The sequence below is a fragment of the Streptomyces sp. NPDC006711 genome (genome assembly GCF_042869775.1).
GTDB lineage: Bacteria > Actinomycetota > Actinomycetes > Streptomycetales > Streptomycetaceae > Streptomyces.
This window is the reverse complement of the sequence record NZ_JBIAGO010000008.1, coordinates 127,838-184,900: the sequence shown is the minus strand read 5'-3', so window position 1 is coordinate 184,900 and position 57,063 is coordinate 127,838. Positions and strand designations below refer to the sequence as shown.

At 70.8% G+C, this 57,063-nt stretch carries 54 protein-coding genes and 1 pseudogene (1 of these 55 running past the window's edge); 41 read left to right on the top strand and 14 right to left on the bottom strand.

Translation table 11 applies throughout. The features are described from left to right. Positions 1-114 carry the 5' end (the start) of a hypothetical protein gene (locus ACFYM2_RS18790; RefSeq protein WP_388837341.1) on the bottom strand. It extends 2,055 nt beyond the left edge of the window, so the window shows 114 of its 2,169 coding nt (coding positions 1-114); its start codon is at positions 112-114; its stop codon lies beyond the left edge, outside the window. A 743-nt stretch (positions 115-857) separates the two neighbouring features. On the opposite strand from ACFYM2_RS18790, the gene ACFYM2_RS18785 reads away from it, so the two are divergent. From ACFYM2_RS18785 to ACFYM2_RS18695, 19 genes are all read left to right on the top strand, one after another. Further along, complete coding sequence (locus ACFYM2_RS18785) at positions 858-1,625, top strand: hypothetical protein (RefSeq protein ID WP_388837338.1); 768 nt, start codon at positions 858-860, stop codon at positions 1,623-1,625. A gap of 48 nt (positions 1,626-1,673) precedes the next feature. Then, entirely contained in the window at positions 1,674-2,486 is an 813-nt protein-coding gene (locus tag ACFYM2_RS18780) for a hypothetical protein (RefSeq protein ID WP_388458603.1), read from the top strand. Then, positions 2,483-3,790, top strand: a complete 1,308-nt coding sequence (locus ACFYM2_RS18775) for an ATPase, T2SS/T4P/T4SS family (protein ID WP_358998399.1) — start codon at positions 2,483-2,485, stop codon at positions 3,788-3,790. The genes ACFYM2_RS18780 and ACFYM2_RS18775 overlap by 4 nt, the downstream gene beginning before the upstream one ends. 10 nt (positions 3,791-3,800) lie before the next feature. Continuing rightward, positions 3,801-4,784: a type II secretion system F family protein gene (locus tag ACFYM2_RS18770; RefSeq protein ID WP_358998402.1), complete on the top strand. Its 984-nt coding sequence runs from the start codon at positions 3,801-3,803 to the stop codon at positions 4,782-4,784. Beyond that, positions 4,781-5,707, top strand: coding sequence for a type II secretion system F family protein (locus tag ACFYM2_RS18765; RefSeq protein WP_350232047.1), 927 nt, complete (start codon positions 4,781-4,783; stop codon positions 5,705-5,707). The genes ACFYM2_RS18770 and ACFYM2_RS18765 overlap by 4 nt, the downstream gene beginning before the upstream one ends. A 40-nt stretch (positions 5,708-5,747) precedes the next feature. After that, positions 5,748-6,002, top strand: coding sequence for a hypothetical protein (locus ACFYM2_RS18760; protein ID WP_350232048.1), 255 nt, complete (start codon positions 5,748-5,750; stop codon positions 6,000-6,002). Between the two features lie 81 nt (positions 6,003-6,083). Then, on the top strand, positions 6,084-6,464 hold the full coding sequence (locus ACFYM2_RS18755) for a TadE family protein (RefSeq protein ID WP_388458606.1): 381 nt from the start codon (positions 6,084-6,086) through the stop codon (positions 6,462-6,464). After that, entirely contained in the window at positions 6,461-6,973 is a 513-nt protein-coding gene (locus ACFYM2_RS18750; RefSeq protein WP_388837472.1) for a TadE/TadG family type IV pilus assembly protein, read from the top strand. The genes ACFYM2_RS18755 and ACFYM2_RS18750 overlap by 4 nt, the downstream gene beginning before the upstream one ends. Continuing rightward, positions 6,970-7,485 (top strand): pilus assembly protein TadG-related protein, encoded by a 516-nt coding sequence (locus tag ACFYM2_RS18745; protein WP_388837335.1) that lies wholly within the window; start codon positions 6,970-6,972, stop codon positions 7,483-7,485. The genes ACFYM2_RS18750 and ACFYM2_RS18745 overlap by 4 nt, the downstream gene beginning before the upstream one ends. 61 nt (positions 7,486-7,546) lie before the next feature. Next, positions 7,547-8,200 carry a hypothetical protein gene (locus ACFYM2_RS18740; protein ID WP_388837332.1) on the top strand — a complete coding sequence of 218 codons (654 nt, stop codon included), beginning with the start codon at positions 7,547-7,549 and terminating at the stop codon, positions 8,198-8,200. 11 nt (positions 8,201-8,211) lie between these two features. Further along, positions 8,212-8,847: a hypothetical protein gene (locus ACFYM2_RS18735; protein ID WP_358998415.1), complete on the top strand. Its 636-nt coding sequence runs from the start codon at positions 8,212-8,214 to the stop codon at positions 8,845-8,847. A 53-nt stretch (positions 8,848-8,900) separates the two neighbouring features. Next, complete coding sequence (locus tag ACFYM2_RS18730) at positions 8,901-9,563, top strand: hypothetical protein (RefSeq protein ID WP_358998417.1); 663 nt, start codon at positions 8,901-8,903, stop codon at positions 9,561-9,563. Then, positions 9,551-10,609, top strand: a complete 1,059-nt coding sequence (locus tag ACFYM2_RS18725; protein ID WP_388837329.1) for a hypothetical protein — start codon at positions 9,551-9,553, stop codon at positions 10,607-10,609. The genes ACFYM2_RS18730 and ACFYM2_RS18725 overlap by 13 nt, the downstream gene beginning before the upstream one ends. Before the next feature lie 95 nt (positions 10,610-10,704). Next, entirely contained in the window at positions 10,705-11,484 is a 780-nt protein-coding gene (locus ACFYM2_RS18720) for a hypothetical protein (RefSeq protein WP_388837326.1), read from the top strand. 53 nt (positions 11,485-11,537) lie between these two features. After that, entirely contained in the window at positions 11,538-12,212 is a 675-nt protein-coding gene (locus tag ACFYM2_RS18715) for a hypothetical protein (RefSeq protein WP_388837323.1), read from the top strand. Positions 12,213-12,469: 257 nt separating this feature from the next. Continuing rightward, a complete protein-coding gene (locus ACFYM2_RS18710) occupies positions 12,470-15,442 on the top strand; it encodes a BTAD domain-containing putative transcriptional regulator (protein WP_388837320.1) in 2,973 nt (990 codons plus the stop codon). A gap of 37 nt (positions 15,443-15,479) precedes the next feature. Continuing rightward, entirely contained in the window at positions 15,480-16,184 is a 705-nt protein-coding gene (locus tag ACFYM2_RS18705) for a prepilin peptidase (protein WP_388837469.1), read from the top strand. A 93-nt stretch (positions 16,185-16,277) separates the two neighbouring features. Beyond that, the gene (mqnC, locus tag ACFYM2_RS18700) at positions 16,278-17,477 is read left to right on the top strand and encodes a cyclic dehypoxanthinyl futalosine synthase (RefSeq protein ID WP_388837317.1); all 1,200 of its coding nucleotides are present in this window, start codon (positions 16,278-16,280) and stop codon (positions 17,475-17,477) included. Between the two features lie 15 nt (positions 17,478-17,492). Continuing rightward, entirely contained in the window at positions 17,493-18,131 is a 639-nt protein-coding gene (locus tag ACFYM2_RS18695; protein WP_388837314.1) for a hypothetical protein, read from the top strand. 90 nt (positions 18,132-18,221) lie between these two features. Here ACFYM2_RS18695 and ACFYM2_RS18690 read toward each other — a convergent pair whose 3' ends face one another. From ACFYM2_RS18690 to ACFYM2_RS18680, 3 genes are all read right to left on the bottom strand, one after another. Further along, a complete protein-coding gene (locus ACFYM2_RS18690; protein ID WP_388837311.1) occupies positions 18,222-19,112 on the bottom strand; it encodes an NmrA/HSCARG family protein in 891 nt (296 codons plus the stop codon). Between the two features lie 86 nt (positions 19,113-19,198). Then, positions 19,199-19,639 (bottom strand): MarR family winged helix-turn-helix transcriptional regulator, encoded by a 441-nt coding sequence (locus ACFYM2_RS18685; RefSeq protein ID WP_388458625.1) that lies wholly within the window; start codon positions 19,637-19,639, stop codon positions 19,199-19,201. Positions 19,640-19,712: 73 nt separating this feature from the next. Continuing rightward, positions 19,713-20,726 carry a chitinase gene (locus tag ACFYM2_RS18680; protein WP_388837308.1) on the bottom strand — a complete coding sequence of 338 codons (1,014 nt, stop codon included), beginning with the start codon at positions 20,724-20,726 and terminating at the stop codon, positions 19,713-19,715. A gap of 140 nt (positions 20,727-20,866) precedes the next feature. Between ACFYM2_RS18680 and ACFYM2_RS18675 the strand changes: the two genes are divergently transcribed. Next, on the top strand, positions 20,867-21,559 hold the full coding sequence (locus ACFYM2_RS18675; protein WP_388837305.1) for a demethylmenaquinone methyltransferase: 693 nt from the start codon (positions 20,867-20,869) through the stop codon (positions 21,557-21,559). 69 nt (positions 21,560-21,628) lie between these two features. Here ACFYM2_RS18675 and ACFYM2_RS18670 read toward each other — a convergent pair whose 3' ends face one another. Beyond that, the gene (locus tag ACFYM2_RS18670; RefSeq protein WP_388837302.1) at positions 21,629-22,201 is read right to left on the bottom strand and encodes a GNAT family N-acetyltransferase; all 573 of its coding nucleotides are present in this window, start codon (positions 22,199-22,201) and stop codon (positions 21,629-21,631) included. A gap of 101 nt (positions 22,202-22,302) precedes the next feature. Between ACFYM2_RS18670 and ACFYM2_RS18665 the strand changes: the two genes are divergently transcribed. Beyond that, entirely contained in the window at positions 22,303-23,586 is a 1,284-nt protein-coding gene (locus ACFYM2_RS18665; RefSeq protein ID WP_358998456.1) for a geranylgeranyl reductase family protein, read from the top strand. Between the two features lie 235 nt (positions 23,587-23,821). On the opposite strand, the gene ACFYM2_RS18660 is transcribed toward ACFYM2_RS18665, so the two are convergent. The 4 genes from ACFYM2_RS18660 to ACFYM2_RS18645 form a co-directional block, all read right to left on the bottom strand. After that, a complete protein-coding gene (locus ACFYM2_RS18660; protein ID WP_388837299.1) occupies positions 23,822-24,208 on the bottom strand; it encodes a hypothetical protein in 387 nt (128 codons plus the stop codon). 18 nt (positions 24,209-24,226) lie between these two features. Beyond that, a complete protein-coding gene (locus ACFYM2_RS18655; RefSeq protein WP_388837296.1) occupies positions 24,227-24,502 on the bottom strand; it encodes a hypothetical protein in 276 nt (91 codons plus the stop codon). Positions 24,503-24,963: 461 nt separating this feature from the next. Continuing rightward, positions 24,964-25,164: a DUF397 domain-containing protein gene (locus ACFYM2_RS18650; RefSeq protein ID WP_358998462.1), complete on the bottom strand. Its 201-nt coding sequence runs from the start codon at positions 25,162-25,164 to the stop codon at positions 24,964-24,966. 10 nt (positions 25,165-25,174) lie between these two features. Further along, positions 25,175-26,023 carry a helix-turn-helix transcriptional regulator gene (locus tag ACFYM2_RS18645; protein WP_358998465.1) on the bottom strand — a complete coding sequence of 283 codons (849 nt, stop codon included), beginning with the start codon at positions 26,021-26,023 and terminating at the stop codon, positions 25,175-25,177. 240 nt (positions 26,024-26,263) lie between these two features. Here ACFYM2_RS18645 and ACFYM2_RS18640 point away from each other — a divergent pair. After that, positions 26,264-26,620: pseudogene (locus tag ACFYM2_RS18640) on the top strand (ATP-binding protein); the annotation flags it as partial. Positions 26,621-26,788: 168 nt separating this feature from the next. Here the strand turns inward: ACFYM2_RS18640 and ACFYM2_RS18635 are convergent. The 3 genes from ACFYM2_RS18635 to ACFYM2_RS18625 all read right to left on the bottom strand — a co-directional run bounded on the left by ACFYM2_RS18635 (position 26,789) and on the right by ACFYM2_RS18625 (position 29,006). Next, positions 26,789-27,361, bottom strand: coding sequence for a dihydrofolate reductase family protein (locus tag ACFYM2_RS18635; protein WP_388837291.1), 573 nt, complete (start codon positions 27,359-27,361; stop codon positions 26,789-26,791). 134 nt (positions 27,362-27,495) lie between these two features. Next, complete coding sequence (locus ACFYM2_RS18630) at positions 27,496-28,038, bottom strand: hypothetical protein (protein ID WP_358998474.1); 543 nt, start codon at positions 28,036-28,038, stop codon at positions 27,496-27,498. Between the two features lie 143 nt (positions 28,039-28,181). Then, entirely contained in the window at positions 28,182-29,006 is an 825-nt protein-coding gene (locus ACFYM2_RS18625; RefSeq protein ID WP_388458637.1) for a C40 family peptidase, read from the bottom strand. Positions 29,007-29,730: 724 nt separating this feature from the next. Between ACFYM2_RS18625 and ACFYM2_RS18620 the strand changes: the two genes are divergently transcribed. The 15 genes from ACFYM2_RS18620 (at position 29,731) to recQ (ending at position 47,929) form a co-directional block, all read left to right on the top strand. Further along, entirely contained in the window at positions 29,731-30,090 is a 360-nt protein-coding gene (locus ACFYM2_RS18620; RefSeq protein ID WP_030494815.1) for an NADH-quinone oxidoreductase subunit A, read from the top strand. 17 nt (positions 30,091-30,107) lie between these two features. After that, complete coding sequence (locus ACFYM2_RS18615; protein WP_358998480.1) at positions 30,108-30,662, top strand: NADH-quinone oxidoreductase subunit B family protein; 555 nt, start codon at positions 30,108-30,110, stop codon at positions 30,660-30,662. Further along, positions 30,659-31,384, top strand: a complete 726-nt coding sequence (locus ACFYM2_RS18610; RefSeq protein WP_358998483.1) for an NADH-quinone oxidoreductase subunit C — start codon at positions 30,659-30,661, stop codon at positions 31,382-31,384. The genes ACFYM2_RS18615 and ACFYM2_RS18610 overlap by 4 nt, the downstream gene beginning before the upstream one ends. Beyond that, positions 31,384-32,706, top strand: a complete 1,323-nt coding sequence (locus ACFYM2_RS18605) for an NADH-quinone oxidoreductase subunit D (RefSeq protein WP_358998485.1) — start codon at positions 31,384-31,386, stop codon at positions 32,704-32,706. Before ACFYM2_RS18610 ends, ACFYM2_RS18605 begins: the two co-directional genes overlap by 1 nt. A 17-nt stretch (positions 32,707-32,723) precedes the next feature. Further along, positions 32,724-33,539 (top strand): NADH-quinone oxidoreductase subunit NuoE, encoded by an 816-nt coding sequence (nuoE, locus tag ACFYM2_RS18600; protein WP_388837466.1) that lies wholly within the window; start codon positions 32,724-32,726, stop codon positions 33,537-33,539. Beyond that, positions 33,539-34,900, top strand: coding sequence for an NADH-quinone oxidoreductase subunit NuoF (gene nuoF / locus ACFYM2_RS18595; protein WP_388458639.1), 1,362 nt, complete (start codon positions 33,539-33,541; stop codon positions 34,898-34,900). Before nuoE ends, nuoF begins: the two co-directional genes overlap by 1 nt. Continuing rightward, a complete protein-coding gene (locus tag ACFYM2_RS18590) occupies positions 34,897-37,419 on the top strand; it encodes an NADH-quinone oxidoreductase subunit G (RefSeq protein ID WP_388458641.1) in 2,523 nt (840 codons plus the stop codon). The genes nuoF and ACFYM2_RS18590 overlap by 4 nt, the downstream gene beginning before the upstream one ends. A 26-nt stretch (positions 37,420-37,445) precedes the next feature. Next, positions 37,446-38,789 carry an NADH-quinone oxidoreductase subunit NuoH gene (gene nuoH, locus ACFYM2_RS18585; protein WP_388837463.1) on the top strand — a complete coding sequence of 448 codons (1,344 nt, stop codon included), beginning with the start codon at positions 37,446-37,448 and terminating at the stop codon, positions 38,787-38,789. A 19-nt stretch (positions 38,790-38,808) separates the two neighbouring features. Then, on the top strand, positions 38,809-39,495 hold the full coding sequence (nuoI, locus tag ACFYM2_RS18580) for an NADH-quinone oxidoreductase subunit NuoI (RefSeq protein WP_388837460.1): 687 nt from the start codon (positions 38,809-38,811) through the stop codon (positions 39,493-39,495). Then, positions 39,492-40,373, top strand: a complete 882-nt coding sequence (locus ACFYM2_RS18575; protein WP_388837287.1) for an NADH-quinone oxidoreductase subunit J — start codon at positions 39,492-39,494, stop codon at positions 40,371-40,373. Before nuoI ends, ACFYM2_RS18575 begins: the two co-directional genes overlap by 4 nt. Then, entirely contained in the window at positions 40,370-40,669 is a 300-nt protein-coding gene (gene nuoK / locus ACFYM2_RS18570) for an NADH-quinone oxidoreductase subunit NuoK (RefSeq protein ID WP_100578793.1), read from the top strand. The genes ACFYM2_RS18575 and nuoK overlap by 4 nt, the downstream gene beginning before the upstream one ends. Positions 40,670-40,696: 27 nt before the next feature. Beyond that, the gene (nuoL, locus tag ACFYM2_RS18565; RefSeq protein ID WP_388837284.1) at positions 40,697-42,652 is read left to right on the top strand and encodes an NADH-quinone oxidoreductase subunit L; all 1,956 of its coding nucleotides are present in this window, start codon (positions 40,697-40,699) and stop codon (positions 42,650-42,652) included. A 4-nt stretch (positions 42,653-42,656) separates the two neighbouring features. After that, positions 42,657-44,228, top strand: coding sequence for an NADH-quinone oxidoreductase subunit M (locus ACFYM2_RS18560; RefSeq protein WP_358998503.1), 1,572 nt, complete (start codon positions 42,657-42,659; stop codon positions 44,226-44,228). Further along, positions 44,225-45,877 carry an NADH-quinone oxidoreductase subunit NuoN gene (nuoN, locus tag ACFYM2_RS18555; RefSeq protein WP_358998506.1) on the top strand — a complete coding sequence of 551 codons (1,653 nt, stop codon included), beginning with the start codon at positions 44,225-44,227 and terminating at the stop codon, positions 45,875-45,877. The genes ACFYM2_RS18560 and nuoN overlap by 4 nt, the downstream gene beginning before the upstream one ends. Positions 45,878-46,045: 168 nt before the next feature. Further along, positions 46,046-47,929, top strand: a complete 1,884-nt coding sequence (gene recQ, locus ACFYM2_RS18550) for a DNA helicase RecQ (protein ID WP_388837279.1) — start codon at positions 46,046-46,048, stop codon at positions 47,927-47,929. 230 nt (positions 47,930-48,159) lie between these two features. Here the strand turns inward: recQ and fahA are convergent, their stop codons facing one another. After that, on the bottom strand, positions 48,160-49,386 hold the full coding sequence (gene fahA / locus ACFYM2_RS18545) for a fumarylacetoacetase (RefSeq protein WP_359000999.1): 1,227 nt from the start codon (positions 49,384-49,386) through the stop codon (positions 48,160-48,162). A 220-nt stretch (positions 49,387-49,606) separates the two neighbouring features. Here fahA and ACFYM2_RS18540 point away from each other — a divergent pair, with 220 nt between their 5' ends. Together ACFYM2_RS18540 and ACFYM2_RS18535 are read left to right on the top strand one after the other, a co-directional pair. Next, positions 49,607-50,950 (top strand): ATP-grasp domain-containing protein, encoded by a 1,344-nt coding sequence (locus ACFYM2_RS18540; protein ID WP_388837457.1) that lies wholly within the window; start codon positions 49,607-49,609, stop codon positions 50,948-50,950. Beyond that, positions 50,947-52,152: an FAD-dependent oxidoreductase gene (locus tag ACFYM2_RS18535; protein ID WP_388837275.1), complete on the top strand. Its 1,206-nt coding sequence runs from the start codon at positions 50,947-50,949 to the stop codon at positions 52,150-52,152. The genes ACFYM2_RS18540 and ACFYM2_RS18535 overlap by 4 nt, the downstream gene beginning before the upstream one ends. A 54-nt stretch (positions 52,153-52,206) precedes the next feature. On the opposite strand, the gene ACFYM2_RS18530 is transcribed toward ACFYM2_RS18535, so the two are convergent. Further along, a complete protein-coding gene (locus tag ACFYM2_RS18530; RefSeq protein ID WP_388837272.1) occupies positions 52,207-54,207 on the bottom strand; it encodes a CocE/NonD family hydrolase in 2,001 nt (666 codons plus the stop codon). Between the two features lie 245 nt (positions 54,208-54,452). Between ACFYM2_RS18530 and ACFYM2_RS18525 the strand changes: the two genes are divergently transcribed. Together ACFYM2_RS18525 and ACFYM2_RS18520 are read left to right on the top strand one after the other, a co-directional pair. Next, the gene (locus ACFYM2_RS18525; protein WP_359000990.1) at positions 54,453-55,463 is read left to right on the top strand and encodes a polyprenyl synthetase family protein; all 1,011 of its coding nucleotides are present in this window, start codon (positions 54,453-54,455) and stop codon (positions 55,461-55,463) included. 211 nt (positions 55,464-55,674) lie between these two features. Beyond that, positions 55,675-56,928, top strand: a complete 1,254-nt coding sequence (locus tag ACFYM2_RS18520) for an outer membrane lipoprotein carrier protein LolA (RefSeq protein WP_388837269.1) — start codon at positions 55,675-55,677, stop codon at positions 56,926-56,928. Positions 56,929-57,063: the final 135 nt, after the last annotated feature.

The window sequence follows — 57,063 nt, the reverse complement described above, 5'->3', positions numbered from 1 at the left end:
GTAATCCCCCATGAAGACAAGGCCTTTCACTTCGCTGCTGTTACGGCGGCACGACGTCCCGGGACGCGGCTCTGGCGGGCGAGCCGGCCGTGTCGGGATGCCGGGGATCGCCATGCGCCATGCCCCCTGACGCCCCGTGGACCTTCGGCCTGTTCCACGATATGCGCTGCGGCCCGGCGTCCGCCCGGCGGGCAACGGCCCGCGATCGTACGGTGTGAGGGGATTTACTCCGCTTCCTTTGGCAAACGAACGTTGATCCTTGACCTTGTTGTGGCCGAGGCGTCCGCGAGGCCGATGAATGAGTACGGGTACTCAGGACAGAAGGGCGGTCGGCGCCGAGGGTGGTGGCATCGGGTCGCCGCGTTCGCGTTGGCCGGATATGCCCGGTTGGGTGGGGTGCGTGGGGTGCTGGGCCGCTGAGCAGGGCCGTGTTCTGCGGGCCTGAACCCCACGCACCCCGCGGTCGGCGGCGGACGGGCGCGGCGGCACGCGCAGGCGGCGCGGGCGCTGGTCACGGGGCCGAACGTCGCGCCCGGTCTCGTAGGTTGCATAGTGATAACAGGTCAAGGCGGCGCGGTCACGGGAGGGCCTTTCCGTCCGGGTTGTGGCGGTGTTGATGGGGCGCGCGATGTTCGCGATCTTTAACTCGCCTTGAGGTGACTATGGGCTGCTGCTACGGTGCGATCATGTGATCTGACAGTGTGGTCACGGCTCCGCGAACGGCTCGAAGGGCCGGGGCAGCCGGACCGGTTCAAGTCGTCATGGCCTGAAGTGGCTCGTATCGGCCCCCTGCGGGGTATGGCCGATTTTGTTCAACTCGACGCTGTCGCAAAAGAATGACCACGGGGAGAAGCGACGTGAAGGTCCAGGAGCGCGGCGGGGCGGGGACGCACCGGGGGGCGGCGCCCGGCCAGGGGGTCGGTGAGCGGCTTCCGGCGCCGCCGCGCGAACGCAAGCCCGCCCTCGCGGCGCTCGCCGTTCTGCTCATCCTGATCGGCGCCCTCGGAGCGACCGTCCTGGTGCTGCGGGCCGGCGACCGGGTCGAGGTCTACAAGCTCAAGGGCGACGTCGCCGCCGGGCACTCCGTGTCCAAGGACCAGCTCACCACCGTGATGGTGGCCGCCGACAACGGCGTCGACTACATCTCCCCCAACCAGTACAACGCCCTGACCAAGCTCCGGGCCAAGTCCAACCTCTACGCGGGCTCCGTCCTCGTGGGCCAGATGTTCGCGCCGGACGGCGGCCTCCAGGCCGGTCAGGCCGCAGTCGGTGTCTCGCTCAAGGAAGGCCAGTACCCGACCAACATCAAGGACGGCGAGACGGTCGCCGTCTACCGCGTCGGCAACTCCGCCGGTTCGGGCGGGTCCAGCGCTTCAAGTGGTTCCAGTGGTGCGGGCGGTTCGGGCAAGGGGGCATCGGGTGGCGCGGCCAACTCCGGTGCCACCGGCGGCGGTTCACCGCTCGTCCAGCGCGCCGTGGTCAGCGACACCGCCGCCCAGGACAAGTCCTTCGGCAGCGGGAACCTCGCGCTCACCCTGACCGTGAACACCGCCGACGCGGCGGCCCTCGCCCAGGCCGCGTCCGCCGGCGAGGTCGCCGTCGTGCGCGTCGCGGGCAACGGCTGAGTCGCGCGGCGACGCGGCGACTCGGCCAAGACAGAAGACGCGGAAGACATGGCGCTCATCGCACTCGCATCCGACAAGGGCTCTCCCGGTGTCACCACCGCGGCGCTCGCCCTGGCCGCCGTATGGCCCCGTCGCGTGCTGCTCGCCGAGACGGACCCGGCGGGCGGCGATCTGGTGTACCGCTGCACGGCCACCCACGGCGGTCCCCTCAACCCGAACACCGGGCTGCTCTCGCTGGCCGCGGCCGCCCGTCGCGGGCTCGCCGCCGACCAGCTGTGGGACCACGCCCAGCCGATGGCCGGCGGCCTCGAACTGCTCGTCGGGCTCGGCACGGCGGAGCAGGCCGCGGGCCTCGCCGGCAGCTGGCCCACGCTGGGCCGGGCTTTCGCCTCGCTCGGGGAGTCCCCGCACGCCCCGGCCGACGTCATCGCCGACATCGGCCGGATCAGTGGAGGCTCGCCCGCCCTCGACCTGCTGCCGCACGCCGCGCTCGCCCTGCTCGTCTCGCGTACCGAGCCCGAACACCTGGCCCGCGTACGGGACCGGGCCGCGGCGCTCTCCACCCATCTGCACGGGGGCCCGCGCGGCAACGCGCTCGCGACGCCGTTCATCGGCGTGATCCTCATCGCCGATGCCGGTGCGTCCGTCAAACTCGCCCACCAGGTCAACGACATGCTGGTGGCCGGCCAGGTGGGGGCCCGCGTCGTCGGCACCCTCGCGCACGACCCCTCGGGCGCCGCCCTGCTCGCGGGCCGCGGTCGCGGGCGGCTCGACAAGTCCCTGCTCATCCGCAGCGCGCGGAAGGTCTCCACCGACCTCTACCAGCAGTTCGGCGCCGCCTGGGCCGGGGCGGCCCGATGAGCGTGGTCGACCACGCGCTGGTCAAACGGTTCCGCCAGGAGGCCGGCGACCGGATCGCCGAACAGCGACGCCTCGACCAGGTGCGCGGCGTCGCCGCCATGTCCAGCGAGGACGAGCGCCAGTACGCGCGCGCCGTCATCGCCCAGATACTGGAGGAGTACGCCCGTACGGAGATCAACTCCGGGCGTACTCCACTCGACGCGGAGACCGAGGAGCAGTACGCCGCCGCCGTGCACGCCGCGCTCTTCGGCGTGGGCCGGCTCCAGCCGCTGCTCGACGACCCCGAGGTCGAGAACATCGACATCAACGGCTGTGACCAGGTCTTCGTCGGGTACGCGGACGGCCGTGAGGTCCGGGCGGACCCGGTCGCCGAGACCGACGAGGAACTGATCGAGCTGATTCAGGTGCTCGGTGCCTACTCCGGTCTCTCCTCGCGCCCCTTCGACTCGGCCAACCCGCAGCTGGACCTGCGGCTGCCGGACGGTTCGCGTCTGTCGGCCGTCATGGAGGTCGCCCGCCGGCCCGCGCTGTCCATCCGCCGGGCCCGCATGGGCAAGGTCTTCATGGCGGACCTGGTGGGCAACGGCACGCTCACGCCGGAGGTCGCGCACTTCTTGGCCTGTGCGGTCCGCGCCCGCAAGAACATCATGATCGCGGGCGCGACGAACGCGGGGAAGACCACGCTGCTGCGGGCGCTCGCCAATGAGATCCCCCAGCAGGAGCGGCTGATCACGGTGGAGCGGGCCCTGGAGCTCGGCCTCGACCAGTTCCCCGAACTGCACCCCAATGTCGTGGCGTTCGAGGAGCGGCTGCCCAACTCCGAAGGGCTCGGCATGATCCCGATGGCGGATCTGGTGCGCCGTTCGCTGCGCATGAACCCCTCGCGCGTCATCGTCGGTGAAGTACTCGGCGACGAGATCGTCACCATGCTGAACGCCATGTCGCAGGGCAACGACGGATCGCTCTCCACGATCCACGCCAACAGCTCCGCCGAGGTCTTCAACCGTATTTCCACCTACGCCCTCCAGGCGGCCGAGCGGCTGCCCATCGAGGCCAGCCAGATGCTGATCGCGGGCGCGGTGAACTTCGTCGTGTTCGTGGAGCGGCGCAACAACTACGAGAGCGGCGGCCGTCTTCAGCGCATGGTCACCTCGGTCCGCGAGGTGAACGGATGCGACGGCCGCGTCCTGTCCAGCGAGGTCTTCGCCGAGACGCCGGACGGGCGGGTCGTTCCGCACGCCCCCGTCTCCTGCGTCGAGGACCTTGCCGTGCACGGCTACCGGCCTTCCGGGGCCTGGGGGTGAGCGGGGCCGCATGAACAACATTCCCTCCATGGGCGGTCTCTTCGAGGCCCAGACGCTCTTCGCCCTCGCGGCGGGTCTCGCGGTCGGCTGCGGGCTCGCCCTGCTCGTCGTCGCGATCCGCGGCGTCGAGGCGAAGCCGGGCGGCCAGGACCGCCGGCGCGAACGCGTCGGTGAACTGGCGCAGTTCGTGGGCAAGCGCGGCTCTGCCGCCGTCGGCGTCGCCCTGCTGGTGCTGCTGCTCACCCGGTGGACGGTGGCCGGTGTCGCCACCGGCCTGCTCGTCTTCTTCTGGGACCGGCTCTTCGGCGGCGCCGCGCAGGAGAAGGCCGCGATGAAGCGGGTCGAGGCGCTGGCAGCCTGGACCGAGTCGCTGCGGGACACCATCGCCGGCGCGGTCGGCCTCGAACAGGCCATCCCCGCGTCGGCCCGGGCCGCCGCACCCGCGCTCCGCCCCCATCTCGACGCGCTGGTCGACCGGTTGCGGGCCCGCACCCCGCTGCCCGACGCGCTGCAACTGCTCGCCGACGAGATCGACGACGCGTCCGCGGACATCATCGTCGCGGCGCTCATCCTCAACGCGCGGCTGCGCGGCCCCGGCCTGCGCCAGGTGCTGGGGGCGCTCGCCAAGTCGGCCCGCGAGGAGATCGACATGCGCCACCGCGTGATGGCGCAGCGCTCCTCCACCCGGCGCAGTGTGCAGATCGTGGTCGGCGTGTCGATCGCGTTCGTCCTCGGGCTTTCCGTCTTCAACCGTGACTTCGTCGAGCCGTACAACTCGGCGGTCGGCCAGCTCGTGCTCGCCTGTGTCTGCGGTCTGTTCGCGCTCGGCTTCTGGTGGCTGCGCAAGCTGTCGGTGATCGAGACGCCGGACCGCTTCCTGGTGCGGAGCGAACCCGAGACCCGCTTCGTGCGCCCCGAGGCCCCCACGGGCCGGGCCGGGAACCAGGACGGGGACGGCGCGCGTCCTGTCACCGCTGGGGAGGGAGCGCGGTGAGCGACATCATCACCGGGCCGGTACTGATCGGCGCGGTTCTGGGTCTCGGCGTCTACGTCCTGATCAGAGCGCTGACGCGGACGAGGCGTTCGGCGGTCTCGCAGGTGGCGCGGATCGACGCGTTGCGCTCGTCGGGCAGCGTGTACACCCCGCCTTCCGAGGCGCGGGCCTCGGGCGGGCTCGCGGGGCTGCGGGCGGGGATCGGCGCCAGGGTCGCGGAGCTGTATCTCAAGCAGGGCTGGGAGCAGCGCTCGATGCGCGCCGATCTGGCCGTGCTGGAGCGGAGCTGGGAGCGGTTCCTGGCCACCAAGGTGCTGCTCGGCGTCGCCGGCCTGGTCTTCGGCCCGTTGCTCTTCGTCATCGTCGCGGTACTCGGTTTCAGCAAGAGCCCGATCATCCCGGTCTGGCTCGCGCTCGTGTGCGGAGCGGTCTTCTTCTTCCTGCCCGATCTGGAGATCCGCCGGGACGCCACGGACAAGCGCCGTGATCTGCGCCGGGTCATCGGTGCCTATCTGGACCTGGTGGCGATGAACCTGGCGGGCGGGCGAGGGCTGCCCGAGGCGCTGATGGCGGCCGCGGAGGTCAGCGACGGATGGGCCCTGCGCCGGCTGCGCAACACCCTCGCCGACGCCAGGATCACCGGCACAAGCCAGTGGCTCGCCCTCGGGCGGCTCGGTGAGGAACTGGGCGTCGAGGAGCTGAAGGACCTGTCCTCCTCGCTCGCCCTGGTGGCGGACGACGGCGCGAAGGTACGCGAGTCCCTGGCGTCCCGCGCCGAAACGATGCGGCACCGGGAGATGGCCGAGATCGAGGGCGCGGCGGGTGAGAAGTCCCAGTCGATGCTCGTCGCCCAGTTGCTGCTCTGCGCCGGCTTCCTGGTTTTTCTGATCTTCCCCGCCGCCATGCGTGTCTTCCAGGTCTGAGCACGCGCCCCCCACTTCCGTCGAGAGGAAACCAACCGTCATGAACCGCCCGCAGTTCCCCAGGAACAGCCACCCCGCCGTCGACTTCCTGGTCACCTTCCTTCAGGGCCGCATCCAGCGGGCGCGCTCCGGTGAGCTCGACCGGGGGGCGTCCGCGGTCGAGTGGGTCATCATCTCCGCCGTCGTCGTGGCGATCGTCGGCGTGGTCGCCGCGGTCATCAACCAGGCCCTGAAGAGCGGCGCCACCAAGGTCGGCGACTGCATCAAGGGCGCGAGCGCCGACAAGACCTGCTGAGGCGCGGCTACTTTGCGCGACAGACTCCGGGCTTTCGTACGCCGGCGGGTGGAGGCAGCCTCCACCCGCGGTGACTTTGGCATGACCGCGATCGAGTTCGTGCTGCTGACCCCGGTGTTGTTCTTCATGATCTTCGCGACCGTGCAGTTCGGCCTGTACTTCTTCGCGGACCACGTGGCACAGGCCGCAGCCCAAGCGGGCGCCCGCAAGGCACGTGCCATGGCCGACGAACAGCCCGGCGCCTGGCGCGGCGAGGCACGGGACCAGGCGTCCAGCTACATCGCCCAGCTCGGCCCCCGGCTCGTGCTCGCCCCCGACGTCCGGGCGGTGGAGCCCAAGGCGAACACGGTGGGCGTGGAGATCACGGCCAAGGTGCCGACCGTCTTTCCCGGCCTGCGGCTGACGGTGCACGCGCGATCGCAGGGGCCGGTCGAGCGATTCGTACGTGAGGGAGCGAACTGATGGGCACGCAGCCGGCACACGGCGTGGCGGCCCGGACCGTCGTCGTACGCCACCGCATTCTCGACGCCGCAGGCCACCGGATCGCCGCCGCCGTGTCCCGCCGGACCAGGGCGGCACGGGACCGGGGGCTCTCCACCATCGAGGTGGTCGTCCTCGCCCCGGTGATGATCCTGTTCATCCTGGTCCTGGTGGCGTTCGGGCAACTCGTCGACGGGCGGGGCGCGGTGGACAGCGCGGCGCGGGACGCGGCGCGGGCCGGCTCCATCCAGAAGGACCACGGCGTGGCGCTGTCCGAGGCCCAGGCGGCGGCCGACGCCGATCTCGCGGACGTCTGCTCGGGGCCGGTGAGCGTGCGGCAGACCAGCGCGGGCTGGACCGACGCGGACTTCTTCACGGTCGAGGTCAGCTGCCGCGTCCGGGGCCTTTCCATGCTCGGACTCGACATCCCGAAGACTCTGACCGGTACGTCGACGTCCCCGCTCGACCCGTTCAAAAGGAAGACGGCATGAGCGGAGCGCGCGACACCGCCCGGGCCCGTGTTCCGTACGCCCGGTTCTCCTGCGCCCGGCTCCCGTACGCCTGGTTCCGGGCCCGGCGTGCCCGGCTCGACGACCGGGGCTCGGGCGCCGCCGCCGTCATCATCTTCGCGCTGCTCTTCCTCGGCCTGGCCGCGTTCGTCATCGACGGCGGCCTCTCCATCTCCAAGCGGGAGCGCGCCGCGGACATCGCCGAACAAGCGGCGCGCTACGCGGCGCAGGACATCGACAAGGAAGCGCTGTACGACGGCTCCGGCGCCGGAGCGCCCATCCGCTACGAGAACTGCGGCGCCCGCGTGAAGGCGTTCGCCCGGGCGTCCGGTCTCTCCGGCGCGGACATCGCGGCGTCCGGCTGCGTGGCCGGCAACGCCCAACAGGTCCAGGTGGAGATCCAGTTGACGTACAAGCCCGTGTTCACCGGGTTCTTCTACGGCGGTGAGGTCGTGGTGCACGGCCGGTCCGTGGCCAAGAACGAGGTGGGCTGAGATGGCTTGTTCCCCGCACTTCCCCCACCTTTCCCCTCGACGAAGGAGGTCCGGTTCCCCGATGCGCAGGCGTCACCACCAGGTCGCGGCGGGCGGCGTCACTCTGACGCTCCTGGGCGCGCTTGTGCTCACGGGGTGCGGTGGCGCCGGTTCGAAGGACGCGGCGCCGAAGGAGAGCGCGGGGGTGAGCGACGGGACGCCGTCGGCTTCCGCTCCGGCGGCGGCCGTGACGGATCGGCCGAAGGTCGTCATGCCCGCGGATGTGCGGCACGTGTACGAGGGCGGCCGGACCGGCGACCCGGTCAAGGACGCCGTCCTGGCGGACAACGCGCGCAACCTCGAAGCCATCGACACGGCGATCACCGGGGACCGGGCGTCCACCGAACCGGCCCTGCGGTTCTACAACAAGGACAAGGCGCTGCTCGCGGTGGCCGACTACATCAAGTCCTACTACGCGGAGAACCGGAGCTTCGTCGGGACGACCCGCTACTACCGGCGCGACGTCACGGTGAGCGCGGCAACGGCGACGCTGACCTACTGCGCCGACGCGACCCAGACCTATCCGAAGGACCGCAGGACCGGCACGGTGGACCGGTCCGTGCCCGGATCGGCGTCCGATTACACGTTCTTCACCGAGCGACTGCGGAAGAACGACAACGGTGTGTGGCAGTCCTTCGACGTGACCTCGGGACCTGGAGCTGACAAGTGCGCGTGACAGCTGCGGCCGTGACTGTTCTGGCGACGGCGGGTGCGATGGTGCTCGCCGGGTGCGGCGGGGGAGCGGGGGAAGCCAAGAAGGCGACCCCCTCGCACGACCGACCCTCCGCCCCGGCCGCGGCCACCCCGCCGGTGTCCGCGCCCGCGCCCGCCGACGCCACGAACCGGCCGAAGGTGACGCTGCCTGCGGGAGATGAGCTGATCTTCGAACCGGAACGGGTCGGGGACCCGGTGAAGGACGCGGTTCTCGCCGACAACGCGGCTTACCTGCGGGCGATCGAGGAGGCGATCGACCATCAGGACCCGGCGTCCAAGAGCGTCGCGTACTACTCGGTCGGCCAGAATCGGATCGGTGACGCCCAGTGGATCGCCGGGTTCGCCAAGGACGGCACCACGGTGACCGGCACGACGCGCCTCTTCGACCGTCAGGTCACGCTCGGCACGGACGGGACCGCCCGGCTCACGTACTGCGGTGACGAGACCAAGGGCTTCACCAAGGACCGCAGGACAGGCAGAGTCAACGTCACTCCGCCCGACAAGGACTCGTACGTCTCGTACGTGACCCAGTTGCGCGAGAACACCCGGGGCGTGTGGCAGACCACCCGGGTGACTTCGGTGCGCGGGGACGCGAAGTGTCAGCGGTGAGGCGGCGCTGGACCGCGGTGCATCCCATTTTTCTCACGGAGGTAGGACCCTTGATGCGTCACCACAAAACCACGACGGCCGCGGCTGCCCTGGCGGCGGGCGTGCTGTTGCTCACCGGGTGCGGTGGGGGCGGGACAAAGGGGGGCGACGCCAAGAAGATCGCGGGCGCGGACTCCGGGCCGTCCGCGTCGGCCACGCCTTCGACCTCCGCGTCGGCGGCCGCGGACGCCGCCGACCGGCCGAAGGTGACGTTGCCGGAGGGGGATTCGCTGATTTTCGAGCCGGAGGCGGTAGGCGACCCGACGACGGACGCGATCCTCAAGGACAACGCCGAGTACCTGCGGGCCATCGATGAAGCGATCGGGAAACAGGACCTCAAGTCCAAGAGCGTGGCCTTCTACGCCAAGGACGACGCCCTTATGGGCACGACGAAGTGGATCGGCGGCTTCATCACGGACAACACCACCGTGACCGGAACCGTCCGCTACTTCAACCGCAAGGTGACGATGAGCCAGGACGGATCGGCCTCTCTCATCTACTGCGCCGACGAGACCAAGGGCTTCACCAAGGACCGCAAGACGGGCAAGGTGGACGTCACCCCGCCCAGCAAGAACTCGTACGTCTACTACAGCGACCGCTGGCGCAAGAACGACAAGGGTGTCTGGCAGGTCACCACGAGCACTTCGGAACGGGGAAAGCAGTCATGCCAGCCGTAATGCGCGTGTCCCGGGGACTGGCCCTCGCGGTGGCCGTCACCTCCTTCCTCACCTTGCAGGCGGCGCCTCAGGCATGGGCCGATCGAGGCAACTCGTCGGGCCCCAGCAAGAGCACCGAAGCAAGCGCCGGAGCCCAGGGGGACAAGCTCGGCGCCCGGGTGAGCCAAGTGTCGTACACCGGTAACACCAAGAAGGCCGGCACGAAGGACATCGGTGAGCTGTCGTCGAGCGACGGGCACTGGACGCCGCCGGCGTGCTGGTACGAACCGACCTACTCGCCCAAGGACATCGAGAGCGATGTGAAGAAGCTCCGGACCCCGTCGGGCGTCCCCATCTTCGGCGATGCCATCGACATGGTTCGCGGCGTGTACGCCGACATGATGGACGCGCGTTTCAAGGACGGGGTGTACAAGAACTACAACCTCGACAAGCAGGGCAAGGGGATGTTCTGGGCGGCGGTCAAGAACCCCCAGCGCTTGGACGATCCCGAGGCCAGTTCGTGTGACAAGCCCCTGTTCTGGGTGGACAACGGGGCCACGCCCGATGAGCCGCTGGCGGTCAGCCCCGCGATCCTTGGCGCCGCCGCCGCCGACTCCGTGAGTCTCACGCCGACCGAGATATCCATGGCGCCGGACAAGACCTCCACGGTGAACCTCCCGACCTGGATCCGGTCCTCGAACGGAGGCTTCGAGGAGAAACGTGCGACGGCTTCCGTGGCCGGCCTCAGCGCGACCGCCGTGGCCAAGCCGGTCGCCCTGCACATCGATCCGGGCACCTCGGACGCCGTGCTCTTCCCGCCGTCCGGCAACTGCCCCATCAATGCCGACGGCACCATCGGCGAGAAGTTCACCCCCGGCGACGCCGAGCGGACTCCGCCGTGCGGGGTCACGTACCAACGCTCGGGAACATTCGCGCTCAAGGCCAGCGTGACCTGGAAGATCAGCTGGTCCAGCACGAACACGCCGAGCACGCCGCTGCCCGACAGCATTTTCACCACCCCGCCGCAGAACGTCACCGTCCAGGAGATCCAGTCCGTCAACCGCTAGCGCCGGCAGAGAAGCCGGGACGGACGCGGACCTCTCAGTCACCGACCCCGCTGCCGCTCCCTACGCCCTCCACCTCACCTTCAGGAACCCGCCCCATGGCACGCACCCCCTCCCGTACGACGGTCCCGGCGGACCGGACGCCGCAGCCGTCGCGACACCGTCGTACGCCCAGCGGCTTCGCCGAGACCTTCCGCCCCGGCCTCCGCCGTCCGGCCACCGCCGGCGCGGCTGCCCTGGTGGTGGCGGGTGTGCTTGTGCTCACGGGGTGTGGTGGGGGTTCGAAGGGGGCCGCCTCCGCGAAGAGCACGGGTGTCGCGAGCGGTGCGGCGTCCGCCTCCACTTTGTCCTCTACCGCGCCGTCGGCGTCCGCGGCGCCCGTCGCGGACGCGGCGAACCGGCCGAAGGTGGTGCTGCCCCCCGGCAACGTGCTGACCTTCGACCCGGAGAGGTCCGGGGACTCGGTGAAGGACGCGATCCTGACCGACAACGCGGAGTACTTGAAAGCCATCGTCGAAGCCATCGGCAAGCAGGAACCGACGAGCAGAAGCGTCGCGTACTACTCCGTGGATGCCGCGCTGATCGGTGACGCGCAGTGGATCAGCGGCTTCGTCAAGGACGACACCACGCTCACCGGCACCGTCCGTTACTTCGATCGGCAGGTCACCGTGAACGAGGACGGTACCGCTGAGCTCACCTACTGCGGTGACGAGACCCAGGGCTTCACCAAGGACCGCAAGACGGGCAAGGTCGATGTGACTCCACCGGACAAGGATTCGTACATCTCGTACGTGACCGGGCTGCGCAAGAGCGACAAGGGTGTGTGGCAGACCACCAGAGTCCGCTCGGTGCGCGGGGACGCGAAGTGTCAGCGGTGAGGCGGCACGGGACCGCGGTGCATCCCATTTTTCTCACGGAGGTAGGACCCTTGATGCGTCACCACAAAACCACGACGGCCGCGGCTGCCCTGGCGATGGCGAGTGTGCTTGTGCTCGCCGGGTGTGGTGGGGGTTCGAAGGGGGATGACGGCAAGAAGATCGCGGGGGCCGGCGCCGGGCGGTCCGGCTCGGCCACGCCCTCGGCCGTACCGTCGGCCTCCGCGTCGGCGGCCGCGGATGACGCCAACCGGCCGAAGGTGACATTGCCGGCGGATGAGATTCTGACCTTCGACCCGGAAAAGACCGGCGATCCCGTCAAGGACGCGGTCCTCAGGGACAACGCGGAGTATGTACGCGCTGTAGACGAGGCGATCGCCGAACAGGACGCCAAGGCGCCGAAGGTCGCTTTCTACGCCAAGGACGACGCGTTGGTGGGCGCCATGCAGTGGATCGCGGCGGTCGCCGGGCATGGCCTCTCCATCACCGGGACGATCCGCTACTTCGACCGGCAGGTCTCCGTCCGGCAGGACGGCGCGGCGACGCTCACGTACTGCGGTGATGAGACCAAGGGGTTCACCAAGGACCGTAAGACCGGCAAGATCGACGTCACTCCGCCCGACAGCGATTCGTACATCTCCTACGCTTTGGTGCTGCGCGAGAACGAAAAGGGCGTATGGCAGACCACCAAACTCTCTTCGGTGCGGGGGGACAAGAAGTGCCGGCGGTGAGGAACTGGAAGACTTCGCAGTCGTCGTCGCTCCCGGGGCGGCGGCCGTCCTGCGGGGCAATCAGCTGGTCGGCCACGACGGGGGACGGCGGCGGGCTGCCCGACAGTGTTTGTACCGCCCCGCCCCAGAACGTCACCGTCCAGGAAATCCAGTCCATCAACCGCTAGTCGATTCAGGGGAGTTGGGGGTCATCGAGCCCCCGGCCCCGTTGCCGGACCGGCCCGCTGGGCCCGTACTCACTCTCAGGAACCCACCCCATGGCACGCACCCCCTCCCGCCCCGCGGGTCCGGCGAACCGGACGCCGCAGCCGTTGCCGCGTCGGCGTACGCCCGGTGACTTCGCCAAGGCGTTCCTCGCCTTCGTCGCGCTGCTCGGGCTCGTGGTGGGTGTGCCCGCGGCGCTCGTGGCGAGCGTGGGGTGGCCGCTGCCGCACCGGATGCCCTCGCTCGACATGGTGCGGCAGCAGATCTCCGTGAACGTGTTCGTGAAGATCCTCACGCTGGTCGTGTGGCTGGCCTGGGCGCAGTTCGCCGCGTGCGTGCTCGTGGAGGTCAAGGCCGCCGTGTCCGGGGTCGGGCTGCCCTCGCGGGTGCCGGGCGCGGGCCCCAGCCAGCTGCTCGCGCGTCAGCTGATCGCCGCGGTGCTGCTCATCACGGCCACCGCCGCCAGCTTCACGCCGGGGCTCGGGCACGGCCAGCAGATCGAGCACACCAGCAGGCCGACCGTCGCAGCGGCCCAGCAACTGCCGGGACAGCACCAGGCGGCCACCGTCGCCGAGGCGATGCAGAAGCAGGCGGCGGCGCAGGCGCACCACGCGGCCGAGACGCGGGAGGGGGCGGCGGCCGAAGGAGCCACCAAGTTCTACCGGATCCAGCCGCCCGAGGGACGCCACCACGACTCGCTGTGGGAGGTCGCCGAGCGCCACCTCGGGGACGGGCGGCGCTACCACGAGATCTACCAGCTCAACAAGGACCGGGTGCAGCCCGACGGCACCAAACTGTCCGAGGCCAGCCTCATCCGGCCGGGCTGGATCATGGAGATGCCGGCCGACGCCCACGGCGGCGACCTGGTCGAGATGCCGGTCCAGGCGCCCAAGGCCTCGCCCCAACTCCAGCGGCAGATAGCCGAGTACGCGAAGTCCGGCGGCCACGCGCAGCCCGCGGGCCAGGCAGTCGGGGCGCGGCCGGCCGAGACGCCCGCAACCCCGGGCGCCGTACCGGAACAGCAGGCCCCGGCCGCCGCGGCCCCCGCACCCGCCCCGGCGGCGGAACAGGCCCAGGAGGACACCACCGCGTCCTCGACCGACAGCGGGTTCGGGCTCGCCGACGCGCTCATCGGGGCGCCGCTGCTCGCCGCGGGCGTGCTAGGAGCGCTCGGCCGGCGCCGCCGCATGGCGCTGTGGCAGTCCGCGATGACGGCCGTAGCGGGACGGCGCGGCATGGAGCCCCCCGTGCCCACCGGCGCCGACGCCGATGTCCACGACGCCCTGCTGATCGGCGCCGACCCCGAGGCCGTACGCTTCCTCGACCTGGCGCTTCGCGGCCTCGCCGCGTCCCTCGACGAGGCCGGCCGTGCGCTGCCCGTGGTGTACGCGGCCTGGTTCACGGCCACCGAGCTGCACCTCCAGCTGGCCCAGCCGTCCGGCGAGCCGCCCGCCCCCTGGCAAGAGGGCCGCGACGCCACCGTGTGGCGCCTTGAGCGCACCGCGGCCTCCGGCTATCAGGACATGACGCCCGAGACCGCGGCGGCGCCCTACCCCGGCCTGGTCAGCCTCGGCACGCTCGACGGCGCCCGGCTCCTCCTCAACCTGGAGGCCGCCCCCGGCCCGGTCTCGCTCAGCGGCCCGGCCGGTGCGCGCGCCGCGGTGCTCTCGTCGGTCGCGGCCGAACTCGCCACCAGCGGCTGGTCCGACCGCATGACCGTCACCGTCGTCGGGTTCGGCCGCGAACTGGGTGCCCTCGCCCCGACCCGGCTGCGCCACCTCGAATCCGTCGCGGTGCTCATCGAAGACCTCGGCGCGGAGATCCAGCAGCGCCGTGCCGCCCTCGACGCGGCCGGTCACGACTCGGTCCTCACCGGGCGCACAGGACCGGCCCAGCACACCCGCTGGGCCCCGCACCTGGTGATGATCGCCGAGACCCCGACCCGGGCCGAGGCGGCCGCGCTCGCCGAACTGACCGCGGGCGCCGGGCGTCTTGGCATCGGCTGCCTGGTCGGCGTCGACGCGGCGGCGCCGGAGCTGGGCGCCGCCTGGGACCTGGAGGTCACCGGGGATGGCCGGCTGACCGCGCCCCTGCTCGGCCTCGAACTCACCGCGCAACTGCTCCCCGCCGAGGTGCACGACGCGGTCGTACGCCTCTTCGCCACCGCCGACACCATGCCCGGCCCGGACGGCGACGACCCGGCCCCCGCCACCCACGCCTTCCTCGTGGACATCACCGAGCGGGGCCGCCCCGCCGTCTACGCCCGCCTGGTCGGAACGTACGAGATCATCGGGCTCGACGCGCCGGACGACGAGCGGAGCGCCCTGCTGCACGAGGCGCTTGCCCTGCTGCTCCTGCACCGCGAGGGCGTGCACCCGCTCGTCCTCGCCTCCGCCATGTGGCCGCGCGGGGTGACCGACGAGGTGCGCGACGCCCTGCTCGGGCGGCTGCGCGACTGGCTCGGCACCGACGAGGACGGCTCGCCCCGGCTGCGTACCGACGCCCGGGGCCGGCTCACCCTGGCCCCCTCCGTCGTCTCCGACCTCGACGTGCTGCGCTCCTTGCACTACGAGGCGACCGAGGGGCGGGGCGCCCGGCGCGCCTCGGTGCGCGAACGGCTGCTCACCGACGCGCTCGGCCTGGTGCGCGGCCCGCTGCTGGCCGACCGGGCCGAGGGCCGTTACGGCTGGCTCGGCCACGAGATCATCGACACCCAACTCCCGCTCCTGGTGGCCGATGTGGCGCTCGCGCTCTGTGCGCACCACCGCGAACAGGAGCGGCCGGGCAAGGCCATCGGTGTGCTGCGCACCGCGCTCGCCAGCTCCCCGTCGGACGAGCGGCTGTGGAACGAGCTCCTGCGGGCCACGCACGAGAGCGGCGACCAGGACGGCCTGCGCGCGCTGGTCGGTGAGCTCACCGCGCGCAGCGGCCCGCGCGGCCTGCCCCCGCGCACCGTCGCCCTCCTCGACGAACTCCTTCCGGCCTGGCGCGGTGACGCCGGGCCCGTCGCGGCGTCGGCGGGCTGACGGGCACTGTGGTCCCGTGAACGCGACGCTGACCATCATGGCCGCCGGGTGGGGCGCCGGCGCGGGATACCTGCTGCCGCGCGCCCTGCACCGGCTCTCCGTCGAACCCGGCGAGCCCTGGCGCGCGGCCTGCCCGGCCGGGCATCCGATCGCCGGGTGGCTCGGCCCCGCGCGCTGCCGTGACTGCCAGGCGGACACCGCAAGCGGCCGGGTCCTGTACGCCGTCTCCGGGACCGCGCTCGTGTGCGCCGCGCTCGCCGCCGCCACCGGGCCGCGCCCCGAACTGGCGGTCTGGCTGCTGCTCGCGCCGTTCGCGGTACTGCTGGCCCTGGTCGATCTGGCCGTACGCAGACTGCCCGACCCGCTCACCCTGCCGCTGGCCGCCGCCGGCGCCCTGCTGCTTGGGCTCGCCGCGCTGCTGCCCGGGCACGCGGGTTCCTGGGGGGCCGCCCTGCTCGGCGGGCTCGCGCTCGGCGCCGGGTACTTCGTGCTGTTCCTCATCAATCCGGCGGGCCTCGGTTTCGGTGACGTGAAGCTCGCGCTCGGGCTCGGCGTGGCGCTCGGGTGGTACGGCTGGCCGTGTCTGTTCGCCGGAGCGCTGCTCGGTCTCGTCCTCGGCGCGGTGTACGGGATGGGGCTCGTCGTGTTCCGAAGGGCCGGACGCAAGACCGCGTTCCCGCTCGGCCCGTTCCTCATCGCCGGAGCCTTCGGCGGCCTGCTGCTGGGCGGCCTCACCGCATAAGGCCAGGCCACGCGATGGCCCCCGCACACCCGCCCCCACCCCCTGGCGTACGCTGGATCGGTCTGCCCGTACCCCCCAGAAAGGGACACCCCGGTGACTGAGAAGGCCGATCTCCAGTCCGTTCTCGACCGTGCCGCCGCGGGTGGGCGGATCACCCCCGAGGAAGCGCTCGACCTCTACCGCTCCGCGCCGCTGCACGCGCTCGGTGCCGCCGCCGACGCGGTGCGCAGGCGGCGTTACGCCGGCATGGAGCACATCGCGACGTACATCATCGAGCGGAACATCAACTACACCAACGTCTGTGTGACGGCGTGCAAGTTCTGCGCGTTCTACGCCGCTCCCAAGGACACCGCCAAGGGCTGGACCCGTGACCTCGACGACATCCTGCGCCGCTGCGCGGAGACCGTGGAGCTCGGCGGCACCCAGATCATGTTCCAGGGCGGGCACCACCCCGACTACGGCGTCGAGTACTACGAAGAGCACTTCTCGGCGATCAAGAAGGCCTACCCGCAGCTGGTCATCCACTCCCTCGGCGCCTCCGAGGTCGAGCACATGGCCCGCATCTCGAAGGTGAGCGTGGAGGAGGCCATCAGCCGCATCCACGCCGCCGGGCTCGACTCCTTTGCCGGGGCCGGCGCCGAGATCCTGCCGGAGCGGCCGCGCAAGGCGATCGCGCCGCTCAAGGAGTCAGGCGAGCGGTGGCTGGAGATCATGGAGACCGCGCACGGCCTGGGCGTCGAGTCGACGTCCACCATGCTCATGGGCACCGGCGAGACCAACGCCGAGCGCATCGAGCACCTGCGCATGATCCGCGACGTGCAGGACCGTACGGGCGGGTTCCGCGCGTTCATCCCGTACACCTACCAGCCCGAGAACAACCACCTCAAGGGCCGCACCCAGGCGACCATCTTCGAGTACCTGCGCATGATCGCCATCGCGCGGATCTTCCTCGACAACGTCGCCCACATCCAGGGTTCCTGGCTGACCACCGGCAAGGAGGCCGGGCAGCTCACCCTGCACTATGGAGCGGACGACCTCGGCTCGATCATGCTGGAGGAGAACGTCGTCTCCTCCGCCGGCGCCAAGCACCGCTCGAACCTCGGCGAGATGATCGACATGATCCGCACGGCCGACCGGGTGCCCGCCCAGCGCTCCACCACCTACGAGCACCTTGTGGTGCACGACGACCCGGCCAACGACCCGGTCGACGCGCGCGTCCAGTCCCACATCTCCTCCACCGCGATCGCCGGCGGCACCGCCCACCCCGAGCTCAAGCTCCTCTCCGCCAACTGAGGCCGTGGTCCTGAGGTGTTGACGCTGCACGCCGCCGAACTGCTGCTGCCCGGGGACCGCGAGCCGGTTCCCGGCGGCGCGGTCCTCGTCGACGGCGGCCGGATCGCGGCCATCGGGCGGTACGAGGACGTGGCGGCGGCCCATCCCGCCGCGCGCGTCCGCCGCTGGCCGGGGATGCTCACGCCGGGCCTGGTCAACCGGCACGGCACGGCCCTGTTCGAGCACACCTACTTCCCGGACGACCCCTTCGAGGTGGACGAACTCGGGAGCGAACCGCTCACCGGGGCCGCGCTCGCCGCGCTCGCGCCGGGCGAGTCCCGCCGGGGCAACAGCGCCCGCCGCTGCACCCAGAAGCTGCTCGCGCGCGGCGTGGTGGCGGTGACGGCCTCGCTGACCACCCCGTCGGTGCGAAGTGCCGTACGCCGGGCGGGACTTGAGGTCCTGCCGGGCGCCTCTGACGGCGCGGGGCCGGCCACCCTGGACCCGTTCGCCGACACCCCGCCGGCCGCCGCCTTCCGGGCCCCACTCGCGGTGGGCGGCCCGGCCCGGTTCGCGGTCTTCGCGGCGCCGGACGAGGAGGCCCTGCGCGCGCGAGGAGCCGGCACCTGCGTGGCCACCGTCATCGGCGGCCGGCTGCTGCACCGGCGCGCCTAGGGGGTGTCTGCTTCCGAGCCCCGGTTCTGAGCGGCCCGATCGCGTTCCAAGTAGCCCGGTCGCGGGACGTTCATCGCGGCCGGAGGCGGCTCAGGAAACGGCCGCGTTTGTGGGCGCGCTCCAGCCGGTGACTCGGATCCACTCGACCAGGTCCAGGGTGGCCAGCTCGATCGCGCGCACCACCGCGAAATCCGAAGGGTATCTGCCCGCGTTCGCGAACTCGCGGAACATCACCTTGTCGAGGTCGTTGGGAAGCACGCTCAACGGGAGGACCTCGTACCGTGCCGGGAGCCCGGCGCGCGCGCCGAACGCCGCGGCGATCTGGGGGCCCGTCAGCTCGTCGCCGACGAGCTCGACGGCTCCGCCGGGCGCCTGCGCGGTGCCGAGCAGGAGCGCGGCGGCGACCCGGCCGATGTCCCTGACCGAGATCATCTTCAGGGCGACGTCCTCCGGCAGCGGCATCCTCAGCACGATCTCCCCGTGCTCCAGGCTCGGTGCCAACACGCTCGCGAAGTTCTCCATGAAGGCGGTCGCGCGAACCATCGAGGCCCTGAGGCCGGACTTTTTCAGGCGCTCCTCGATCCAGTGCTTCGAGTCGTGGTGCGGCACACCCGACTCCCGGTCCGCTCCGAAGACCGAGTTGAACACGACGTGCGGGACGCCCGCCTCGACGGCCGCGTCGACGAGCGCGGTGCCGACGCGGATCTCCGCCTCGACCTCTTCGAGGCTGTTCGCCTCCGGGGTCATGAAGGAGAACCCCTCGACCCCCGACAGCGCGGCGGCCAGCGACGCCGGGTCCTCGGCCCGGATGGCCGCCAGCTCGACGCCGCGGGCGGCCAGCGCCTGAGCCCGGTCGGACCGCGGGTCGCGGACCAGGGCCCGCACCCGCGCCTTGTGGTCCAGCAGCGCGTCGACCACCGCCCCGCCCTGTTGCCCCGTCGCGCCGAAGACCGCGATCGTGCCGGTCGTCTGTGTGCTCATCGCTTCCACCCCTAAGTAGTTCATGCCATGAACGAAATTAGTTCATGACGTGAACGTCGTCAAGGTGCGGGTGGGGCGGGATCACCTCACGGTGCGATGGGTGGGCTCGGGGTGGGCGAAGAGAGGTCCGAGGTGTCCACGATGGCGGTGGCCACGCGCTCGAAGTCGCGCTGGTCGTCGGCGTCGAGGTTCCCCGCGATCTCGGGCAGGCGCTTGGCGACCTCGGCGTAGATGGCCTCGCCGAGCACCTTCCCCGCGGGCGTCGCACTGAGCATGACGACCCGGCGGTCCTGCGCCGAGCTTGTCCGGCCGACCAACTCGCGCCGCGCGGTGCGATCGACCAGCTGGCTCAACGCGTTCTTGGTCATACCCAACGACGCGGCGAGGTCAGCCATCCGCCGCGGCTCGTTCCTGACCGCGCAGAGCAGCGTGGCCTGCGAGGGGGTCAGGTCGAACTCGGCGCAGATCTGTGCGTACTTGCGTTGAATCACGACCGAGAGCCAGAAGAGCTTGTCGCCATAGTCCACGCCGGTCTCCCCGGTCCGAAGTCGAACGATCAGCCTACTCGTCGCGGGCCGGCAGGCCACGCAACGCCCGGGCTCAGGCCTGGGACAGCGCCTTCGCGAAGGCGCCCGGTTCCTGGTCGACGCCGCTGCAACTGGGCTGCGCCACCGAGGTGTTGACGCCGCCGGCGCACTTCTGGTCGCGGTACGTCACCCACATGGACACCCGCCCCACGCCCTTGTCCCGGGCGAACTTCCGCACCTTCGCCGCGTCCGCGAGCGTGAACGTCTCGCCCTTGACGTCGTTGACGCCGATCATCGGTGTCACCCCGAGCCCCTGCCAGGCCGCCCGGTCGGAGAGCTGGAGCGCCTGCTTGAGCTGGCTCTGCGCGGCCGTCGCCGCCCGTACCGCGTAGTCGCCCATGTTCCCGCCGAACGACGTGCCGTAGTTCATCGTCATGGCGTTGACCGCAGAGACCGTCACGCCGTGCTCCTTGGCCGACGTGAGCAGCGCCAGCGCCTGGGGCGTGAACCCCGTCGGCATCGCCGCCAGCGTGAACGTCACCTTCAGGGTGCGCCGCTTCTGGAGCAGGGCTATCGCCTCGGCGCGCCGGGACAGGGCGGCCGCGTCGGTCAGCGCGGCGCCCTCGATGTCGAAGTCGGCCTCGGTGGCGCCGGCCGCGTCCAGCGCGGAGCCGTAGGCGGCGGCCAGCTGGTCCGGGGTGCGGCAGGTGAGCGCGAGCTCCTTGCCGGCCTGCCCGCCGAACGACACCCGCACCGAGGCGCCCCCCTTCTTGAGCGCGGCCACCCGGTCCTTGACGTCGCTGTCCACGATCGCGGTGTCGTCGTCCCACACCGCGCGGCAGGTGTTGCCGTGGGCGATCACGAAGGCCAGGTTGTAGACGGCGGGGGAGCCGACGGCGTCGGTCGGCGCGGCGGTGGTGGCGCTGACATAGGGGGAGTACGTGGTGGACAGCGGGCCGGTCGCGGCGGGGGCGGCCGGGGTGTGGGTCGGCGCCTTCGGGGCGTCGGAGTCCGCGCCGCACCCCGCGCACATCAGCGCGGCCAGGACACCGGCCCCCGCGACCGGCACTCTCAGGAAGCTCCGCATGTCGTGTGCACCCGCTCTCATGTATGTGCGCCCCCGTGGCACCGAAACCCGTGGCACCGAAAGGAGAATGTACGTGGCCGGTCCCTGCCGGTGAGGGCCGGGCGGCCGGAGCTTGGGGGCGCCCTGCTTGAATGGGCCCCGTGACCCGCGCATCCCTGGACAAGCAGCCGCACGAAGTCGCCTCGATGTTCGACGACGTCGCGGCACACTACGACCTCACCAACGACGTGCTCTCCCTCGGCCAGGCCCGGCTGTGGCGCAAGGCGGTCGCCAAGGCGGTCGACGCGCGCCCCGCGCAGAAGGTGCTCGACCTCGCGGCCGGCACGGCCACCTCCTCGCTGCCCTTCGCGGCGGCCGGGGCGTACACCGTGCCCTGCGACTTCTCGCTCGGCATGCTCAAGGTCGGCAAGGGGCGCCAGCCGCACCTGCCGTTCACGGCGGGCGACGCGACGAAGCTGCCCTTCCGTGACGACACCTTCGACGCCGTGACGATCTCCTTCGGGCTGCGCAACGTGCAGGACACCGACGCCGCGCTGCGCGAGATGTACCGGGTCACCAAGCCGGGCGGGCGGGTCGTGATCTGCGAGTTCTCGCAGCCGACCTGGAAGCCGCTGCGGACGGTGTACACGGAGTACCTGATGCGCGCGCTGCCGCCCGTCGCGACGGCGGTGTCCTCCAACCCGGAGGCGTACGTCTACCTCGCGGAGTCCATCCGGGCCTGGCCCGCCCAGGACGCGCTCGCGGCGCGGCTCCAGGGGGCGGGCTGGTCCAAGGTGGCGTGGCGGAACCTGACGGGCGGGATCGTGGCGCTGCACCGGGGCTTCAAGGCGTAGCCCGGCCGGGCGTGACCGGGCCGGGCCCGGGTCAGGCACCCGGCTCCCGCCCGCCCGGCCGGGCCCGGGTCAGGCACCCAGCTCCAGCCGGAAGCAGAGCGCGTCCACCCCCAGCTTCGCCGACGGGTACGTCGTGGACAGCGTCATCCCCAGGCGCTCGGTCACCGCCACCGAACGTACGTTCCCGGGATGCACCATCGCCACCACGCGCGGCACGCCGGCGGCGCGGACGCGGGCCAGGGTCGCCCGGGCCGCCGCCGTCGCGTAACCCCGGCCCCAGTGGGTGCGGGCGAGGCGCCAGCCGATCTCGATCTCGCCGACCGGGCCCCAGTCGTCGAGCGGCCAGGGCTGCGCGCCGGTGAAGCCGATGACCGTGTCGTCCTCGTCCAGGAGCGTCCACAGGCAGAATCCGCGCTCGGCGTCGTGCTTGCGCTGGCGGGCGGTCAGTTCCTCGTACACGGAGACCTCGGCCGGGCGTCCGCCGTGGAACTCCATCACGTCCGGGTCGTCGAACACGCGGTGCCAGACGTACGCGTCCTCCTCGGTGGGCACGCGCAGCCGTACGACGGGAAGGGGCTTCTCGGGGGCGCCGGACCGGGCGGGCTCGGCGGACTCGGCTGACTCGGCGGACACAGTGCTCATGGCGGGGGCAACCCTTCGCGATGTCGATCAACGGCCACCCATAGACTGCATGGGTCCTGTGCTTCTCGGCACGCAAATTCGAGTCTTCGGGAGATCCCGCTGTGACCGAGCCGCTCTCCGAACACACCGCCGACGTGATCGTCGTCGGCGCCGGCCCGGCCGGTTCGACGACCGCGTACTACCTGGCCAAGGCCGGACTCGATGTGCTGCTCCTGGAGAAGACCGCCTTCCCGCGCGAGAAGGTGTGCGGCGACGGTCTGACCCCGCGCGCCACCAAGCAGCTCGTCTCGATGGGGATCGACATCTCCGAAGAGGCCGGCTGGCTGCGCAACAAGGGCCTGCGGATCATCGGCGGAGGCGTCCGGCTCCAGCTCGACTGGCCGGATCTCGCCTCGTACCCGGACTACGGACTCGTCCGCAAGCGTGACGACTTCGACGAGCAGCTGGCGCGCCAGGCGCAGAAGGCGGGCGCCCGCCTTTACGAGCGCTGCAACGTCGGCGCTCCCGTCCTGGACGAGCGCACCGGCCGGATCATCGGCGTCAACGCCAAGCTCGGCGAGGAGAAGACCCCGGTCACCTTCCACGCCCCGCTGGTGGTGGCGGCCGACGGCAACTCCACGCGGCTCTCGCTCGCGATGGGTCTGCACCGGCGCGAGGACCGCCCGATGGGCGTGGCCGTACGGACGTACTTCACCTCGCCCCGGCACGACGACGACTACCTGGAGTCCTGGCTCGAGCTCTGGGACCGGCGCGGCCCGCAGGACCGGCTGCTCCCCGGCTACGGCTGGATCTTCGGCATGGGCGACGGCACGTCCAACGTCGGCCTCGGCATCCTCAACTCCTCCTCCGCCTTCCGCGAGCTGGACTGGCGCGAGATCCTGAAGGCGTGGTGCGCGTCCATGCCGGCGGACTGGGGCTACACCCCGGAGAACATGACGGGCCCGATCCGCGGCGCGGCCCTGCCGATGGCCTTCAACCGCCAACCGCACTACACCAAGGGCCTGTTGCTGGTCGGCGACGCGGGCGGCCTGGTCAACCCGTTCAACGGCGAGGGCATCGCGTACGCCATGGAGTCGGGCCAGATCGCGGCGGACGTCATCGTCCAGGCCCACGCCCGCGCGACCCCCGCCCAGCGCGAACTGGCCCTGCACGCCTACCCGAAGATCCTCAAGGACACGTACGGCGGTTACTACACGCTGGGCCGCGCCTTCGTGAAGCTCATCGGCAACCCGAAGGTCATGAAGATCGCCACCCAGCGCGGCCTGACCCACCCGCTCCTGATGAAGTTCACCCTAAAAATGCTGGCCAACCTGACGGACCCGACGGGCGGGGACGCGATGGACCGCATCATCAACGGCTTGTCGAAGGTCGCACCGAAGGCGTGACCACCTGACGCTGCCGTCCGTGTGCCTACGGTGCAACTGCCCTTGCGCCGTAGGCATCCGCGTGTGCGGAGGCGGTTCCATGACCCGTCCGCCAGGTGCTCAACCAGCGGGATTGTTGAGGGTGCTGCGCAACGAAACGCTGCCCTTGTACGGGCCGTCCGCCGTTGCCACTGCTGTTGCATGGCCCCTCGAACTGGTGTGGATGCCGAAGAAGGCGGCGGGTTAGTAACCGACTTCATGGTCGGCTCGATTGTGCCGCCTCTTGAAGAGGGGGCTCGGCTCCCGCCGTCAGGGTGAACAGGGTCAGGGCGTGACGGGCGCTTCGGCCGCGCGTCCAGTCGTCCCATCGTTCCGTCAACGCGTCTTCCGGCGACGGCAGTTGGGGCGCCGAGAGGAGCCGGGTCACGGCATCGCGCACGGCGGTGTCGGCGGCAGGGTACACGGAGAAGTCGCCGGTGTAGTCGGCCGCCGCCCGGCAGGCGGTCGCCCCGGGGAGGCCGGCCGCGTGCAGGGCGAGCACGAGCCGGTACGGAGTGGGGGCGAAGGCCCGCCATTGCTCGGCGCGTCGGATGTGGGCGACGGCGACGCGCCGCACTACCGCCCGTTCGGCATCCTGGAGCACGGCGGCGGTGACGGCGTCCTACAGGGACGGGTTCGTGAGGCGCAGGATGGTCCCGAGGGGGACGAGTTCCGCGACGAGGGCGGCGATGTCGGGGTGGTGGGGCAGGCCGATGGCCGAGGTGTACGAGGTCGCCGGAGGGTCGGCATCGGTGCTCCTCAGCGGCCGGAGCGCGAGTCCCGACCCGTCCCACTGGGCGAGCCAGGGGACGCCGCGATGCTCGACGAGCCGTACGGCCTGCCGCCGGTGCGGGTCCTCTCGCCACCCCGGGTGATCAGTGGCCAGGGCGAGAGTCAAGCCTCCAACTCCCCTCTGTGTGCGGCAAGCTGCCTTGCGACCAGGGCATGGAGCGCTTGCCGCATGCGAAGGCTCGCGCAGGGGCGGTGCAGCAGCGCCTCGAACCAAAAGCCGGGGGTTCGGCCGACGCCTGCGGAGAGCGAGCGGGTAAGCGGTGTGGCTCCAGGGCGGCCTGATGGACGGACATGGTGCGGTGTCCTCCCGCATGAGGGCATGACTGTCCCCGCCTCGTTCGAGGGATGGGGTCTGGGGCTGCCGTTTGCGGCCCAACACCGCTTCGGCGCAGGGCGTTGTGCGGCCCGCGAGTCGGAGTCCGACAGCACTGTGAAGGGCTGGGCGACGCGGAGCGACCGTAGCGCTGTTGCGACCGTGGGTGCAACGGTGTGCCGTCCCAAAATTGCACCGTTCTATGCCAAACGCCCCTCAGCTGCACGGATGAGGGGCGCCGCATGAAGCATTCACTAGATCAGGTGGTCGAACTCTCCGGCCTTGACTCCCAGTACGAAGGCGCGGAGCTTGTGGACGCTCGTCGTCACGACCACGTCCGGGTCGTCGCTCTCGCGGATTTTGATCATTCCGTCGGCGGGGGCAAGTTCCACGCAGCTCTGATTGTTGTCGGCTCCCGAGAAGGAAGACTTCTGCCACTTGATTCCGTCGGTCATGCCGATTGACTCACACTTCCTGTGCGATGCGTTGAATGTATTTGCATGACTCCTCCACTCCGAGTGAGATCGACTCGACGGAGGAGAGTAGTTCCCGGTACGTCGTGAGCTGAGTTTCGGCGTCCAGGAATCCCCCGTCGAAGGCGCTGTCGATCTGGACAGTGTCGAGCGCCGGTACCTGGGCCACCGCGTACTGCATCGAGTGCACAGAGCCCGTGATCTGGGCATCGAAGGGGATGACCCGAAGCGTCGTCGATGGCCACTGCGAGGCCTCGGTCAGGAAATCGAGCTGTTCCCGCATCGTGCTGCCGTCGCAATACCTCATGCGTAGCGCGGCTTCGTGGACGAACGCTTCGAACGGTGTCGGGTTGGGGCGGTCGAAAATCGCGCGCCGTCGCATACGGTGCTCCACGCGAAGGTTGAGCTCGCCGGCCGGGAGGGCGGCCACGCTGCTCTGAATGAGCCCGCGAGCATACGCAGGCGTCTGGAGCACCCCCGGAACGTGCAGCATGTAAATCCCGCGGAGTCTCGTTGCGTAGAACTCCAACTCGGCCACATCAAGGTTGCCGGGGGTCAGCGCTCCTCGGTACTCCTCCCACCAGCCCTTGCCACGCTCGTCGGCCATCTTGGCGAGCTCGTCGACGAGGTACTTGTCCGTGGACGAGTAGTGCACGGCCAGGCGCCGCACCCGCTCGCTGCTCACGCCGTAGCGGCCTGACTCGATGTGGCTGATCTGGGCGCGCTCGCCGCCCAGGAAGGCTGCGGCTTCGGAACCGGACATGCCGGCCCGCTCCCGCATCTTGCGCAGCTCCGTACCCAACCGCTTCTGCCTCGCGGTCGGGTAACTCCGTGGCGGCATGAGCCCTCCCTCTTCTGCCGGTACGAGTGTGCCGCCCGACCCTGTCACGCGTCCATCCTTCCGGGTGCGACGGGCGTACCACCGTTGCGCCGTAACAATGTTGTGCCCTACCTTCCACAAGGCACCGCGACGCACCCCTCTGAGCACGAAGTGCAGTCACCCGCAGCCCAGTGAGGCGTGGGCGGCACATGCCACGCGGGGTGACGCGACGTGACTACACCTCCGTTGGGAGAAGGCGGCATGACGATCGCAACCACCGCACCACCCGGACACCCCATCGCCTCGACCAGGACACACCGGCTGACCACCGCGAACCGCGCCACCGCGGCGGCCGAGCTGCGCGCGGTCGTGGCCGCGCTGGTCCGGGTCGCCGGGCACGCACCACTGGTCGACTCCGCGAGGCTCTGCACGAGCGAGCTCGTGACGAACGTCCACCGGCACACCGGCGCCGGGCTCGTGCACGTCGAGGTGGTGCTCGGCGAGGACGAGGTGACGGTCCGCGTCCACGACGACCAGCCCCGCCCGCTGCCCGGCCCGCCCGGAGCCGGTTCCGCGTTCCGGGAGTGCGGGCGCGGCCTGGCGCTCGTCGAGGAACTGACGGACGCGTGGGGCGCGACCTACTACGGCGGGCCCCGGCCGACATCCGAGGCCGTGTGGTTCCGCATGGTCAGGGGCGGGCGGGGGGGCGTCGTGAGCGCGTACGGCACGGCGCTCGCGGCGCCGCCTTCCGCGCTGGCGAACCACGTGGACCGGCGCGCCGCGCCGTCAGCGCACCACCTCGAACACGTTCTTCTGGAGCCCGTTCCCGTACGCCTCGTGTTCCACGAGACACAGCCGCTGCGTGTCCTTGTCCGCCGTGCTGAACAGGCGCTTGCCCGCGCCGAGCAGGAGGGGGAAGACCAGCAGGTGGTAGCGGTCGATCAGGTCCGCGTCCGAGAGGGCGCGGTTCAGGGTGGCGCTGCCGTGCACGATGATCGGGCCGCCCTCGGTCCGCTTCAGGGCGGCGACCTCGTCCAGGGAGCGCAGGATCGTGGTCTCGCCCCAGTCCGGCACCAGGGCGTCCTCGGTGAGGGTGGTCGAGACGACGTACTTGGGCATCACCTTGTAGCCGGCGAAGTCCTCCATACCGGGCCACACCGGGCTGAACGCCTCGTAACTCACGCGGCCGAGGAGCATCGCGGTGGCCTCGTCCTGTTCCCGGCCCTTGATCTCGAACGCCTCGGGCAGGAAGGCGACCTCCTTGAAGGTCCAGCCGGCGTTGCGGTATCCGGACTCGCCGCCCGGGGCCTCCACGACCCCGTCGAGCGAGATGAAGGCGGTGCTGATCAAGGTGCGCATCGAAAGTCCTCGGGTCCGTGGCGGAATACGTACGGTGCGCGCGGCCGCCAGGGCCGCCGGTACGCGCTCACGCGCATTCTGACCCCGGGTCACACCCGAACTCATCGACCGCCGCGCCCCGCGCCCCGCCCCGTTCAGCAGCGCCGCTCCACCTCGTCCGTCCAGCGGACGGGGATCTCTCCGGCGAACCGGGACAGACCGGTGCGCAGTTCGTCCGGGGAGAGGCCGCCGTTCTGGCGGCGCGCGACATATTCGTGGCGCCTGCCGTCGTGCAGCGTCACCCACACCGCGCGGTGGTGCTCGTAGCCCCCGGCCGTCCCCTCGTCGCCGAGCTCCCAGATCGCGACCGTGCCCACCTCGATCTCGCGCACCTGCGACCAGGCCGCGTCGAACCGGGTGGCGAGGTGTATGCCCCGCGCGTCCGCGCGGATGACCGGGCGCAGCGTCCCGTACACGCACGCGAGGACCAGGAACGCGCCGGCGCCGAGGACGAACAGCGCGAAGCCCCAGCCGAAGGCGAGTTTTGACCAGTCGACAGGACCCTGCCAGGGGCGGATGCCGGTGAGCATCCACAGGCCGAGCGCCAGGAACACGGTGCCGATGGTGGCGAACATGCCGAGCCCGTCGGCGTAGACCTCATAGGGACGCGGATCCGCGCCCCGCACCTGCTCGTCCATTCCCCCACCCCCTGGAGGAATGCTGCCCGGAAACGGGCAGAGTTCAACACAATCCGGGCACGCCGAAGGGCCGTTGCTCCCGAGCGGGGGAGCGACGGCCCTTGCGGAAGGTGCGCGTGCGGCTCAGAAGGCCGCTGGACGCCTCAGAGAACGCGGACGGCGCCCGAGGGGGAGTCCCAGTCCAGGCTGCGCTCGACGACGCCGGTGGAGGGGTTCTGCGCGCCGACGAACTGGCCGCCGCCCACGTAGATCGCCACGTGGTACGCGGAGCCCTTGCCGCCCCAGTACAGGATGTCGCCCGGCTGGAGGTTGGACAGCGAGACATCGGTGCCGGTGGCCGACTGGTCCTGCGAGACGCGCGGCAGGTCGACGCCGACCTGGCGGTAGGCGGCCTGCACGAGACCGGAGCAGTCGTACGCGCTGGAGCCGGTGGCGCCGGAGACGTACGCCTTGCCGACCTGGGCCAGCGCGAAGTTGACGATGGCGGCGGCCGAACCGGTGGCGGTGGAGGACTTCACCGAGGTCGTGCCGGTGGAGGTGGCCGCGACCGACTTCAGCGTGGTGCGCTCGGCGGAGCGGGAGGCGCGCTCGGCGGCGTCGGCCTTCGCCTTGGCCTCGGCGTCCGCCTTGGCCTTGGCTTCGGCGGCCTTCTTCTCGGCGTCGTCCTTGGCCTGCTTGGCGTCCTTGGCGGCGGAGGACGCGGCGGCGTCCTGGGCGGCCTGGAGCTGGAGGTCGGCGGCGATCGCCTTGGTGGCCTGGGCGGAGGCGGCCGCGGTGGTCGCGAGGTCGCCCGTCAGCGTCGGCATCTCGATGGTCTCGGTGACCGGCTGGGCGGCGATGGCGGGGGCGGCCGCGCCGGCCAGCGCGATGGTGCTGAGTACGCCACCGGCAACTCCGGCCCGGAGCGAGACCTTCGAGGCGCTGCGGCGGGGCTTCCGGTGGCTGGGTATGTGAGCGGTGTGGGACATGGGAATAACCGCTATCAGGGGTTCGGGGTTCCCTTCAAGAAACGTGTGCTGCGCCACAGTTGGCTCCGGAGGCTGTGAATCCGCTTCACGCCGGGGCTTATTGACGCCGTAACGGACAATCCCGGCAGCGGCAAACAGGCCTGTGATCTTGCGTTTTCCATGAAACGCCCGAATTGCCCGGCGCTTACCATCCCCTCACGTCGATGGCCAAGCCCCGTTGATTTCCGGCGCGTTGGTGTGTGACACAGGTCACAGCATGAAGAGATCGGGTCGGGTGGGGAGAGCCGGTGCGTCTCGTGAACGCGCGCACGCGTCCACTGCCGGGGGCCGAAGTCCCCCGCGCGAGTGAGCGCCGGGCGCTTATCACTGATGGCGCTTGCCCCGCCAATTTGCCTGTAGCGCACATGTCTTGATAATGCCAGACCGTCGATGACCAGCGGTAACACCTCGGGATGTCACGTCTCGTGATCACTCAGGCGCTTCGCGTATGAAGATCACCGCTCATCCGACTTAATGATCCTTCGTCAGGTGGTGGAGATCACAAAGGCGTTGACGTACCCCGTGTCGCAGATCACAGACCGCCGGGCATAAGATGCGGGGCAGTCGGGCTTGTGAACTGCCTCACATGTGGGCGATCTTCGCGCCGTGCGAAGGAGCGACGAGGCGGTTCGCGGGGCCCGCTGTGCGGTCCAACGGTCAAGGACGACTGGAAGGAGCGAGGAGCGTGAATGCCTACGCGCCCATCCTCGTGCTCGGCGCCCTCGGGGCAGGGTTTGCGATCTTTTCCGTGGTCATGGCCACGCTTATCGGCCCAAAAAGGTACAACCGGGCGAAACTTGAGGCGTACGAGTGCGGCATCGAACCCACTCCCACGCCGGCCGGCGGCGGTCGCTTCCCGATCAAGTACTACCTGACGGCGATGCTCTTCATCGTCTTCGACATCGAGATCGTCTTCCTCTACCCCTGGGCGGTCACCTTCGACGCCCTGGGGCTTTTCGGGCTCGTGGAGATGCTGCTCTTCGTGCTCACCGTCTTCGTCGCCTACGCGTATGTGTGGCGGCGCGGCGGCCTGGAATGGGACTGAGGGGCTGAGGGGCACTTATGGGACTCGAAGAGAAACTGCCTAGCGGCTTCGTACTGAGCACGGTTGAGCAGGCCGCGGGCTGGGTGCGCAAGGCGTCCGTCTTCCCCGCCACCTTCGGCCTCGCCTGTTGCGCCATCGAGATGATGACGACGGGCGCGGGCCGGTACGACCTGGCCAGGTTCGGCATGGAGGTCTTCCGCGGCTCCCCGCGCCAGGCCGACCTGATGATCGTGGCCGGCCGGGTCAGCCAGAAGATGGCGCCGGTGCTGCGGCAGGTCTACGACCAGATGCCCAACCCCAAGTGGGTCATCTCCATGGGGGTTTGCGCTTCATCGGGCGGAATGTTCAACAATTACGCGATTGTTCAGGGTGTTGACCACATTGTCCCGGTTGATATCTACCTGCCCGGTTGCCCACCCCGCCCCGAGATGCTGATGGACGCGATCCTCAAGCTCCACCAGAAGATCCAGAGTTCCAAGCTCGGGGTCAACCAGCAGGAGGCGGCCCGTGAGGCGGAGGAGGCGGCCCTCAAGGCGCTCCCCACCATCGAGATGAAGGGGCTGCTGCGGTGAGCTCTCCCGATACGCCCGAGACCCCCGAGCAGAGCGGCGTACCCGCCCCGCGCGAGAACACCGGCGACGTCATCGGCGTACGCAAGGGCATGTTCGGGGCCGCCGACGGCGGTGACACCAGCGGCTACGGCGGCGTCATCAAGACCGTGACGCTGCCCGGCGCCGCCTCCCGCCCCTACGGCGGCTGGTTCGACGAGGTGGCCGACGAACTCGAAGGCGCCCTGGAGGAACAGGGCTTGCTGCCCGAGAACGCCATCGAGAAGACGGTCGTCGACCGGGGCGAGCTCACCTTCCACATCGCGCGCGAACACCTGCCGCGCGTCGCCCGCACCCTGCGCGACGACCCGGCCCTGCGCTTCGAGCTCTGTACGGGCGTCAGCGGCGTCCACTTCCTCGGGGACAAGGGCCGCGAGCTGCACGCCGTCTACCACCTGCGCTCCCTCACCCACGGCCGGCTCATCCGGCTCGACGTGAGCGCCCCCGACAGTGACCCGCACATCCCCTCGCTCGTCGAGGTCTATCCGACCAACGACTGGCACGAGCGCGAGACCTACGACTTCTTCGGTCTCGTCTTCGACGGCCATCCCGCCCTCACCCGGATCATGATGCCGGACGACTGGCAGGGCCACCCGCAGCGCAAGGACTACCCCCTCGGCGGCATCGCGGTCGAGTACAAGGGCGCCCAGATCCCGGCTCCGGACCAGCGGAGGTCGTACACCTGATGACCACGTCACCTTCGTCCCCGCGGGAGACGACCGAGGGGACTGTATATACAGTCACCGGCGGCGACTGGGACGACGTCGTCCAGTCCGCCGTGAAGGCCGACGACGAACGCATCGTCGTCAACATGGGTCCCCAGCACCCCTCCACGCACGGCGTGCTCCGGCTGATCCTGGAGATCGAGGGCGAGACCGTCACCGAGGCCCGCTGCGGAATCGGTTATCTGCACACCGGCATCGAGAAGAACCTCGAATTCCGCACCTGGACCCAGGGCACCACCTTCGTCACGCGCATGGACTACCTGACGCCGTTCTTCAACGAGACGGCGTACTGCCTCGGCGTCGAGAAGCTGCTCGGCATCACCGACCAGATCCCCGACCGGGCCTCGGTCATCCGCGTGCTGCTCATGGAGCTCAACCGGCTCTCCTCGCACCTGGTGTGCATCGCCACCGGCGGCATGGAGCTGGGCGCGACCACGATCATGATCTACGGCTTCCGAGACCGCGAACTCATCCTCGACCTCTACGAGCTGATCACCGGTCTGCGGATGAACCACGCGTTCATCCGCCCCGGCGGCCTCGCCCAGGACCTGCCGCCCGGCGCGATGGACCAGCTGCGCGAGTTCGTGAAGACGATGAGGAAGAACCTGCCGGAGTACGACAAGCTCGCCACCGGCAACCCGATCTTCAAGGCCCGCATGCAGGACGTCGGCTACCTCGATCTCACCGGCTGCATGGCGCTCGGCGCCACCGGCCCGATCCTGCGCTCGGCGGGCCTGCCGCACGACCTGCGCAAGACGGACCCCTACTGCGGTTACGAGACCTACGAGTTCGACGTGCCGACCACCGACACCTGCGACTCCTACGGCCGCTTCCTGGTCCGTCTGGAGGAGATGCGCCAGTCGCTCAGGATCGTCGAGCAGTGCCTGGACCGGCTCGCGCCCGGGCCGGTCATGGTCGAGGACAAGAAGATCGCCTGGCCGGCGCAGCTCGCGCTCGGCCCCGACGGCCTCGGCAACTCCCTCGACCACATCAAGAAGATCATGGGCACCTCGATGGAGTCCCTGATCCACCACTTCAAGCTGGTGACCGAGGGCTTCCGGGTCCCGGCCGGCCAGGTGTACGCGGCCGTCGAATCGCCCAAGGGCGAACTCGGCGTGCACGTCGTCTCCGACGGCGGCACCCGCCCCTACCGGGTCCACTTCCGCGACCCGTCCTTCACCAACCTCCAGGCCATGGCGGCCATGTGCGAAGGCGGCCAGGTCGCCGACGTCATCGTCGCCGTCGCGTCCATCGACCCCGTGATGGGAGGCGTCGACCGGTGACCGACACCCACCTGGGCATGCCCCAACTGCCCGCGCCCGACTACCCGGCCGATGTACGCGCCCGGCTCGAAGCGGACGGCAGGCAGATCGTCGCCCGCTACCCCGACAGCCGCTCCGCGCTGCTGCCGCTGCTCCACCTCGTCCAGGCCGAGGAGGGATACGTCTCCCGCACCGGCATGGCCTTCTGCGCGGACCTCCTGGAGCTGACCACGGCCGAGGTCACGGCCGTCGCCACCTTCTACTCCATGTACCGGCGCAAGCCGTCGGGCGAGTACCAGGTCGGCGTCTGCACCAACACGCTCTGCGCGGTCATGGGCGGCGACGCCATCTTCGACGAGCTCAAGCGGCACCTGGGCGTCGGCAACAACGAGACGACCGACGACGGCAAGGTCACCCTGGAACACATCGAGTGCAACGCCGCCTGCGACTTCGCGCCCGTCGTGATGGTCAACTGGGAGTTCTTCGACAACCAGGACCCCGAGAGCGCCAAGCGCCTGGTGGACGACCTGCGCGCCGGACGCCCCGTGGAGCCCACCCGGGGCGCGCCGCTGTGCACGTACAAGGAGACCGCGCGCATCCTGGCCGGCTTCCCCGACGAGCGCCCCGGCGCGGTCGCGGCGTCCGGCGGCGCGGGCCCCGCCTCCCTCGCCGGGCTGCGCCTGGCCAGGGGCGAGACGCCGGGCGCGCGCGTGGTGCACCCGCGCGGCGGCCAGGAACCGCACGACGAACCCCAGCCGGGCTCACACCACTTGAGCTCGCACGACGCACCGCAGCCGACCTCAGCGTCCGACCCCGAGCACCCGGCGGGCCCGGTCTCCGAGGAGGGGGAGTGATGACCTTGGCCACCGAGATCGAGGGAAACGGCAACGGCAGCAGCCCGGAGAAGCTGCTGGCGCCGGTCCTCTCCGCCTTCTGGGACCAGCCCGAATCCTGGACCCTGGAGACCTACCGCCGCCACGACGGCTACGAGGGCCTGCGCAAGGCGCTCGCCATGACGCCGGACGACCTCATCGCCTACGTCAAGGACTCCGGACTGCGCGGGCGCGGCGGCGCCGGCTTCCCCACCGGCATGAAGTGGCAGTTCATCCCGCAGGGCGACGGCAAGCCGCACTACCTGGTCGTCAACGCCGACGAGTCGGAGCCCGGGACCTGCAAGGACATCCCGCTCCTGTTCGCCAACCCGCACTCCCTCATCGAGGGCATCGTGATCGCCTGCTACGCGATCCGCTCCTCGCACGCCTTCATCTATCTGCGCGGCGAAGTCGTCCCCGTACTGCGGCGGCTGCACGAGGCCGTGCGTGAGGCGTACGAGGCGGGCTTCCTCGGCGAGGACATCCTGGGCAGCGGTCTCAACCTCGACCTCACCGTGCACGCGGGCGCCGGCGCGTACATCTGCGGTGAGGAGACCGCGCTCCTGGACTCCCTCGAAGGCCGTCGCGGCCAGCCCCGGCTGCGACCCCCCTTCCCCGCTGTCGCCGGTCTGTACGCGTGCCCCACTGTGGTGAACAACGTCGAATCCATCGCGTCGGTTCCCGCGATCCTGCACCGGGGCAAGGACTGGTTCAAGTCGATGGGCAGCGAGAAGTCCCCCGGCTTCACGCTGTACTCGCTCAGTGGGCACGTCACCACCCCCGGCCAGTACGAGGCGCCGCTCGGCATCACCCTGCGCCAGCTGCTCGACATGAGCGGTGGCATGCGCAAGGGCCACCGGCTCAAGTTCTGGACGCCGGGCGGCTCTTCGACCCCGATGTTCACCGACGAGCACCTTGACGTGCCGCTCGACTACGAAGGGGTGGGCGCGGCCGGCTCGATGCTGGGCACCAAGGCGCTCCAGTGCTTCGACGAGACCACCTGCGTGGTGCGGGCCGTCACCCGCTGGACGGAGTTCTACGCCCACGAGTCCTGCGGCAAGTGCACGCCCTGCCGCGAAGGGACGTACTGGCTGGTCCAGTTGCTCCGCGACATCGAGGCCGGCAAGGGCTCGATGGACGACCTCGACAAGCTGAACGACATCGCCGACAACATCAACGGCAAGTCGTTCTGCGCGCTCGGCGACGGCGCGGCCTCGCCGATCTTCTCCTCGCTCAAGTACTTCCGCGACGAGTACGAGCGGCACATCACGGGCAAGGGCTGCCCCTTCGACCCCGCCAGGTCCACCGCCTGGGCGGACGACAGCACGGAGGTGAACGCATGACTGTGACGACGAGTAGCGCTTCCTCCGGGGGCGGCGAGGCGGCGGGGCCGTCCAAGGCCGTTGAGGAAACGGTCTCGCTGACCATCGACGGCATCGGCATCAGCGTCCCCAAGGGCACTCTGGTGATCCGCGCCGCCGAACAGCTCGGCATCGAGATCCCGCGCTTTTGCGACCATCCCCTGCTCGACCCGGCCGGCGCGTGCCGGCAGTGCATCGTCGAGGTCGAGGGCCAGCGCAAGCCGATGGCGTCCTGCACCATCACCTGCACCGACGGCATGGTGGTCAAGTCCCAGCTCTCCTCGCCGGTCGCCGAGAAGGCCCAGCGCGGCGTGATGGAACTCCTCCTGATCAACCACCCGTTGGACTGCCCGGTCTGCGACAAGGGCGGCGAGTGTCCCTTGCAGAACCAGGCGATGCAGGTTGGCTCCACCGATTCGCGCTTCGAAGGCCACAAGCGCACCTACGAGAAGCCCGTCCCGATCTCCACCCAGGTGCTCCTGGACCGCGAGCGCTGTGTGCTGTGCGCGCGCTGCACCCGCTTCTCCAACCAGATCGCCGGCGACCCGATGATCGAACTCATCGAGCGGGGCGCGCTCCAGCAGGTCGGCACCGGCGAGGGCGACCCGTTCGAGTCGTACTTCTCCGGCAACACCATCCAGATCTGCCCGGTCGGCGCGCTGACCTCCGCCGCCTACCGCTTCCGTTCCCGCCCCTTCGACCTCGTGTCGTCTCCCTCGGTGTGCGAGCACTGCGCGGGCGGCTGCGCGACCCGCACCGACCACCGGCGCGGCAAGGTCATGCGGCGCCTGGCGGCCGACGACCCCGAGGTCAACGAGGAATGGCTGTGCGACAAGGGCCGGTTCGCCTTCCGGTACGCGCAGCAGCACGACCGGCTGACCACGCCGTTGGTGCGCAACGCCGAGGGCGTACTGGAACCGGCGAGCTGGCCGGAGGCGCTGGAGGCCGCCGCCGCAGGACTCGCCGCCGCGCGCGGGCGGGCCGGGGTCCTCACGGGCGGCCGGCTCACCGTCGAGGACGCGTACGCCTACGCCAAGTTCGCCCGGATCGCCCTGGACACCAACGACATCGACTTCCGGGCCCGCCCGCACTCCGCGGAGGAGGCCGACTTCCTGGCGGCCCGCGTCGCGGGGCACGGGCGCGACCTCGACGGACAGGGCGTGACCTACACCCTGCTCGAACAGGCGCCGACGGTGCTGCTCGCCGGCTTCGAGTCCGAGGAGGAGGCGCCCGGCGTCTTCCTGCGGCTGCGCAAGGCCTGGCGGGGGCACGGCCAGCGCACCTTCTCGCTCGCCAGCCACATGACGCGGGGCCTGAAGAAGGCGGGCGGCACCCTGCTGCTCGCGGCGCCCGGCACCGAGACCGAATGGCTCGACGCGCTCGCGGGCGGCGTCGGCCTGGACGATGACGGCGCGCGCGCGGCCGACGCGCTGCGCTCGCCGGGCGCCGTCCTCGTCGTCGGTGAACGCCTCGCGGGCGTGCCCGGCGGCCTGACCGCCGCCGTGCGCGCGGCCACCGCGACCGGCGCCGCACTGGTGTGGATCCCGCGCCGGGCCGGTGAGCGCGGCGCGGTGGAGGCGGGCGCGCTCCCCTCGCTGCTGCCGGGCGGGCGCCCGGCCACCGACCCGCGCGCCCGCGACGAGGTCGCCTCCGCCTGGGGCGTACGCGAACTCCCGCACCGCTACGGGCGCGACACCGGCCAGATCGTCGAGGCCGCCGTCACCGGGGAACTGGGCGCGCTGCTCGTCGCGGGCGTCGACCCGGCCGACCTGCCGGACCCCGCGCGGGCCCGCCAGGCGCTCGCGGGGGCCTTCGTGGTCAGCCTGGAACTGCGGCCGAGCGAGGTGACCGACCACGCCGCCGTCGTCTTCCCGGTCGCCGCGGTCGCCGAGAAGCCGGGCACCTTCCTCAACTGGGAGGGCCGCGCGCGGCTGTTCGAGGCGGCTCTGAAGCCCGAACAGCTGACCCGCACGCCGTCGCCCACCGACGCCCGCGTCCTGCACATGCTGGCCGACGCGCTCGACGTGGACCTCGCGCTGCCCGACGTCCGCTCCGTACGGGGTGAGATGACCAGGCTCGGCACCTGGGACGGGCCGCGCGCGAGCGGACCCCTGGAGCCAGGGGTCGCGTCCGCGCGGCCTCTGCCCCGGCCCGCCGAGGGCGAGGCGGTCCTCGCGGGCCACCGGATGCTGCTCGACCGGGGCTCGCTCCAGGAGGGCGACGAGGCGCTGGCCGGCACCCGGCACGCGGCCGTGGCACGGCTCTCGGCGGCCACCGCTGCCGAGTCCGGCGTCAAGGACGGCGACCTGCTCCAGGTCACCGGCCCGCGCGGCGGCGTCCAACTCCCGCTCCAGGTGAGCGAGATGCCCGACCGCGTGGTCTGGCTGCCGCTGAACTCCGTCGGCGGCGGGGTCGCCGCCGACACCGGCGCGGTCCCCGGACAGGTCGTCCGGATCGGACCGGCCGCCACGGAAGCACCCTCGGAGGTGGTGGAGGCGTGATCACGTTCGCCGCGGAAGACCTCTCCATGTTCGGCCGCGATCCCTGGTGGCTCGTCGTCGTCAAGGCCGTCTTCTGCTTCGCGTTCCTGATGGTGACCGTGCTGTTCTCCATCGTGTGGGAGCGCAAGGTCGTCGCCTGGATGCAGCTGCGGATCGGGCCCAACCGGCACGGCCCCTGGGGCATGCTCCAGTCGCTCGCCGACGGCATCAAGCTGATGCTGAAGGAAGACGTCATCGTCAAGCGGGCCGACAAGGTCGTCTACGTCCTGGCCCCGATCATCGCCGCGATCCCCGCGTTCATGGCGATCGCCGTGATCCCCTTCGGGCCCGCGGGCAACGAGGTGTCGATCTTCGGCCACCGCACCACGATGCAGCTCACCGACCTGCCGATCGCCATGCTGTACGTCCTGGCGGTCGCCTCGGTCGGCATCTACGGCATCGTGCTCGCGGGCTGGTCCTCCGGCTCCACCTATCCGCTCCTCGGCGGTCTGCGGTCCTGCGCGCAGATGATCTCCTACGAGATCGCGATGGGCGCGGCCTTCGCCTCGGTCTTCCTGTACTCGGGGTCGATGTCGACCTCGAAGATCGTGGAGGCGCAGAGCGACCGCTGGTACATCGTGCTGCTGCCGGTCTCCTTCATCATCTACATCGTCACGATGGTCGGCGAGACCAACCGCGCCCCGTTCGACATGCCGGAGTCCGAGGGCGACCTGGTCGGCGGCTTCAACACCGAGTACTCCTCGATCAAGTTCGCGATGTTCATGCTCGCCGAGTACGTCAACATGGTCACCGTCTCGGCCGTCTCGGTCACCCTCTTCCTCGGCGGCTGGCGCGCCCCCTGGCCCATCAGCACCTTCTGGGAGGGCGCGAACCACGGCTGGTGGCCGATGCTCTGGTTCGTCATCAAGGTCCAGCTGCTGCTCTTCTTCTTCATCTGGCTGCGCGGCACGCTGCCCCGGGTCCGCTACGACCAGCTCATGAAGCTGGGGTGGAAGGTCCTCATCCCGGTCTCCGTGGTCTGGCTGATGATGGTCGCGACCGTGCGGGCCCTGCACAACGAGGGCTACGGCTTCTCCAAGGTCGTCCTGTACGTCGCCGGCGCGGTCCTCGCGCTGCTGCTGCTCTCCTTCCTCGTGGACGTGTTCCGGAACAAGAAGGAGAACGAGGGGGCCGAAGGGGCCGAAGGGGCCGAGGGGGCGAAACCCGCCGCCTTCGACCCGATGGCCGGGGGATTCCCGGTGCCGCCGCTGCCCGGCCAGACCCTTCCGCCCGTGCCCCGCCGACGGCCGCGCCATGAGGGCCAGTTGATTGTCAGTGGCGGGACGGATACTCAGAGTGACGCAGAAGGAAGGGAGGGCGACGGTGTCTGACACGCCATCGGACAAGTCCTTGAGCGGCAAGCCGGCGAAGGCCGACAAGCCGGCGAAGGCCGGGAAGCCGGCCGAACCGCAGGAGCCGCAGGACAAGTTCCTCAACCCCGTGGCCGGCTTCGGCGTGACCTTCAAGGCCATGTTCAAGAAGCGGCTGACCGAGCAGTATCCGGAACAGCCCAAGGTCACCGCGCCGCGCTTCCACGGCCGCCACCAGCTCAACCGGCACCCGGACGGCCTGGAGAAGTGCGTGGGCTGCGAGCTGTGCGCCTGGGCCTGCCCCGCCGACGCCATTTATGTGGAAGGCGCCGACAACACGGACGAGGAGCGCTACTCGCCGGGCGAGCGCTACGGCCGCGTCTACCAGATCAACTACGCCCGCTGCATCCTGTGCGGCCTGTGCATCGAGGCCTGTCCCACCCGGGCGCTGACGATGACCAACGAGTTCGAACTGGCCGACTCCTCGCGCGAGAACCTGATCTACACCAAGGAGCAGCTGCTCGCCGGCCTTGAGGACACCATGGTCGACAGCCCGCACGCGATCTACCCGGGCATGGACGAGCAGGACTACTACCGGGGCCTGGTCACCGAGGCGGCCCCCGGCACCGTGCGCCAAGTCGCGCTCAGCAAGGGCGAGCGGCCCCAGGAGGGTGCCTCCACCTTCGGTGCGGACGAGCCCGCGTCCGGCAAGGCGGTGGGGGCATGAGCGCGCCCACCGAGCTGCTGGCCGCCACGGCCTCGGCCACCTCCACCGGTGAGGCCTTCCAGTTCTGGGTGCTCGGCACGGTCGCCGTGATCGGCGCCCTGTGCACGATCCTCATGAGGAAGGCCGTGCACAGTGCGCTGTGCCTCGCCGGAACCATGATCATCCTCGCGGTGTTCTACCTGGCCAACGGGGCGTACTTCCTGGGCGTCGTCCAGATCGTCGTCTACACCGGCGCGATCATGATGCTGTTCCTCTTCGTGGTCATGCTGGTCGGCGTCACCGCCGCCGACTCGCTGAAGGAGACGATCAAGGGTCAGCGCTGGTGGGCCGCGGCCTGCGGGCTCGGCTTCGGGGTGCTGATCATCGCGGGCATCGCCCACGCCTCCCTGAAGAGCTTCAACGGACTCGGCCAGGCCAACGCCAACGGCAACGTGGAGGGCCTTGCCGCCCTCATCTTCACCAAGTACGTCTTCGCCTTCGAGATCACCGGCGCCCTGCTGATCACCTCGGCGGTCGGTGCGATGGTGCTCACCCACCGGGAGCGCACCGAGCGCGCCAAGACCCAGCGCGAGATGTCGGAGGAGCGCGTACGCGGCAAGCACCTGCCCCCGCTGCCCGCCCCCGGCGTCTACGCCCGGCACAACGCGGTGGACATCGCGGGCCTGCTCCCCGACGGCACACCCTCCGAGCTCACCGTCAACCAGACGCTGCGCGGCCGCGGCCAGATCCGCGACGTCTCCAGCGAGGCACTGGCCGACCTCAAGGCACTGGAGCAGCGTTCGGAGCGCCGCCTGGGCCGGGGCCACGACTCAGGGCGCGGCGGCGGTGCCGGGCGCGACCACGACCTCGGGCGCGACCAAGAGGAGGCCGCCAAGTGAATCCGGTCAACTACCTCTATCTGGCGGCCCTGTTGTTCACCATCGGCGCCGCCGGGGTGCTCATCAGGCGCAACGCGATCGTGGTCTTCATGTGCGTCGAGCTGATGCTCAACGCCTGCAACCTCGCCTTCGTCTGCTTCTCCCGGCTGCACGGCAACCTCGACGGCCAGATCATCGCGTTCTTCACGATGGTCGTCGCCGCCGCGGAGGTCGTGGTCGGGCTCGCGATCATCGTGTCGCTCTTCCGTTCCCGCCACTCGGCCTCGGTCGACGACGCCAGCCTGATGAAGCTGTAAGGGGTCGCTGCAACCGTGGGAAACACCGTGGGAAACACAGACAACCTCATCGCGCTGCTCATCGCGGCGCCCCTGCTCGGAGCGGCCGTCCTGCTGTGCGGCGGCCGGCGCCTGGACAAGGCGGGCCACTGGCTGGGCACCCTGCTCGCGGCCGCGTCCTTCGTCATCGGCGCGGTGCTCTTCTTCGCCATGCTGGGCCGCTCGGGCGAGCACCGGACGGTGACCCAGCACCTGTTCAGCTGGGTCCCGGTCGAGGGCTTCCAGGCCACCGTGGGCTTCCACCTCGATCAGCTGTCGATGACCTTCGTCCTGCTGATCACCGGCGTGGGCACCCTGATCCACGTCTATTCGATCGGCTACATGGAGCACGACGAGAACCGCCGGCGCTTCTTCGGCTACCTCAACCTGTTCCTCGCGGCGATGCTCCTGCTGGTCCTCGCCGACAACTACCTTCTGCTGTACGTCGGTTGGGAAGGCGTGGGCCTCGCGTCCTACCTGCTCATCGGGTTCTGGCAGCACAAGCCGAGCGCGGCGACCGCCGCGAAGAAGGCCTTCCTGGTCAACCGGGTCGGCGACATGGGCCTGTCGATCGCCATCATGGTGATGTTCACGACGTTCGGCTCCTTCGCCTTCACCACCGTGCTCGGCGGCGCGGGGCAGGCGAGCTCGGGCCGCGACACCGTCATCGGCCTGATGCTGCTGCTGGCCGCCTGCGGCAAGTCGGCGCAGGTCCCGCTCCAGTCCTGGCTCGGCGACGCGATGGAGGGCCCGACCCCGGTCTCGGCCCTGATCCACGCGGCGACGATGGTGACCGCCGGCGTCTATCTGATCACCCGCTCCGGGGCGGTCTTCAACGCGGTGCCCGACGTCCAGACGGCCGTGGTGGTCGTCGGCGCGGTCACGCTCCTGTTCGGTGCGATCGTCGGTTGCGCCAAGGACGACATCAAGAAGGCCCTGGCGGGCTCGACGATGTCGCAGATCGGCTACATGATCCTGGCCACCGGCCTCGGCCCGATCGGCTACGCCTTCGCGATCATGCACCTGGTGACGCACGGCTTCTTCAAGGCGGGGCTCTTCCTCGGCGCCGGCTCGGTGATGCACGGCATGAACGACGAGGTGGACATGCGCAAGTACGGCGGCCTGCGCAAGCACATGCCGGTCACCTTCGTCACCTTCGGCCTCGGCTACCTCGCCATCATCGGCTTCCCCGGCCTGTCCGGCTTCTTCTCCAAGGACAAGATCATCGAGGCGGCCTTCGCCAAGGGCGGCACCGAGGGCTGGATCCTCGGCGCGGTCACCCTGCTGGGCGCCGCGATCACCGCGTACTACATGACGCGCGTGATGGTGCTGACCTTCTTCGGCGAGGAGCGCTGGCGCAACGCGAGGACGCCCTCGCCGGCCGAGCCGAGCGTGGAGCCCGCCGCCGAGACGCGCGGCGCCCACGACGAGCCGCACCCGCACGAGTCCCCGAAGTCCATGACGATCCCCATGATCGTCCTCGCCTTCGGCTCGGTCTTCGCCGGCGGGATCTTCGGCATCGGCGACCGGTTCGTGAAGTGGCTTGAGCCGGTCACCTCCTTCGACCACGGCGACTCGCCGGTGGGGCAGTGGACGGTCACCGCCGCCACCATCGTCTGTCTCCTGATCGGCGTCGGTCTCGCCGTCGCCCAGTACGGCAGGAAGCCCGTCCCGGCCGTCGCCCCGCGCGGCTCGCTGCTCACCCGGGCGGCCCGCCGCGACCTGCTCCAGGACGACTTCAACCACGTGGTCCTGGTCAGGGGCGGCGAACACCTCACCCGCTCGCTCGTCTACCTCGACCACAGCCTGGTCGACGGAGTCGTCAATGGAACCGCCGCCTCGGTCGGCGGGCTCTCCGGCCGCCTGCGCAGGCTGCAGAACGGCTACGCCCGCAGCTACGCGGTCTCGATGTTCGGAGGTGCTGTGGTGATCATCGCCGCGACTCTGCTGATGAGGGCGGTGTAACGCGATGTCCTTCCCCCTCCTGACCGCGACGGCCGCCCTGCCGGCGCTCGGCGCGGTCGCGACCGCCGCCGTCCCCGCCGCCCGGCGGACCGCCGCCAAATGGCTGGCCCTGCTGGTCTCGGTGGGCACCCTGGTGCTCGCCGCGATCCAGCTCGTACGGTTCGAACCGGGCGGCGCGCGCTACCAGTTGACCGAGTCGCACGCCTGGATCAAGGACTTCGGCGTCCGCTACGAACTGGGCGTCGACGGCATCGGCGTCGCCCTCATCGGGCTCACCGCGCTCCTGATCCCGTTCATCATCGCGGCCGGCTGGCACGACGCCGACCCCCTGGAAACGCACAGCAGCCGCTGGCGCCCGACCCAGGGCTTCTTCGCCCTGATCCTCGCCGTCGAGGCGATGGTGGTGCTGTCCTTCGAGTCCACCGACGTCTTCCTCTTCTACATCCTGTTCGAAGCCATGCTCATCCCGATGTACTTCCTCATCGGCGGCTTCGGCGACCGCGCCCATAGCCAGGGCGACGAGGCGGCGGCGACCCAACGCTCGTACGCGGCAGTCAAGTTCCTCCTGTACAACCTGGTCGGCGGACTCATCATGCTGGCCGCCGTCATCGGCCTGTACGTGGTGGCCGGCTCGTTCTCGCTGAACGAGATCGCCCAGGCGCGCGCCGGCGGGACGCTCCACATGGCGACCGGCACCGAGCGGCTGCTCTTCCTCGGCTTCTTCTTCGCCTTCGCGGTCAAGGCCCCGCTGTGGCCGCTGCACACCTGGCTGCCCAACGCGATGGGCGAGGCGACCGCGCCGGTCGCCGTCCTGATCACCGCGGTCGTCGACAAGGTCGGCACGTTCGCGATGCTGCGCTTCTGCCTCCAGCTCTTCCCGGAGGCCAGCAAGTGGGCGACGCCCGTGATCGTGGTGCTCGCCGTGATCAGCATCATCTACGGGGCGCTGCTCGCGGTCGGCCAGCGCGACATCAAGCGCCTGGTGGCGTACGCGTCGATCTCGCACTTCGGCTTCATCATCATGGGCATCTTCGCGATGACCAGCCAGGGCCAGTCCGGCGCCACGCTGTACATGGTCAACCACGGCATCTCGACGGCCGCCCTGATGCTGGTGGCGGGCTTCTTGATCTCGCGCCGTGGCTCCCGGCTCATCTCGGACTACGGCGGCGTCCAGAAGGTCGCCCCGGTGCTCGCCGGTACGTTCCTGGTCGGCGGCCTCGCCACGCTCTCGCTGCCGGGGCTCGCGCCGTTCGTCAGTGAATTCCTGGTCCTGGTCGGCACGTTCAGCCGCTATCCGGTGGCCGGCGTGGTCGCGACCCTCGGCATCGTCCTGGCCGCGCTGTACGTCCTCGTCCTCTACCAGCGGACGATGACGGGACCGGTCAAGGCGGAGGTCCAGGGCATGCCCGACCTCAAGGTCCGCGAACTGCTGGTGGTCGCCCCGCTGATCGCCCTGCTGATCTTCCTCGGCGTCTATCCGAAGCCGCTGACGGACATCGTCAACCCGGCGGTGCGCCAGACCATGTCGGACGTGCACAAGAAGGATCCCAACCCCGCGGTGGAGGCGGCCAAGTGAGCTCATCAGCTGTCCACAGCCTGTGGACCACGGCGGCCGAGGGAACGCTGGACAAGATCCCCGCGCCGCACATCGAGTACGCGCAGCTCGCGCCCACGCTGATCGTGCTGGGCGCGGCGGTCATCGGCGTGCTCGTGGAGGCCTTCGTCCCGCGCCGGGGACGCTACCTCACGCAAGTGTTCCTCTCGGTGGTCGCGCTCGCGGCCGCCTTCGCGGCGGTCGTCGCCCTCGCGGCCGGCGGTTACGGCACGACCAAGGCGCACATCGCGGCCATGGGCGCCGTCGCGGTCGACGGCCCCGCGCTCTTCCTCCAGGGCACGATCCTGCTGGCCTCCATCGTCGCCGTCTTCACCTTCGCCGAGCGCCGCCTCGACCCGGTGACGCACGGCAACAAGGTGGACTCCTTCGCGGCCCAGGTGGCCTCGGTGCCCGGCAGCGACAGCGAGAAGGCCGCCGTCAAGGCCGGGTTCACCACCACCGAGGTCTTCCCGCTCGCCCTGTTCGCGGTCTCCGGGATGCTGGTCTTCCCGGCGGCCAACGACCTCCTGACCCTGTTCGTGGCGCTTGAGGTCTTCTCTCTCCCGCTCTACCTGCTGTGCGCGCTCGCCCGCCGCAAGCGGCTCATGTCGCAGGAGGCGGCGGTCAAGTACTTCCTGCTCGGCGCGTTCTCCTCCGCGTTCCTGCTCTTCGGCATCGCGCTCCTGTACGGGTACGCCGGCTCCGTCTCGTACGCCACGATCGCCGACGTGATCAGCGGCTCGGTGCAGAACCTGGACCCGGCGCTCGCCGGCACCATGGGCAACGACGCGCTGCTCCTGATCGGCGGGGCGATGCTCCTGATGGGGCTGCTCTTCAAGGTCGGCGCGGTGCCGTTCCACATGTGGACCCCGGACGTCTACCAGGGCGCCCCGACCCCGGTCACCGGTTTCATGGCGGCGGCCACGAAGGTCGCGGCGTTCGGCGCCCTGCTGCGCCTGCTGTACGTGGTGCTGCCCGGCATGAGCTGGGACTGGCGGCCGGTCATGTGGGGCGTCGCGATCATCACGATGCTGGGCGGCGCGGTCGTCGCGATCACGCAGACCGACATCAAGCGGCTCCTCGCGTACTCCTCGATCGCGCACGCCGGGTTCATCCTGGCCGGTGTCATCGCCACCAACGCGGACGGCATCTCCTCGGTCCTGTTCTACCTGGCGGCGTACTCCTTCGTGACGATCGGCGCGTTCGCGGTGGTCACGCTGGTGCGGGACGCGGGCGGCGAGGCGACGCACCTGTCCAAGTGGGCCGGGCTCGGCCGGCGCTCGCCGCTGGTCGCAGCGGTCTTCGCGGTCTTCCTGCTCGCCTTCGCGGGCATCCCGCTGACCTCCGGGTTCTCCGGGAAGTTCGCCGTGTTCAAGGCGGCGGCTGAGGGGGGCGCGGGGGCGCTGGTCGTGGTCGGTGTGGTCTCCTCCGCTGTCGCGGCGTTCTTCTACATCCGGGTGATCGTGCTGATGTTCTTCAGCGAGCCGAAGGCGGACGGCCCGACGGTGGCGGTGCCGTCGCCGCTGACGATGACGACGATCGGGGTGGGGGTGGCGGTGACGCTGGTGCTCGGCGTCGCGCCGCAGTACTTCCTCGACCTCGCGCACCACGCGGGGGTATTCGTGCGGTAGGCCTTCTGCGGGGTGCGGGTCCCGGCGCGGGTGGGTGGCGCCGGGACCTTTGTCTTTCCCTCGCGGGGGTCCGGGGTTGTGGATAACTCTCGGGGTGTCGGCGGGGGCGCCTATCGTTACGAGGGTGAACGGTGAGGCGGACGACGGACCAGTACGGGGGACAGGGCGATGACCACAACGGACGAGACGGAGATGGTGGGCGCGCAGAGCGACGCCCTGCGCACGCTGCACCGCGTCTTTGGATACGAGGCGTTCCGCGGCGCCCAGGGCGAGATCATCGAGCACGTGGTGGCGGGCGGCGACGCCCTGGTGCTCATGCCAACCGGCGGCGGCAAGTCCCTCTGCTACCAGATCCCCGCGCTGGTCAGGCCCGGCACCGGCGTCGTGGTCTCCCCGCTCATCGCCCTCATGCAGGACCAGGTGGACGCGCTGCGGGCCCTCGGCGTGCGGGCCGGGTTCATCAACTCCACGCAGGACTTCGACCAGCGCCGCACCGTGGAGGCCGAGCTGCTCGCCGGGGAGCTCGACCTGCTCTATCTGGCACCCGAGCGGCTGCGCGTGGAGGCCACCCTCGATCTGCTCTCCCGCGCCAAGATCTCCGTCTTCGCCATCGACGAGGCGCACTGCGTCGCCCAGTGGGGCCACGACTTCCGCCCCGATTACCTCGCCCTTTCCCTGCTCGGCGAGCGCTGGCCGGACGTGCCGCGGATCGCCCTCACCGCGACCGCCACCGACGCGACCCACCGCGAGATCACCCAGCGCCTGGTCATGCCGGACGCCCGGCACTTCGTGGCGAGCTTCGACCGCCCCAACATCCAGTACCGGATCGTGGCCAAGAGCGACCCGAAGAAGCAGCTCCTCGCCTTCCTCAAGGAGGAGCACGACGGGGACGCGGGCATCGTCTACTGCCTCTCGCGCGCCTCGGTCGAGAAGACCGCGCAGTACCTGAGCGACAACGGCGTCCAGGCCGTCCCCTACCACGCGGGGCTCGACGCGGGCACGCGCGCCGTCAACCAGTCCCGCTTCCTGCGGGAGGACGGCCTGGTGGTGGTGGCCACCATCGCCTTCGGCATGGGCATCGACAAGCCGGACGTCCGGTTCGTCGCCCATCTCGACCTGCCCAAGTCCGTCGAGGGCTACTACCAGGAGACCGGCCGCGCCGGGCGTGACGGGCTGCCCTCGACGGCCTGGATGGCGTACGGGCTCCAGGACGTCGTCCAGCAGCGCAAGATGATCCAGGGCGGCGAGGGCGACGAGGCGTTCCGGCGCCGGGCCGCCGCGCACCTCGACGCGATGCTGGCCCTGTGCGAGGCCGCCTCGTGCCGGCGTGCGCAGCTCCTCGGTTACTTCGGTCAGGAAGCCACCGCGGAGAACTGCGGCAACTGCGACACCTGCCTGACCCCGCCCAAGACGTGGGACGGCACGGTCGCGGCGCAGAAGGCGCTCTCCACGGTCGTACGACTTCAGCGCGAGCGGGGCCAGAAGTTCGGCGCGGGCCAGATCATCGACATTCTGCTCGGCCGCAGGACCGCGAAGGTCATCCAGTTCGACCATGACGCGCTGTCGGTCTTCGGCATCGGGGAAGACCTCTCCGAGGCCCAATGGCGGGGTGTGGTGCGGCAGTTGCTCGCGCAGGGGCTGCTGGCGGTGGAGGGCGAGTACGGGACGCTGGTTCTGACCGCGACGAGCGGGGACGTTCTCGGCGGGCGGCGTGAGGTCCGGATGCGGACGGAACCGGAGAAGCCGGCGCGGGCGGCGCGGGCGGCGCGCGGGGCGTCCGGCAAGAAGGCCGCGGTGGCCGACCTGCCCGAGGAGGCGGTGCCGGTCTTCGAGGCGCTGCGGGCGTGGCGGGCGGGGGAGGCGAAGGAGGCGGGGGTTCCGGCGTACGTCATCTTCCACGATGCGACGTTGCGGGAGATCGCCACGGTTCGGCCGGGGTCGTTGGAGGAGTTGGCCACGGTGAGTGGGGTGGGCGAGAACAAACGCGCCAAGTACGGCGAGGGTGTCCTGTCCGTCCTGGCCGGCACGGGTCCTGCCGGGGGCGTCGGCTGAGGATGCGCATGCGGGCCCGCATCAGCCCCGCCAGGGGCGCGGGGAACTGCGCGGCCAGCCACGCACGGTCCGCAGCCGGGGTCCCTGGGGCTCCGCCCCAGACCCCGTTCGCGCTGAAGGCGCTCGTCCTCAAACGCCGGACCAGCAGGAGCCCTGTTAGGGGCGCGGGGAACTGCGCGACCAGCCACGCACGGCCCGCGCACGCAGTACACCCGCGCCCCCCGGACGGGCTACCGCGCTGGAGTGATCCGGCCCCGGACCTCGCCGAGGCCGACCGGGACCCCGTGGGGGCCGGGGGCCCACGCCGTGAGGGTGACCTCGTCGCCGTCCTCCAGGAACGCCCGCTTGCCCGAGGCGAGTTCCAGCGGCTCCGTGCCGTTCCAGGTGAGTTCGAGCAGGGACCCGCGCTGGTCGCGCTCGGGCCCGCTGACCGTGCCCGAGCCGTACACGTCCCCGGTCCGCAGCGACGCGCCGTTCACCGTCATGTGCGCCAGCTGCTGCGCGGCCGTCCAGTACATCGAGGCGAACGGCGGCTCGGCGACCGGCGTGCCGTTGATCGAGACCGTGATGCGCAGGTCGAACCCGCCCGGGACCTCCTCGGCGGAGTCGTCCAGGTACGGCTGGAGGGGCAGGTCACGGGCCGGCGGGGCGACGCGGGCCGCCGCAAGGGCCTCAAGCGGAGTGACCCACGCCGAGACCGAGGTCGCGAAGGACTTGCCGAGGAAGGGGCCGAGCGGCACGTACTCCCAGGCCTGGATATCCCGCGCGGACCAGTCGTTGAGCAGGAACAGGCCGAAGACGTGCTCCTCGAAGGCGCCGAGCTCCACCGGCTCGCCCAGCGCGGACGGCGTGCCGACCACGAAGCCGACCTCGGCCTCGATGTCCAGCTTGACGGACGGGCCGAACACCGGCGCGGCGTCGGAGGGTGCCTTGCGCTGCCCCCGGGGGCGGCGCACCTCCGTGCCCGAGACCACGATCGTGCCGGAGCGGCCGTGGTAACCGATCGGCAGGTGCTTCCAGTTGGGGGTGAGCGCGGCGCCGTCGGGACGGAAGATCTGGCCCACGTTGGTGGCGTGGTGCTCGCTGGCGTAGAAGTCGACGTAGTCGGCGACCTCGTACGGCAGATGCAGCTCGACGTCCGCGAGCGGGTGGAGCAGGGGCTCTATCACGGGGCGGTGCGCGGGCACCGTCACCCACGCGGTGAGCGCCCTGCGCACATCGCGCCAGGCCGTGCGCCCCGCCGCGAGCAGCGGGTTGAGGCTCGGCTTGGCGAGGAGCGCCGCGTACGGGGAGCCCAGCGCGTGCGCCGCGGCCCCCGCGTCCAGAACATGGTCGCCGATGCGTACGCCGACCCTGCGGTCCTCGGGACGGCCCGGCGTGGAGAACACGCCGTAGGGGAGATTGTGCGGGCCGAAGGGGTCGCCCTCGGCCAGTTCGAGCGGGCTCTGCTCGGACATCGGTGCCTGCCTCGCTTTCGACGGGTGTGGGCTACACGTTACGTCGGCGCTGCTCAGCGCGGCAGTGCCTAAAGAGTTCGTCATGTCCGGAAATTCCGCCCCCGGAAGGGACCGTTCCCCCTTAGCGTCTCTGTCCGGGGCGCGAGCGGCGAGGGGGCCGCGCGTTCCACCGGGCCGGGGTGCCTTTTGTCCCGAGGGGGGACTGGTGGCGGGCAGTGGCGTGCTGTTCAGGGCGGACCGCGACATACCGGGTCTGATCGTGAAGTTCGGGAACTATCCGCTGCATCACGGCGGCGTCGGCGCCATCCGCAGCCTCGGCAGACTCGGCGTGCCGATGTACGCGATCACCGAGGACCGCTGGACGCCCGCCGCCCACTCGCGTTACCTCACCCGGGCCTTCCCGTGGCCCACGACCGGCGCCGAGGAGCCGGGTGCGCTGGTCGCGGGGCTGCTCGCCATCGGCGAACGGATCGGGCGGCCCGCCGTCCTGATCCCCACCGACGAAGAGGCCGCGGTGCTGATCGCCGAGCACCAGAAGGAACTCGCGGAACGCTTCCTGTTCCCGCCGGTCACGCCCGGCCTGCCCCGGCGTCTTGCCAGCAAGCGGGGGCTGCACGAACTGTGCGTGGAGCACGGCGTGCCGTCCCCGGCGGCCGCCTTCCCCGACACGTACGCCGACGTCGAGGACTTCGCGCGGCACGCCCGCTTTCCCGTGGTGGCCAAGAACCTGGAGGCGTTCGTGCGCCGCCGCCGCCCCGCCGTGCCCGGCACCACCCGGATCGAGGACCCGGCGCACCTGCTCGCGCTCGCCCGTGGCTGGGGCGAGCGGCCCGGCGTGATCCTCCAGGAGTACCTGCCGCGCGAACAGGCCGAGGACTGGATCGTGCATGCCTACTTCGACGAGAACTCCACGCCGCTCGCGCTGTTCACCGGCGTGAAGGTGCGGTCCTGGCCGCCGCACGCGGGGATGACGGCGACCGCGTACGTCGTGGACAACCCCGAACTGGCCGCCCTGGCCCAGCAGTTCGTCAAACAGATCGGGTTCACCGGCATCGTCGACCTCGATCTGCGCTTCGACCGGCGCGACGGGCGCTACAAGCTCCTGGACTTCAACCCCCGCATGGGCGCGCAGTTCAGGCTCTTCGAGAGCGTCGCGGGTGTCGATGTGATCCGCGCCCAGCACCTCCACCTCACCGGCCGGGGAGTGCCCAAGGGCGAACAGCGGGCGGGGCGGCGGTACGTGGTGGAGAACATCGACCTGCCCGCGCTGCTCGCCTACCGCCGGGACGGCTGGGTCAGCCCGCATGTGCCGAGGCGTCCGGCCGGGACCGAGCTCGCCTGGGTCGCCGGGGACGATCTGCGTCCCTTCTTCGCGATGGCGGCCCGCTCGCTGCGCCCCGGGGCGCGGCACCTGTACCGGCTCTGGCGCAGTTCGCGCCGCGCGGTGACGAGAGAGGCCGGCCGCCCGACTCGCCTGTCGTACACGTCGGTCGACCCGGGTGAGCCGGCCGAATCCGAGAGATCCGAGAGAACCGAGAGATCCGAGAGAAGGGGCCGCGAGTGAGCACTGCGACACGTCCGGTGGCGGTCATCGGGGCGGGACCGTACGGCCTGTCCGCCGCCGCGCATCTACGGGCCCGGGGCATCCCGGTCCGCGTCTTCGGCAAGCCGATGGTCAGCTGGCGTACGCACATGCCGGCGGGCATGATCCTCAAATCGACGCCGGCCGCCTCCGGCATCGACGCGCCGCGGCGGGGACACGGGCTGCTCGACTTCTGCGCGGACACCGGGGCGCGGCGGCTCGAATCGGACTGGGACCTCATACCGGTGGAGGACTTCGCCGCGTACGGGCAGTGGTTCGCCGCGCGGCTCCTGCCCGATCTGGAGCAGGTCGCGGTGGTCTCGGTGGACCAGGTGCCGCGCGGCGGGTTCGCTCTGAAACTCGACTCCGGGGAGAGCTTCGAGGCGCGGGCGGTCGTCGTGGCCACCGGTCTCACCGGGTTCGCCCGGATGCCGCGCGAGCTGGCGGCGGCCGCGCCCGACGGGCCCCGTGCGAGTGGCCCGGTCTCGCACGCCTCCCAGCATCACGACCTGTCCGGCTTCGCGGGGCGCGAGGTGCTGGTGGTCGGGGCGGGCCAATCCGCCCTGGAGAACGCGGTGTTGATGGCGGAGGCGGGGGCGGACGTACGGGTCGTGGCGCGGCGGACGGGCGCGGTCCGCTTCGGCGCCGCCCCCGACCGGCAGCCGCGCCTGCGCCCCGACTCGCCGTTCGGCAGGGCCTGGTCGCTGTACGCCCTGTCGTCCCACGCGACGCACGTGCGCCATCTGCCCGCGCCGGCCCGGCACTATCTGGTGCGCCATGTGCTGGGCCCGTTGGGCGCGTGGTGGCTGCGCGAACGCTTCACCGGGCGCGTCGGGGTGAGCCAGGGGCGGCGGATCGTGCGGGCCCGGGTGGAGGCGGGGCGCCCGGTGCTGACGCTGAGCGGCGGGACGGGCGCGGAGCGGGAGGTGTCGGCGGATCACGTGATGGCGGCGACGGGGTATCGCGTGGACGTGGCGGCGCTGGGGTTTCTGGGGGACGGCGTGCGGGCGGGGCTCCTCACCTCGCGCGGGGCGCCGGTGCTGGACGCGGGCTTTCAGTCCGCGGTGCCGGGGCTGTACTTCACGGGTCTGCCCGCGGCGTCCTCGTTCGGACCCTTGATGCGCTTCGTCTGCGGCACGGGGTACGCCTCGCCGCGCCTGGCATCGTCACTGGCCAACCTCTGATCCGCTGTGCGCGACTTGCCGCGCTCCCGACAGGGCCGGTGCGGGCGGGGGTGGTCAGCCCGCCGTGCGGGGGAGGCGGTGGTGCCAGGTGCGGTGGAAGACGACTTCGTCGCCCTCGCGGCACACCACCTCGTCCGCCATCACGAAGTCCGCCGCGTCGCAGGAGATCTCCGAGCGCGTGTCCACGCTCACGTCCCACCCCAACTCCGGCCGGTGGAGTTGGACATGCCAGGTGGAGCAGGTCCGCGCGGACAGCGGATCGTCCGACTCGATCACATACGTCTCGCGCGCGTCCTCCACGCATTCGAGGCCGTCGGGGTGGACCCGGGTCCCGCCGGGGCGCGGCCCGACCTCGAGCCGCCACTCGCCCTTCGCCACGTCCCGTACGACAAGCCGCTCGGGACGCGGCTCGTCCAGCGGCGCCGGGAAGGAGACGCCCAGCGGCTTGGACTGTTCGGGGTCGGCGAAGGCGATCGTGTCGTCGGACGTGTGCTCCCTGACCGGGAGTTGGAGCGAGGAGCCGGCGGGATCGAGCGTGAACCCGACCGAGTCGGCCTGCGGCCAGATCCACGGCCAGTACGCGGAGGACACCGCGAGCCGGACGCGGTGCCCCGGCGAGAAGGCGTGCCCGATGCCGCTGAGGGCGAAGGTCACGTCCTGCGTCGCGCCCAGCGGCCAGGCGTCCGCGCGGTCCCTGCCGTGGCGCGAGGACAGGTTCAGGGCGCCGCGCGTCACGAGCGTGGAGGAGCCGTCCGGTGCCACGTCGCACAGCCGCGCGATCGCCTGGCCGAAGGGCACGTCCATGCGCAGCCGCAGGGTCACCACCGGGCGGCCCAGGATCTCCAGGGGCCCGGGCCCCTCCGGCACGGGGAAGTCGAAGGCGGCCGAGTGGGCGTCCTCGGCGCGCTGGTCGGGAGGCAGGTCGGCGGCGCCGCCGAAGGGGACGAAGCGGCCGGCGTCGAGTCCGGTGTGCTGCGGCGAGCGCACCCGCACGGGCGCGCCGCTCAGCGCGTACGCCACGGGTGTGATGTGCGGCGAGGGCCAGGCGGGGTCGCCCACCCAGCGCCCGGGAAGCTCGGCGTAGGCCGTGGCCGGCGGGTGCGACTGGCCGATCCAGGACCGCAGCGGTGGCTCCTTCATCACGCCCGTCTCCTCGCCCTTGAGGTGCTGGTCCCACCAGCGCAGGGTCTCCTGGAGGAAGCCGATCGCAGGCCCGGGCGACAGGCCCCGGTCGGGGTACTGGTGCGACCAGGGCCCGATCAGACCCCGCACCCGGTCGGTGGGCAGGTGTTCCACCAGGCGAAGGACCGTGTCCCGGTGGGGGTCGTGCCAGCCGCCCACCGCGAGCACGGCCGCGCCGATGGCGCCGTAGTCCTCAGGGACGCTGCCCTGTTCCCAGTAGGCGTCCCTGGTCTGGTGGGCGAGCCAGGTGTGAATAAAAGGCCGCACCGATTCGAGCCGTTCCAGCCACATTTCGCGCCATTTTTCCCCGATGAAGGCGGGGTCCGGCGGGCGCGCGACCAACGCCAGCAGAGTGGCCGCCCAGGCGTGCGTGTCCACGGCGAGCACCGAGCCGCCCAGGTAGTGGACGTCGTTGTCGTAGCGGTCGTCGCTGGAGCAGACGGTGACGACCGCCTTCAGGGGTTCGGGAGCGAGCGCCGCGATCTGGAGAGCGGCGCAGCCGCCCCAGGCGATGCCGAACATGCCCACCTTGCCCGTGCACCAGGGCTGCCGGGCCAGCCAGCCGACCACCTCGACGCCGTCGGCGACTTCGGTCGCGTCGTAGGGGTCGCCCGGCAGCCCCTCGGAGCAGCCGTACCCGCGCACGTCGACGCGGACCGAGGCGTAGCCGTGCCCGGCGTACCAGGGGTGGCGCTGCCAGTCGCGCGGGGCCGTCCCGTCGGTGAGCCGGTGCGGGGCGTATTCCAGCAGGGCGGGGACGGGCTCGTCGGTGACGGGACGCCACAGGCGCGCGTACAGGAGCGTGCCGTCGGACAGCGGGATGCGGACATCCTCACGCCGCGTCCGGTGCGGGAACTCGGTGCGGATGTGCATGGCGGCAACCTCGGGGTACGGGGTGCGGTCCGGCAGGTTCTCCGGGGCGCCGGCCCTTGTTCCGGACAAAAGGTCTCTTCCTGGGTGTATGGGCTGATCAAGAACATACTGGTGTCCAAGGGACTGTGCGCGGGGTGACGGGAAGGCGCCCATGGTGATCGAACAGCGACCCGATACGCTGACTTGAGTGAAGACAGCGACACATCGACAATCCGTGTGATCGTCAGCAGACAGGAGTACCCCTCGTGACCGTCGTCGGGCCGTTCGGGCTGAGCGTGCGGGACCAGGCACTTGAAGCCGATGTCCAGACCGGATTGGCAGCGGTCGAGGCGGGGCTGCTCGACGCCACCAAGAGCGAGGTTCCGTTCATCACGGAGGCCGCTCAGCACCTCATCCGTGCAGGTGGCAAGCGTTTCCGCCCCTTGATCGTGATGCTGGCCGCCCAGTTCGGCGACCCGTACGCGCCGGGCGTGGTCCCCTCCGCCGTGGTCGTCGAGCTCACGCACCTCGCGACGCTCTACCACGACGACGTGATGGACGAGGCCGACGTGCGCCGCGGCGTGGACAGCGCCAACACTCGCTGGGGCAACTCCGTCGCGGTCCTCACGGGTGATTTTCTCTTCGCGCGCGCGTCGCACATACTGGCGGATCTCGGCCCCGAGGCCGTACGCATTCAGGCCGAGGCGTTCGAACGGCTCGTCACGGGCCAGATCCTGGAGACCGCGGGCCCCCGCGACGGGCGTGACCCGGTCGACCACTACCTCGACGTGCTGGCGGGCAAGACGGGCTCGCTCGTCGCCGTGGCCGGCCGGTTCGGCGCGATGATGTCCGGCGCCGACGAGTCGGTCGTGGACATCCTCACGCAGTACGGCGAGCGCCTTGGCACCGCCTTCCAGCTCGCCGACGACGTCCTGGACATCGCCAGCGACTCGCACGAGTCCGGCAAGACCCCCGGCACCGACCTGCGCGAGGGCATCGCCACGCTGCCCGTCCTGCATCTGCGGGCGCGGGCCGCGCGGGAGGGCCGGGCCGAGGACCTTGAGCTGGTGGCGCTGCTCGACGGCGACCTCGCCGACGACGCGCGCCACGCGGAGGTGCTGGGCCGGCTGCGCGTCCACCCGGCCCTCGAACAGGCCCGCAGGGACACCGTCCGGTACGCGGAGGAGGCGCGGGCCACGCTGGCGCCGTTGCCCTCGGGGTATGCGAAGTCCGCGCTCGAAGAGCTCTGCGACGCGGTCGTGCACCGCGCCGGCTGACCGGTTCGGGGGCGCCCCTGACGGCGGGGTCCGTCTCAGGGTTCTGTCATACCGGAGAGGTACGCGGATTGCTCCCGGGGGCTGACGCGCCGTGGCGCCGGTTTTGGTCGAATGGACAACACCACTCCTGACCAATTCGGGTGAGAATGGCGGCGCGGGGTGGAACTGAGCACGACGGACGGACGCCGCCGACCACGGAGGTAGGGCACACATGGCACCGAACGACAGCGCACAGGCCACCGACGAGGCCAGGGAGCCCGGCGCGGGCCGCCGCAAGGCGGCGCGCTATCTGGTCCCGGTCGCCGTCGCGGGCGTCGCGGCAGCGACCATCGGGCTCGTCCCGGCTCTCGCCGCGGCCGGCGACCCCAGCCTGCCGAAGATCAGTGCGCAGCAGCTCATCGAGAAGATGGCCGCGTCGGACACCCAGGAGCTGTCCGGCACGGTGAAGATCAGCACCGACCTGGGCCTGCCCGGCCTCGGCAGCCTCGGCTCCTTCGCCCCCAAGGGCGGCGGCTCCGACAAGTCGGCCGCGCCGGACGCCAAGCTCACCGAGCTCGCCACGGGCACCCACACCCTGCGCGTCGCGGCCGACGGCCCCGACCGCCAGAAGGTGTCCATCCTGGAGGACGCGGCCGAGTACAGCGTGATCCACAACGGCGACGACGTCTGGGCGTACGACAGCGGCTCCAACCAGGCCTATCACGAGCGGCACGCGGCGGCGGGCGCGGACCGGGAGCACGGGGGCAAGAAGCCCGGCGCGGACGTGCCGACCACGCCGAAGGCGCTGGCCGACCAGTTCCTCAAGAACGTCGACCCGACCACCGCCGTGTCGGTCGACGGCACGGCGCAGGTGGCCGGGCGCGACGCCTACCAGCTCCTGATCAAGCCGAAGCAGTCCGGCTCGACCATCGGCTCGGTCCGCATAGCCGTGGACGCCAAGACGGGCGTACCGCTGAAGTTCACGCTCGCGCCGAGCGCGGGCGGCAACGCCGTGGTCGACGCGGGCTTCACCAAGGTCGACTTCTCGAAGCCGTCCGCGAGCACCTTCACGTTCACCCCGCCCAAGGGCGCGAAGGTGACCGAGGACGACGGCAAGCACCAGCGGACGTCCAAGCCCGGGCAGAACCTGCCCGGTGGACTCGGCGGACTCGGTGCCCTGGGCGACGGCAAGAACGGCAAGAACGGCAAGAACGCCAAGGACACCAAGGTGATCGGTGAGGGCTGGAACGCCATCGCCGAGATCCAGACCGGCGGCAAGGGCATGCCGAAGGCGGACCCCGGCAAGGGCGGCGGGAACGCGCAGAAGTTCCTGGACTCCCTGGGCGACAAGGTCTCCGGCAAGTTCGGCACGGGCACGGTCTTCAAGACCCGCCTGATCAACGCCCTGATCACGGACAACGGCAAGGTGTACGTGGGCGCGGTGACCAAGGACGCGCTGGTCGACGCGGCCAACTCGGGCAAGTAGCGAGGGGGTTGGGGCGGGGGGGGGCCGCCCACCCCCCCCCCCCCCCCCCGCCCCCCCCCCCGGGGGGGGCGGGAAGGCGCGGGGGGGGGAGCACAGAAACCGCCGGCGGGGCCCCGGTCAACCGCGCAACGGGGA

Coding starts and splice junctions, on each gene's coding strand:
- ACFYM2_RS18775 (WP_358998399.1), top strand. CDS start 2,483: ATGAGCGTGGTCGACCACGCGCTGGTCAAACGGTTCCGCCAGGAGGCC.
- ACFYM2_RS18645 (WP_358998465.1), bottom strand. CDS start 26,023: ATGCCGCCACGGAGTTACCCGACCGCGAGGCAGAAGCGGTTGGGTACG.
- ACFYM2_RS18560 (WP_358998503.1), top strand. CDS start 42,657: ATGTCCTTCCCCCTCCTGACCGCGACGGCCGCCCTGCCGGCGCTCGGC.
- ACFYM2_RS18770 (WP_358998402.1), top strand. CDS start 3,801: ATGAACAACATTCCCTCCATGGGCGGTCTCTTCGAGGCCCAGACGCTC.
- ACFYM2_RS18605 (WP_358998485.1), top strand. CDS start 31,384: ATGACCACGTCACCTTCGTCCCCGCGGGAGACGACCGAGGGGACTGTA.
- ACFYM2_RS18530 (WP_388837272.1), bottom strand. CDS start 54,207: ATGCACATCCGCACCGAGTTCCCGCACCGGACGCGGCGTGAGGATGTC.
- ACFYM2_RS18590 (WP_388458641.1), top strand. CDS start 34,897: ATGACTGTGACGACGAGTAGCGCTTCCTCCGGGGGCGGCGAGGCGGCG.
- ACFYM2_RS18650 (WP_358998462.1), bottom strand. CDS start 25,164: ATGACCGACGGAATCAAGTGGCAGAAGTCTTCCTTCTCGGGAGCCGAC.
- ACFYM2_RS18670 (WP_388837302.1), bottom strand. CDS start 22,201: ATGAGCACTGTGTCCGCCGAGTCAGCCGAGTCCGCCGAGCCCGCCCGG.
- ACFYM2_RS18520 (WP_388837269.1), top strand. CDS start 55,675: ATGGCACCGAACGACAGCGCACAGGCCACCGACGAGGCCAGGGAGCCC.
- ACFYM2_RS18755 (WP_388458606.1), top strand. CDS start 6,084: ATGACCGCGATCGAGTTCGTGCTGCTGACCCCGGTGTTGTTCTTCATG.
- ACFYM2_RS18730 (WP_358998417.1), top strand. CDS start 8,901: ATGCGTCACCACAAAACCACGACGGCCGCGGCTGCCCTGGCGGCGGGC.
- nuoH (WP_388837463.1), top strand. CDS start 37,446: ATGTTCGGCCGCGATCCCTGGTGGCTCGTCGTCGTCAAGGCCGTCTTC.
- ACFYM2_RS18625 (WP_388458637.1), bottom strand. CDS start 29,006: ATGTCCCACACCGCTCACATACCCAGCCACCGGAAGCCCCGCCGCAGC.
- nuoF (WP_388458639.1), top strand. CDS start 33,539: ATGACCTTGGCCACCGAGATCGAGGGAAACGGCAACGGCAGCAGCCCG.
- ACFYM2_RS18680 (WP_388837308.1), bottom strand. CDS start 20,726: ATGCGGAGCTTCCTGAGAGTGCCGGTCGCGGGGGCCGGTGTCCTGGCC.
- recQ (WP_388837279.1), top strand. CDS start 46,046: ATGACCACAACGGACGAGACGGAGATGGTGGGCGCGCAGAGCGACGCC.
- ACFYM2_RS18780 (WP_388458603.1), top strand. CDS start 1,674: ATGGCGCTCATCGCACTCGCATCCGACAAGGGCTCTCCCGGTGTCACC.
- ACFYM2_RS18615 (WP_358998480.1), top strand. CDS start 30,108: ATGGGACTCGAAGAGAAACTGCCTAGCGGCTTCGTACTGAGCACGGTT.
- ACFYM2_RS18705 (WP_388837469.1), top strand. CDS start 15,480: ATGGCCGCCGGGTGGGGCGCCGGCGCGGGATACCTGCTGCCGCGCGCC.
- ACFYM2_RS18710 (WP_388837320.1), top strand. CDS start 12,470: ATGGCACGCACCCCCTCCCGCCCCGCGGGTCCGGCGAACCGGACGCCG.
- ACFYM2_RS18745 (WP_388837335.1), top strand. CDS start 6,970: ATGAGCGGAGCGCGCGACACCGCCCGGGCCCGTGTTCCGTACGCCCGG.
- ACFYM2_RS18635 (WP_388837291.1), bottom strand. CDS start 27,361: ATGCGCACCTTGATCAGCACCGCCTTCATCTCGCTCGACGGGGTCGTG.
- ACFYM2_RS18715 (WP_388837323.1), top strand. CDS start 11,538: ATGCGTCACCACAAAACCACGACGGCCGCGGCTGCCCTGGCGATGGCG.
- ACFYM2_RS18740 (WP_388837332.1), top strand. CDS start 7,547: ATGCGCAGGCGTCACCACCAGGTCGCGGCGGGCGGCGTCACTCTGACG.
- nuoE (WP_388837466.1), top strand. CDS start 32,724: ATGCCCCAACTGCCCGCGCCCGACTACCCGGCCGATGTACGCGCCCGG.
- ACFYM2_RS18725 (WP_388837329.1), top strand. CDS start 9,551: ATGCCAGCCGTAATGCGCGTGTCCCGGGGACTGGCCCTCGCGGTGGCC.
- ACFYM2_RS18720 (WP_388837326.1), top strand. CDS start 10,705: ATGGCACGCACCCCCTCCCGTACGACGGTCCCGGCGGACCGGACGCCG.
- fahA (WP_359000999.1), bottom strand. CDS start 49,386: ATGTCCGAGCAGAGCCCGCTCGAACTGGCCGAGGGCGACCCCTTCGGC.
- ACFYM2_RS18690 (WP_388837311.1), bottom strand. CDS start 19,112: ATGAGCACACAGACGACCGGCACGATCGCGGTCTTCGGCGCGACGGGG.
- ACFYM2_RS18760 (WP_350232048.1), top strand. CDS start 5,748: ATGAACCGCCCGCAGTTCCCCAGGAACAGCCACCCCGCCGTCGACTTC.
- ACFYM2_RS18575 (WP_388837287.1), top strand. CDS start 39,492: ATGAGCGCGCCCACCGAGCTGCTGGCCGCCACGGCCTCGGCCACCTCC.
- ACFYM2_RS18630 (WP_358998474.1), bottom strand. CDS start 28,038: ATGGACGAGCAGGTGCGGGGCGCGGATCCGCGTCCCTATGAGGTCTAC.